Here is a 57,671-nt window from a genome sequence, read left to right on the forward strand (position 1 = left end):
CTTAAGTGCAACGGCTGCGGACAAATCTGGTAATGCTACCGCACCAAAAACAATAGTTGCACCAGACACTACAGCACCTTCAAGTCTGACTGCAACGATTGATACTGCAGGTAAAGTGGTTGCAGGTGTAACTGAAGCGAATGCTGTTGTAACAGTTAAGAATGCTGTAGGAACTGTCGTTGGTACAGGTACTGCAGATGCCACAGGTAAATACTCGATTACCCTAGATAAGGCTTATGTAAATGGTGAAAGCTTAAGTGCAATGGCTGCGGACAAATCTGGTAATGCTACAGCGCCGAAAACCATTGTTGCACCAGATACCACGGCACCTTCAAGCTTAACTGCAACGATTGATACAGCAGGTAAAGTGGTTACGGGTGTGACCGAAGCGAATGCTGTTGTAACAATTAAAAATACTGCAGGAACCATAATCGGTACAGCTACTGCTGATTCCACAGGTAAATATTCAGTTACCCTAGATAAAGCATATTTAAATGGAGAAAGCTTAAGTGCTACAGCATCAGATCAATCTGGTAATGCTACAGCGCCGAAAACCATTAATGCACTGGATACCACGGCACCATCAAGTTTAACTGCAATTATAGATGCTGCAGGTAAAGTGGTTGCGGGTGTGACCGAAGTAGGTGCAAGAGTGACAGTAGAACAAGTAACTGCTATTTATAAAGAAGTAACTGTTTTAGAAACCCAATCTGTTTTGAATGAGACAGTACAGTCAAATTATTTATCGAAAACATATTCTTTCGAAGTTACAGGTACAAATGCACATGTTTCTTTAAATTTGAGCTCTTCGACTAATTCACTTTCTGGTAGTTATAGCTCAACTCTTTCTGGTGCGAGTTTAAATACAAGTCTAACTGGTAGTATCTCTCAAGCTGGAAACGGAAATTACAGTATTGATCTAGCACAAGGTTCAGTATTAGCATCTGGAACCTATACTTTGACAGTAAATTATTCTAGTTCAATGGTCCCCGTTATAAATGTAAATGTAACGCAAGAAGTGCCAAAAACTATTTTAGAAGTAGACTATTACGAAACAAAAGTTGTAGGCACAGCTAATGCAGATGAGGCAGGAAATTATTCTATTACTCTTGATAAAGCTTACTTAAATGGCGAAAGCTTAAGCGTAACGGCAGCAGATCAATCGGATAATAAAACTGAAGCGAAAGAGGTTATTGCACCAGATAGTACGCCACCAATTTTGCATCAACCAACTATTCAAGGTGGATGGGCTGAAGGGCAATCAGTACAAGGTACAACTGAAGCAAATGCCACAATAATTGTTAAAAATACTGCAGGTGATGTAATCGGTTCGGCAATAGCTGATGCATCTGGGTATTACAATGTAATTTTGAATATAGTTTACGAAGATGGTGAAGTATTAAAAGTAATTGCTGCGGATGCTAAAGGTAATGAAAGTTCAATTAATATAAATGCACCCGATACTACGGCACCTATATTGGCTAATTTGTTTAATTATAATGTGAGTACAGATAAAATTATTTTTAATGCGCCAAGTGATAGTTATGCTGTTGAGCAAAAAATTAATGGTGCTTGGGTTCACGTAAATATTGAGGAAAAATTCGATTGGTTAAATGTAGAATATAGGGTAACTGCTACAGATCAAGCTGGGAATAGTTCTCAACCACTAACTACTATAATTAATACTGTATCAGGAACTTACAAGCCAACAGACCCTACATTTACTCAAATTATTAAAGGATCTACAGGAAATGACTATCTATATGGTGGTAGTGGCGATGACACATTAATATCGAATACGGGTTCTGATCATTTATACGGTGGTTCAGGGAATGATACACTCATTTATGGTGGCAATTCCGCGAATGTATATACAGGATTAATTGGTGAAGCTGGTAATGATACCTATATTGTAGATAAAGCATTACTAGGGTCATTAAGTTATGTTCATATCCTAGATAATAACAATGAACAAAATATACTTTATTTAAAATCAGTTTCAGCTGATGAAATTATTTTAAAACAGGCTAGTGCGGATAGAGTTATTACGTTCAATGATTCAACTGCCAGCATTCATTTTGGTGAGGGACAATTATCATCTATTATATTTGACGATGGAACTGTTTGGAATAAAACTCAAATTGAACAACATATTGCCGAACCTGTATTTGGCACAACTGGTAACGATGTAATCGAGACAAACATATCAAATCAAACTTACTCTTATATTCTAGGAGATGGCGCAGATACAGTGGTTTTTAATATTCTCGATAATACAGATAATTTAGGTGGAAATGCTAAGAGTGAGTGGACTGATTTTAATCTCGTAGAGGATGATAAAATTGATTTGTCTCAATTGCTTATAAATGAAAGTGGAAATCTTCAAGATTATATTTCGGTAAAAGATACTGAGGCGGGGCTAATTATTTCAGTTGATAGAGATGGGGCTAGTCATTCTACGTATCATTCGCAAGAATTAATTTTGCTTACTGGTAAGCATGATACCTTAGAGAACTTAATAGTTTCAAATACCTTTATTTATTAAGTTTTTTAATAATAGACTAAAAAAAGAGACCAATTAATGGTCTCTTTTTTAACTTCCAACAATCCGCTTCTCAAGCATCTCCATAAAAGTTTTTAAAATAATATTGTGGTTTTTGCCTTTATGAGTAATTAAGCAAATGGGTGTGCTGTAATACATTTTTTCCTTTGAAACGGCTTGCATAAAACCATCTTCAACCCATTTTTTTGCATAGTGGTCGGGTAAAAAACCTAAGAATTTTCCCGTTAAAATCAGAAAGGCAATTCCTTCACGGTCGCTTGCTGTCGCTTTGCAGTCTAAAAGCTGGTGCAACTTTGCCGCTTCCGATGTAATCGCATAATTAGGGAGTACAGCTTGCCATTTTTTTAATTCATCTAAATCCATCTTGCTACATTTGCCAAACAAGGGATGGTTTTTGCCGCAATATAAAAACGAACTTTCACTATATAAATCAAAATAGTCCAAACCGGACAAAGGCGTAACAAGGGGAATAACGCCTGCATGCAAACGGTTATCGAGCACACGGCACTCAATATCTGACAGAGTACTCATACTAATGTTAATAATTACTTCAGAATGTTCTTCGGCGAGTTGTGTCAACGTGTTGGTGATATAGCCTCTTGGCATCGTTACAAGGTTATTAATAATCCCGATATTAAACTCACCCTTAAGGCGGTTGTGCATTTGATTAACTTTAGAGCGAAAATCTTCGATAGAAGCAGTGAGAACTTCGATATATTCTAAAATTTCCCGTCCTTCATCGGTAAGGGCAAAGCCAGCGCGACCACGTTGGCATAGCCGAATGCCCAATCGATTTTCTAAATCACTCATATGCAAACTAATTGCAGAGCGGCTAATACCAAGAATGCTTTCGGCAGATGTAAAGCTATGACAGTCACAAACTGTTTTGAAAATTTTAAGAAGTTTTATATCAAAATCAGTAACTTGATTTAATTTTTTCGGTTTCATTTAGTTTTGTTTTTTTAAATCTAAACTCAAGATAATTTGAATTTATCAAACTTATCACCCTATGTACACTCAAACCATAATTTGAAAATAAACAGGAATGGTTATGTTTGATACGGATAAATTCAGCGACTCTGAGCATACTTCGGAAGCGATTCAAGCCAATAATAATATGCATATAAATTATCAGGCACACTGGATGCCTTTCTCTGCAAATCGAAACTTTGCTAAAGACCCGCGCATGATTGTGGGCGCAAAAGGATCGTACCTGATTGATGATTCCGGCCGAGAAATTTATGACTCACTTTCAGGGCTATGGACTTGTGGTGCAGGTCATACCTTGCCTGAAATTCAGCAAGCGGTAAGTGCTCAGTTAGGTCAACTCGACTACTCACCAGCTTTTCAGTTCGGCCATCCGTTGTCTTTTAAACTGGCAGATAAAATTGTTCAGCATATGCCTGAAAAACTACAACACGTTTTCTTTACCAACTCAGGTTCAGAGTCGGCAGATACATCTATTAAAATGGCACGTGCATATTGGCGTATTAAAGGTAAACCAAGTAAAACCAAATTGATTGGCCGTGCCCGTGGCTATCATGGTGTAAATGTTGCAGGAACAAGTCTAGGTGGTATTGGCGGCAACCGTAAAATGTTTGGTCAACTGATGGATGTAGACCATTTGCCGCATACCTTGCAGACAAATTTAACATTTACCAAAGGCTGTGCAGAAACAGGTGGCGTAGAGCTTGCTAATGAAATGCTTAAGTTAATTGAGCTACACGATGCTTCAAATATTGCCGCCGTGATTATTGAACCTATTTCCGGATCAGCAGGTTGTATTGTACCGCCAACTGGCTATTTACAGCGTTTAAGAGAAATCTGTGATCAGCATGACATCTTGTTAATTTTTGATGAGGTAATTACAGGTTTTGGCCGTTTAGGAACGTGGACGGCAGCAGAGTATTTTGGGGTTACGCCTGATATTTTGAACTTTGCGAAACAAGTAACCAATGGTGCCATTCCTTTAGGTGGGGTGGTGGCAAGCCATGAAATTTACTCTGCCTTTATGCAGCAAGACTTACCGGAACATGCCATTGAATTTACCCACGGCTATACCTATTCGGCACATCCTGTTGCTTGTGCTGCCGCCTTAGCTGCGCTTGAAATTTTAGAAAAGAAAAACCTATTCGCTCAATCTGCAGCGTTGGCACCAAGTTTTGAAAAAATGCTACATGGCTTAAAAGGTGCACCGCACATTTTAGATATTCGTAACTGTGGTTTGATTGGCGCCCTACAGTTGGCTCCGCGTGATGGTGATGCCACCATTCGAGGCTTCGAGCTTGGTATGAAACTTTGGAAAGAAGGATTCTATGTTCGCTTTGGAGGCGACACCCTTCAGTTCGGGCCAATGTTCAACAGCACTGAGGCTGATATTGACCGCTTAATGAATGCTGTGGGTGATGCACTGCACCAAGTGAATTAAGGCTTATAGATATTTATGAGCATCGGTAGGTTCTATAGATGCTCTTTAAAAACCAAATCAAAAATACAGATTGATCTGAAAACCAATTGTAGTAAGGAGTAACAACAATGACAAATGGCCTAGAAAATTTTAGCTATGACGAAGTTTCAACTGAAAATAGTACGCATAGTGAACAAGCCAAAAAAGTGCTAGGGCATTTCATTCAAGGAAGAATTGTATCTAAAACGGCAAGAAGACAGCCAGTTTACAATCCTGCGACGGGTGAAATTAGTAAAGAAGTCGAAATTGCAGATGCTCAAACGGTAAATGAAGCCGTTCAGGCAGCCGAGCAAGCATTTCCTGCATGGCGAGATACGCCTGTCATTAAACGTGCACGTGTCATGTTTAAGTTCAAACAATTATTAGAACAAAATGCCGAAAAGATTTGTGCTTTGATTGGACAAGAGCACGGTAAAATTTCTCATGATGCTCAAGGTGAACTTCAACGCGGTATTGAAAACGTTGAATATGCTTGCGGCGCGCCAGAGCTTTTAAAAGGGGAATATTCAAAAAATGTCGGCCCTGATATCGATTCATGGAGCGAGTTCCAACCACTAGGTGTTGTGGCTGGTATTACACCATTTAACTTCCCAGCCATGGTGGCGTTGTGGATGTTCCCAATGGCCTTAGTCTGCGGTAACTGCTTTATTCTAAAACCTTCTGAAAAAGCACCTTCTGTGGTTTTATACCTTGCAGAACTATTAAAACAGGCAGGTTTACCCGACGGCGTATTTAATGTGGTGAATGGGGATAAAGAAGCGGTAGATGCCTTATTGCATCATCCGCGCATTCAGGCAGTCAGCTTTGTGGGGTCAACACCAATTGCTGAATATATTTACCGTACAGCAACTTCAACGGGTAAACGTTGCCAAGCATTAGGCGGTGCGAAAAACCACGCGATTATTATGCCGGATGCCGACATTGATAACGTAGTAACTTCATTGCTAGGCGCAGCGTTTGGTTCTTCAGGCGAGCGTTGTATGGCACTTTCGGTTGCGGTTGCTATTGGAGATGAAGTTGCCGATGTCGTGATTGATAAGCTGACTCAAGAAATGAAAAAATTGAAGTTCGGCAATTATGCAGATGCAAGCAACGACTTTGGTCCACTCATTACCCAAGCACATAAAGACAAAGTGCAGGCTTATATTCAAAGTGCAGAACAACAAGGCGCAAAAATTGTGGTAGATGGCCGTGATGCAAAACCGGCAGGCTACGAAAAAGGTTTCTTTGTTGGGCCTACTTTAATTGACCAAGTCACACCAGCTATGACCAGTTACCAACAAGAGATTTTTGGACCTGTACTGCAAGTTATGCGTGTAAATACTATGCAAGAAGCCATGCAACTGATTAATGACCATGAATATGGCAACGGTACTTGCATTTATACCCGTGACGGTGAGGCAGCACGCTATTTTAGCAGTCACATTCAAGTCGGTATGGTGGGTATTAATGTTCCTTTACCTGTGCCTGTTGCTTACCATAGCTTTGGTGGTTGGAAACGTTCATTGTTTGGTGATTTACATGCGTATGGTCCAGATGGTGTCCGTTTTTACACACGCCGTAAAACCATTACGCAACGCTGGCCATCTGCGCAAGTCCGTGAAGCAAAACAATTTTCAATGCCAACTCTAAATTAATTATTGCAATAAGGGGAAGACATTAGTTTTCCCTTTTTCATTACCGTAGGATTTTCAAACATGTAATAGATTTTTATATGGATATATTTTTAAGGATTGAAATATGAATAATGATAGAACAAAAAAATTAGGCGAAGGACTTTCAAATCGCCATATCACAATGATTAGTATTGGCGGTGTTATTGGCGCAGGTTTATTTGTCGGTTCATCTTCTGCCATTGCCAAGGCAGGCCCAGCGGTTATTCTCGCTTATTTAATTACCAGTATTATGGTATTTCTGGTGATGCGAATGTTGGGTGAAATGGCCGTTTTAGAGCCGGACACTGGTTCATTTTCTACTTATGCCCGTAAAGCAATTGGCCCGTGGGCAGGTTTCACAATAGGTTGGTTATATTGGTGGTTTTGGGTGCTCGCAATTCCGGTAGAAGCTATTGCAGGTGCTGAAATTTTACATTCATGGTTTCCGAACGTTTCTGTTTCTATCTACGCATTTTGTTTTATTGTATTTCTAAGCTTAGCTAATTTTTTTAGTACCAAAAGTTTTGGTGAGTTTGAGTTCTGGTTTTCCTTAGTCAAAGTGGTAGCCATTATTGGCTTCATTATTATTGGTATTTTAGCAATTTCAGGTTTTTGGCCATTAGCTAAAAATGTAAGTGGGGTTGCCAATTTATACAATAATGCCGGTTTTATGCCACACGGTATGGGAGGAATTTTATCGGCAATTTTAATTACTGCATTCTCATTTTTTGGCGTAGAAATTGTCTCGATTGCAGCAGCAGAGTCATCAAACCCTAAACAGAAAATTAGACGGGCAACGAACCTCGTGTTGTACCGCATTATTCTTTTCTTTGTGGTCTCAATGTTTATTGCCGTTTCACTTGTTGATTGGCGTTCGCCAGACCTACAAAAATACGGAACATTCCAATACGTTTTAATGAGCTTGAACGTACCAGGTACTAAACTCATCATTGATACAGTCGTGTTCATTGCTGTGGCAAGTTGTATGAATGCCGCAATTTATACATCATCTCGAATGTTATTCCGTTTGGGTACCCGTAGTGAAGCACCTCAAGCAGTAACTAAAGTCAATTATGCAGGCGTACCTGCAATTGCGGTGTTCTCTTCAACTTTTATTGGTTTGATTTGTTGTATTATCAATTACGTATTCCCGGGAAAAGTATTTGGTTTATTGCTCTCAAGTACAGGGTCAATTGCTTTGCTTGTGTATTTAGTCATTGCATTCTCTCAACTGCGTTTACGACATAAACTGGAAGCTGCAGGAGCGGAAATTCCATTTAAAATGTGGCTATTTCCATGGCTCACTTGGTTTGTGATTATTATTATTCTAAGTGTATTGGCTTATATGTTCTTCTCGCCAGCATACAGTTATGAAACCACTTTATCTTTAGGGGTAACTTCGCTTGTGATTGTTTGTGGGTTGTTCGTCACGCGAAAGCGTAAAGCAACCAGAGCGGTTGCCATGAATCTAGATTAAATTAAAAAAGAGACCGTAAATGGTCTCTTTTTTCTCGCATGTCCCAAGATTTAAACGATCTATTTTTGAGTCGTATCAATAGATACTAAAACGGATAAGCCGGGACGCAATAATTTAACGTCTTTTTGATTTTCAATAAGCTTGATTCGTAAAGGAAGACGCTGAACAATCTTGGTAAAATTACCAGTCGCATTGGTTGCAGAGATTGGAGAGAAAAATGCACCAGTTGATGGTGAAAAACTATCTACCACACCTTTTAATTCTACGTTATAAGCATCTACATAGACAGTAACAGGTTGTCCGATTTTAATTTGCTTTAACTCAATTTCACGGAAGTTTGCTTCTACATAAACTTGATCTAGCGGTACAATCACCATTAAGGGATTCCCGGCACCTACAAAGTTGCCCACGTTTGCAGATTTTTGACCAATCATGCCATCAATAGGGGCACGAACTTCTGTATAGCTCAGATTCAGTTTAGCTTTATCAAGTGCTGCTTGAGCCTGTTTTAAAGCAGCTTGTTTGGCTTGTACCTGAATCTTGTATTGGTTGAGCTGATACTGTGCATCGATCACTTTTTCTTTACTGCTATCTAAGTCAGCATATTGTTCAGTCAATGTGGTTTTTGACTGTTGCGTAATCAATCTGGATTCAGCACCAAGTGCCTGCAATTGCTCATAACGCGCCGTATTGTCTTTGGTAAGTTTAATTCCGGCTTCTACTTTTCTAAGCTGTGCTTCAGTTTCTCTAATAACGGTCGGTTGTCTTTCTACCGCCAGCATTGCTTCATTTAAGTCTGCTTGTGCTTTTGCATAATTAGATTCAGCTTCAGCTAAAGCCGCCTGATAATCACGTGCATCAATCCGTGCCAAAAGCTGGCCTTTTTTTACGGTCTGGTGATCTTTAATATAAATTTCTTCAATATTACCTGACACTTTTGGCGCAATAGTTGAATACTCGACATCTACCCGCGCATCGTCAGTTTTAACAATGGAAGAAGGTAAAAATATAACTTTTAAAATCCATAAAATGGAAACTAGAACGATAATAAATGCAATAACCATAACCCAGTGTTTCTTAAGATCTTGCATCTTTGTTAACTTGGGTGACTCGGTCATGGAGTGATCTTGGGCTTCGAGAGTACTCATAAAGATTTTCCTGAGTTATGACTATTCATTAACTTAATGAGAGCAATGCGTGGTGGATAAGTTCTAACTGGCAAAATCAGCATAACGATAAATAAAATTGCAGTAAGTCCCGCTAAAATCAGATATTGATCACTAATGACTAAAACAGATTGCTGTGCCTGAATCGCAGAATTTAAGGCAGATAAACCACCGGAAACACGTTCGGTACCATCTGCACTCAGCACAGGCGGGGTAAGAGGATTAATAACAGGACCTTGAATATTTTGAAAAACATGTTGTGCAGTATTTTCAATCAGCCGTGTTGAATGGTATTCACCACGTACTCGATTGACCCAGTCTAAAAGGCACACACCAAGTACGCCGCTAATAGCACGCGGGGTGTTAATCATAGGTGAAGCATAGATTGCCATAGTTGGGTGGACACTATTTGTACCCATCATGAGGAGCGAAAGCACTACACAGGTTTGTCCTAAACATGAGATTGCATGCCAAAAATAGAATTGGTCTTGGTTCCAAGTCGTATCAAGTTGACTTGCACCTAAGCAGCCAACCATAACCAAAAGTAAACCAAATCCATGTACATATCGGCTATCAACCCAAGCTTGGTTCAAAACTTTAATAACAATCGGGATATAGATAAATTGTAATGCGGCAATTTGTAAGCCAATCCACATGGTTTGAGTAGGCTTATAACCATGCACGGCGCTTAAGTAATTAAGGGGTAATGTACTGGTTGACATACCAATAACCACAAAGCAGAACAACGCAATAACAGCATAACCAAAATTTCGTATTTCGAGCATTTGCGGTTTAATTAATGGTGTTGGATAGCGCCATTCATGTATTAAAAATAAAGGGAGGGTAATGGCACTCATTAAAGCCAAAACACAAATCAATTTTGAATGGAACCAGTCCAAATGATTGCCATGCAAAAGCATGGTACTAAGGCTTGCCAAACCAATAATGGCTAGAATCGCGCCAGTCCAATCGTAAGTTTTTATTCTTGAGTAATTTAACGGATCTTGCGGAATACCGAAGTAAACTAACGCAGCACTTAAAGCACAAAAAGGGATGGTTTGGAAAAATATCATCTTCCAACCAATCACATCTAAATAAAAGGCAGCAAGCGCAGCGCTTAAGTTTGGGAAAAAAGTTGCTGTCAATGCATAGCAGGCCAAGCCCCATAGACGAATTTCAGGTCCTAGGAATCTAAGTGCACATGCCATTAATAAAGGAATAGTTAAACCATTGGCGAGTCCTTGCAAGCCCCGTAATAAATAAAATATTTCGATATTTGGGCTAAAAGGAATTAAAACGCTAGAGAAGAGGCAAAGTCCTATCGCAAAAAGAAGAACCCGACGCATGGAAAAAATAACGGCCCAACTGGTGGACAGGATCATCCCAATAATCATGGCACTAGCATAAATACTACTGACCCAATAACCGGAGTCGACACTAATACCCATCTCACCGCGAATATCGACCAAGGTAATGCTGCTAATTCGGTTATTAAATTCGACAGTCATGGCTGCAAAAATTGCACCTGCCAAACCGATGAGTGGTCGTATATTCATCTTTTACCTTAAATTTTAAAATGAGCTTAATGCTTATAGCGGTGATTAAGCTCAACTGTACCGATCGGTACTCTACTATCTTATTAAATTTACGTCAATTCTCGATTTTGAACTTTTCGATGAGTTACACTAAGAATGAAATTGCTAAATATGTTTGTAGGGTCGTATGTCTGATTGCACTAAAACGAATGAGAAAGATCAAAAAATTCTGGATGCAGCAACAAAGTTTTTTCTGATCCATGGTTTTAGTGGAACAACCACAGATATGATTCAAAAAGAAGCGGGCGTTTCAAAAGCGACCATGTATGGTTGTTTTAAAAATAAAGAAGCAATGTTTGCTGCGGTCATTGAACGCCAATGTACCAATATGCAAAAACAAATTATGTCGGTCGAGACAAAAGCCAAAAATTTACGTTCAGCCTTAACTGAAATTGGGAAAACTTATCTGTGCTTTATCTTATCGCATTCAGGTTTGGCTTTTTTTAGAGTCTGTATTGCAGAAGCTGTAAGGTTCCCGGAATTATCCGAAAAGTTCTTTGAAGTGGGACCACAACGTCTGGCAAATATTATTGCAGGTTATCTTGAAAAGTCGGTTAAACAAGGAGAAATTGAATTAACGTCTTCTTCGGAAGTCGCAGCAAATATATTTTTATCACTGTTAAGAAGTGATGCCCACCTAAAATGTTTGACTCATCCTGATTATTTAATCTCAGCTGATGAAATTAGTACTTGGGTTGAATACGCTGTTGATTTATTTTTAAAAAATATTAATTACAAACTAGATTGATTTTAAGGAGCTTATACCTCCTTAAAAAACCTAAAGGTAGAAGTAAAAAGAGACCAACTTGTGGTCTCTTTTTATTCTTAGATCGCTTCTCTGGTCATCTCACCATTGACCAATCTTAAAATCTGCAACGGGTTGCTGTCTTTTAAGGCTTCCGGCAATAAATTTTGCGGATAGTTCTGGTAACACACAGGGCGCAAGTAACGGTCAATGGCCAAGGTTCCAACTGAAGTACCTCGTGCATCTGAAGTGGCTGGGTATGGCCCGCCGTGTACCATGGCATCACACACCTCAACACCTGTTGGGTAGCCGTTTATAAGTAATCGACCGGCTTTTTCCTCTAGCACAGGAACTACATCTGCAAACTCGGTTAAGTCAGCTTCATCGGCAATTAAAGTCGCAGTCAGTTGCCCATTCATGCTTTGTAGTGCCTGAATGAGTTGGGCTTTATCTTCAACTTCAATGATGACTGTGGTTGGCCCAAAGATTTCTTCTTGTAAAAGCTGATCACCCGCCAGTAAAAGCTCAACATCAGCTTTAAACAGTTGTGGCTGTGCCTGATTGCCTTGTTGAGTTTGACCTGCCAAGTGTTCAACGCCTTGATGCTGGGTTAAGTGCTCAAGACCAGCGGTATAACTTTTTAAGGTTCCGGCATTGAGCATAGTTTGCGCAGGCTTAGCCCCTATAATTTCAGTCAGGTTGTTAATGAGCTGACTAAATTCAGCTGATTTAATACCTAAAATTAAACCCGGATTGGTACAGAACTGACCACAGCCTAAAACCACTGAATCAGCCAAGTCCTGTGCAATTTTTTCCCCACGGTTTTTTAAGGCATCAGGCAACATCAACATCGGGTTAATACTGCTCATTTCAGCAAACACCGGAATCGGTTGTGGACGGGCTGCGGCCATGTCACATAAAGCCCGTCCACCACGTAGTGAACCTGTAAAACCCACAGCCTGAATTAAAGGGTGCTTAACTAGTGGTTCACCCACGCCATTACCGTAGATCATGTTAAATACACCTTTTGGCATATTTGATTTTTCTACCGCACACTCAATTGCCTGCGCTACAAAATCTGCTGTGGCCATGTGTCCACTATGGGCTTTCACCACTACAGAGCAACCTGCTGCCAGTGCCGAAGCAGTGTCACCACCCGCAGTTGAGAATGCTAAAGGAAAGTTACTTGCCCCAAAGACCGCAACAGGGCCAACACCGATTTTAATCTGACGCAGGTCTGGGCGAGGTAAAGGCTGGCGCTCAGGCAAAGCGGTATCAATACGGGCACCTAAAAAATCGCCACGGCGCAACACTTTAGCGAACAAGCGCATTTGCCCACTGGTACGGGCACGTTCACCTTGTAAGCGTGCAAGTGGCAAAGCGGTTTCCTGTGAGACAATTTCAAGAAAATCTGTACCCAAAGCATCGAGCTCATCAGCAATATTTTCTAGAAAAACAGCACGCTGTTCAGGAGACGTATGGCGGTAAGTCTTAAACGCTTGACTGGCTGCTTCACAGGCCTGATTAATCTCTTGCTCGGTTGCATGGTGAAATTCATAAGGCAAAGTTTCTCCTGTCGTAGCATGAATGCTTTTTAATAAGGTTGTACCTTGTGCGCTGCGTGAACCACCAATAAAGTTGTGTCCGATAATGGTCATAACAAATATCCTGAAATTAATGAGAGTGTCTTGGGAGGTTGTCTTGGTTTACGACTCGCATATATAAAGTTGCGGGTTCCAAACAACCACCAGTAGATAATTGACCTACCATGTTGCGATACATTTCTTGCCAAGGTGTTTGAGATGGAGATACCGTCGGTTTCCATTCACGGCGGCGTTGTTCTAACTCTTCGTCAGAAATGAGTACGTTGACTGAACGTTTATTTAAATCAATACGTAAACGGTCATTGGTTTTAAGTAAGGCTATCCCACCACCTACAGCCGCTTCGGGTGACATATTGAGAATAGATGGGCTGGCGGAAGTTCCACTTTGGCGACCATCTCCTAAGCAAGGCAGTGAATTAATCCCTTTTTTAATTAACTCTGCTGGTGGAGCCATATTGACGACTTCAGCACTGCCCGGATAACCCACCGTACCTGCGCCACGAATGACTAAAATACAATGTTCATCAATGTTTAAGGCAGGGTCATTGATACGTGCGTGATAGTCTTCGGGACCTTCAAAAACGATTGCACGTGCTTCGAAACTATTTTCATTGTTTGGATCTGATAAATAGGTTTTTTTAAATGCTTCGCCCACTACAGACATTTTCATAATGGCGCTGTCAAAGAAGTTGCCACTGAGCACAATGAAACCGGCACCATGTTTAAGAGGTTGTTCATAAGGGAAAATGACATCTGCATTTGAGGTTTTTGCATTTTTGGCAATTTCCCCAATTGTTTTACCGCTAACCGATGCACAATCTTCGTGTAATACACCAGCTTTTTGTAATTCGTGTAAAACGGCAGGAACACCACCCGCACGATGGAAACCTTCACCCAAATATTTACCCGCCGGCATACAGTTCACAATCAGCGGAATGTTTTCACCCACACGTTGCCAGTCTTCTAAACTCAGCTCAATACCCATATGACGGGCAATTGCAATGAGGTGAGGAGGACAGTTACTCGATGCACCTAAAGCTGAGGCTACTGCGATTGCATTTTCAAAAGATTGTTTGGTCATAATTTTAGAAGGACGTAAATCTTCTAAAACCATTTCACATATTCTTTTGCCGGTCATATAGGCCATTTGCCCACGTTCGCGGTAAGGAGCGGGAATACTTGCACATGTCGGTAAAGACATACCCAACGCTTCTGCCAAAGCATTCATGGAAAGTGCAGTGCCCATGGTGTTGCAATGCCCAACCGAAGGTGAAGCAGAAGTGGTCATTTCCATGAACCCTTCATAATCAATTTCACCAGTGGCAAGTAAGTTTCTTGCATGCCAAAGCACAGTGCCGGAACCAATTAACTCACCTTTAAAATGACCATCTAGCATTGGCCCACCAGACAACACAATTGCAGGTATATCTGTTGTGGCTGCTGCCATTAAACATGCAGGGGTAGTTTTGTCACAGCCAGTAGTCAGCACTACACCATCAAGCGGATAACCATGCAAGATTTCAACCAAACCTAAATAGGCCAAGTTGCGGTCAAGTGCAGCAGTTGGACGACGGGTTTGTTCTGCAATCGGGTGAACAGGGAATTCCATTGGAATACCACCCGCGTCTCGAATACCCGCTTTAACGCGTTCAGCAAGTTCTTTGTGATGACGGTTACATGGAGTCAAATCACTACCGGTTTGTGCTATTCCAATAATCGGGCGACCTGATTGTAACTCGGCACGGGTCAAACCATAGTTCATGTAACGCTCAACATATAAAGCGGTCATGTCGGCATGTTCAGGATCATCAAACCATTCTTGGCTACGTAAAAAAATCCGTTTATTTTGATCATTCATTTTTTGATCCTTTCACTCATACTTTTTGAAATTTAGTTTATTTACGAGATGAATCTTGCAATTCAACCGATCGATAATACGTGAAAATTATAGTAATTCACGCTGCTTCAAATTACGCATCAAAGCATTTATTCCAAAATTCCACGGTGTTGCTTTATCACTGGTCATAACCGTGTTGTACAAAGTACCAAGTTTAGGCGAATGAATACGGACGACATCTCCAACTTTATGGGTAAAGCCAGCCCCAGCTTGTTCGCGATCTTGAGTAGGTGCAAATAAAGTGCCCAAGAACAAAACAAAACCGTCTGGATATTGATGGTTTTCATTAAGAGTTTGTTGAATTAAATCTTCAGGATCTCGGCTAATTTGCGACATAGAGCTCACCCCATTTAACACAAAGTTATCAGTGCCTTGAATTTGCAGTTCAACATCGCAAGTACGAATATCATTTAAAGTAAAAGTATGGTCAAAAAGACGAATAAATGGGCCAATCGCACAAGATGCGTTGTTATCTTTGGCTTTGCTTAACAAGAGAGCGCTACGACCTTCAAAGTCCCGTAAATTCACATCGTTACCTAAAGTCGCACCTAAAATCTTACCTTGGCTGTTGGCAACTAATACGACTTCCGGCTCTGGATTATTCCACTCAGACTTTGGGTGAATACCAATATTTTGTCCTGTACCTACAGCTGCTAAAACAGGGGCTTTAGTAAAAATCTCGGCATCTGTACCGATACCCACCTCAAGATATTGAGACCACATTTTTTGCTCGATTAAATATTCTTTGAGTTGTAACGCTTTTTCAGAGCCGGGTTCGATTGTTTTTAAATTATCACCGATTACGCCTTGTACAACTTCACGAATCGATTGAGCTTTTTGTGCGTCGCCACCGGCTTGTTCTTCAATCACTCGTTCTAACATGCTTGCAGCAAAGGTAACACCTGCCGCTTTAATTACTTGTAAATCAATAGGGGCTAAAAAATATGCCTTGTTGGTATCTGGCTCGGCGACAGTATTGGCAAATAATTCATCAATTGAACCAACTCGTCTTCCTTCAATTTCAGATAAAGCTTTTAAAGGATCAGCACTTTCAAGTAACTCGGAAATAGTATGAAATTTTTCCGAGATATCAAAAACTTGATTGCCTCTTAAAATAATAGGGGATGGACCCGAAATTTGACTTGGAATCCACGCACGGCCAATTAAGCATCCTTGAGTTGCATCATCTGGTAATGAGTTCTGGGAATTTAACGTAAAGTTCATTTAAAGCTTCCTTCTTTTATTTGAAATCATGATATGTTTCTTATTTAATAAACACCAATCGTAATAATTTAATTATTAATAACCAGTGGTTATCAAAAAGGAATTTTAAAAATGGCAGATTTGACTTACTCAAGTTTAAATAACTGGCTTAAATTCAAGCATTTGGTTTTGTTAGAGACGTTAGCTCGAACCAATAACATGCATTTGGCTGCCGAGCAGATGAATTTAAGTCAACCTGCCGTAAGTAAAATGCTAAAGGAAATTGAGGGCCTTCTTGGGTTTCAGGTTTTTGAGCGACTGCCTCGTAATATGCCCGTAACGGCATTGGGTGAACATGTCATTCGTTATGCACAACGTGTTTTGAATGACGCAAAACATTTTGTCGAAGACATCGAGATTTTACGGTTGGGGGGACATGGGTTTTTAAAAGTAGGGGGAATATTTGCAGCAACCGCCGTGGTAATTCCAAACTCAATTATCGAAATTAAGAAACAATGGCCGCTACTTTCTATCGATGTTGTTGAACAGACCAGTGACCATTTAATGGAAATGTTGAGTGAACATACTCTAGATTTAGCCATAGGTCGCTTTACCGATGTGACGCAAAGTCAGTTTTTCGATTTCCAGCCGTTAGGCCCTGAACCCTTCTGTATTGTTGTCAATAATGCGCACCCATGTGCCCAGAAAAAGTTTTGTACATTAGAAGAATTATTAAAATGGCCGTGGGTACTTTATCCTAAAGGCACACCCATTCGGGAGCGTATGGAAGGTGCATTCGCCCGAGCTAAAGTCAAAATTCCTTTAAATACGGTAAATACCATGTCGATGCAGACCTTTTTACAGATCTTAAAAGGGGCACCTATGGTGGGCATGTTGCCAGAAGCAATGGTGATTGATCAGGTGAAAGAAGGACAACTACAGATTTTAGAAACAGACCTGATTTTAGATGCCCAAGATTATGGAATTTTGACACGTAAAGATGAACCAGTGTCTGATATAGCCGCAGCCTTTATCAATATTTTACTTAAAAATGCAAAACGTAAGTAAAGTCCTCAGCCTCAAGTCATAGAAGACTTGGGGCTTTTAAATTAAAAGAAAGCCTATTTAATTTAGTCAAAGTTTCATCATAAAACTGATATTAAAAAGTTATCAATATTTAGAAATTATTCATTGGAAATTATTGCAAGGACTCCTTATCGTTTAATTCATGATGATTAAAAATCTTTAAGTGAATAAGAATTAGGAAAGGATCCCTGTATGAATGTGTTAATTACTGGTGGCACGGGTTTTATTGGAAAGCAAATCGCCAAAGAGATTTTAAAAACCGGAAGCCTGACTTTAGACGGTAAACAAGCTAAGCCCATCGATAAAATTATTTTGTTTGATGCGTTTGCTAGTGATGATTTACCGCAAGACCCAAAAATTGAAGTGGTGATTGGCGATATTACCGACAAAACCATAGTGGCAAATATTACAGAAAAAATTGATGTTGTTTGGCACTTAGCCGCCGTGGTGAGTTCGGCAGCAGAGGCCGATTTTGACTTGGGAATGGATGTAAACCTTTATGGCCTTTTAAATTTATTAGAAGAATTAAGAAAAAAACAAACCACGCCTCGAGTCATTTTTGCGAGTGGCTGCGCTGTATTTGGTGGTCAATTACCGGAAGTTGTAACAGATGATACGGTGGTTACACCAAAGTCCTCTTACGGTATGCAAAAAGCAGTAGGAGAATTGCTCGTTTCAGATTATTCACGTAAAGGCTTTATTGATGGCCGTGTTTTAAGATTACCGACTATTGTGGTTCGTCCGGGTAAGCCTAATAAAGCCGCATCTACATTTTTTAGCTCAATTATCCGCGAGCCTTTAAAAGGTGAAACGGCAGTTTGTCCAGTCCCGCCAGATACTCCGGTTTTTATTACTTCACCACGACGTTGTGTTGAGTCAATGATTAAGGCTGCATCAATTTCTTCAGATGCACTCCAAGATAACCGAATTATTCCTTTACCGGGATTGACCGTTACCGTTAAGCAAATGCTTGAGGCTCTTGAAAAAGTTGCTGGTAAACAAGCAACTGATTTAGTGCAGTGGCAAGAAGATAAAACGATTCAAAGGATTGTTCAAAGTTGGCCGGTTCAAGTGAAAGCTGAATATGCCGAATCTTTAGGTTTCCAAGCAGATGAGAATTTTGAAAGCATCATTCAGGCACATATAGAAGATACCCAATATTAATGGCAGTGATCGCCAATTCATGTGAGAGTTATTATGGAAGATATCAAAAATGTCACAGCTCTCGAAGAGCAGACAATTAAACGTATTTCAAGTCGCATTATCCCGTTTCTTATTATTTTATTCATTATGGCTTTTCTAGACAGAACCAATATTGGTTTTGCTGCGCTACATATGAATGATGCAATTGGAATTACCCAAACTATTTTTGGTTTAGGTGCGGGTGTATTTTTCTTGGGATACTTTATTGCAGAAGTACCGAGTAATGTTTTACTTCATCGGTTTGGTGCGCGGATCTGGATTGCCCGAATCATGATTACTTGGGGAATTATTGCCGGGCTTATGGGATTTATCCATAGTGGGACTCAATTTATTATTTTACGGTTTTTACTGGGTATTGCAGAAGCGGGTTTCTTTCCGGGGGTTATTTTTTATTTAACCTTATGGTTTCCTGCTAAATATCGTGCCCGTGTCTTCGCGACTTTCTATTTAGGGTTACCAATTGCCCAAATTATTGGAGCGCCAATTTCGGTTGGTCTTATGCAATGGGGCAATACCATTGGCTATGAAGGCTGGCGTTTGATGTATGTTTTAGAAGGGATTCCTTCCATTATTTTAGGATTAATCTGTCTAAAATATTTAACCAATAACCCGAAAGAAGCACAGTGGTTAACAGCTGAGCAGCGCCAATGGCTCATGAATACGCTAGAGCGCGAAGAAAGAGAAAAACAGCAATCTGCCGATGCTGCTTTAACAAAAGGTGAACTCATTAAACAAGTGTTTAAAAATCCTTTAGTGTGGATTATGGCGGTTGTTTATTTTGGAATTACGTCTGGTTCAAACGCGATGTTCTTCTTCTTACCAAGTGTTTTAGAGTCGTTCCGTAACACCTTTGGTATGCAAATTAGCCTTATCCAAAATGGCTTACTCACCGCTATTCCATATGCATTTGCGGCGGTTGGTATGGTTTTATGGAGCCGCCGTTCTGACCGTAAACAAGAGCGTTATAAACACGGTGCCTGTGCTGCACTTATGGCGGCTTTCGCAATTGCAATTGCTTTGATTGTGAATCAACCGTGGGCAATTATTGTGGGCTTTATTCTGCTCGCAATTGGTGTATTTAGTGCAATTAACATTTTCTGGACTATCCCTGGGCAAACTCTAACGGGTGTTGGTGCCGCAGCTGGAATTGGATTAATTAATTCGGTAGGTAATTTAAGTGGTTTTACTGGTCCATATTTAACAGGCTATTTATATACCACCACGGGCACCTATACAGTAGCGTTCCTTGCCATTGCAGGATTTGTCGCCATGGGCGGTTTAGGGTTACTGCTTTTAGCAAAGTTAAAGTCTGATAGTTTAAAAGTAGAACAACAGCGACTTAAAGTGCGGACTGCTACGGAGATGAAATAATGGCGACCATCGGGTTTGTGGGTACAGGCATTATGGGTATGCCGATGGCTATGAATTTACTCAAGGCAGGTCATCAAGTTAAGGTCTGGAATAGAACTTCCTCTAAAGCAGATAGCTTAAAAGAGGCGGGAGCCTATGTTTGCTCTGACCTTGAACAAGTTGGAAAAGATGTAGAGTTTCTGATTTGTATGCTTAGCGACGGAAAAACCTGTGATGAAATTCTATTTAAAGAGCACGGTGCAGTTTCAGAGCTAAAACCTGAAAGCACGGTTATTGTCATGAGTTCGATACCGGTTGAAGTTGCAAAAGCACAAAGTGAAAAGTGTAAAGAAAGAGGACTTAGATACTTAGATGCTCCTGTGTCCGGTGGAGAAAAAGGTGCCCAAAATGCAAGTCTGGCGATTATGGTTGGCGGCGATGCTCAAACATTTTCACATGCTGAACATGTTCTATCTGCCATGGGGCGACCAGTTTTAGTCGGAGATGCCGGCTGTGGAATGTTGGCAAAACTCGTCAATCAAATGATAGTCGCATCCACCATTGCAACCGTGAGTGAAGGTTTATTGCTTGCCAGTAAAGCAGGAGCAGACCCGATAAAACTAAAACAAGCATTAACAGGCGGTTTTGCAGATTCTCCGATTTTGCAACAGCATGGCGAACGCATGTTAAATCGAGATTTTAAACCGGGAGGTACAGCTCGAAACCAGCATAAAGATATTCATACAGCCGTTAGCTATGCTAAATCGCTTGAGTTGAATTTACCTATAGCCCAAAAAGTCAGTCAATTGTTCGAAAATATGCTTGCTGCTGGAGACGGTGAGCTTGATCATTCTGGTTTAATTCGTGAGCTTGAACGAATGAATCATATTTAATCATGTTTTAAATATCTTAATAGGTAATTGATTGATACAGCAGAACTATTGCTGCATCAATCACTACAGCTTTACAACAAATTAGGATGCTAAAAGTAAGCTGACAAACCCAAATCCTTCCAATAAAAAACTTGCTATTTAATCTATATGGATTATTATTTTTCTTTTAAAGATGAACGCTGTTAAACAAAATAATTAGAAGTTTTTGAATTCATCTTTGATTGTTTGACTTACTTATAAGGCCAATATATTAAATTTTGGTTTATTTGTTATGTCTATGCCCTTAAGGAATTTAATTTTAACTGAATTGTGGAATCTAATGAGTAAACAGCAGACTAAAGAAAAATTGATAGAAGCAGCAATCATTCTCTTTTCACAAAATAATATTGAAACGCTATCAGTGCAAAAAATTAATGAGACCGCAGGCGTAGCAAACAAGTCGGCACTTTATTACCACTTTAAGTCTAAATGGGGCTTAGTAGAAGCGGCCTTAGATCATGTTATGCAGCCATATATGGCTGACAGCCTTGAATTACTAAATGCTATTCCTTCAGATAACGTACAGGTTTCTGATGTGGTAGATGCGTTAATGAAGCCAATGGTAAAAATACTTTTACAGGATAACGGAATTCATTACTTAAAGTTTTTCTCTAAGACCATTAGTGCCGGAGATGAAGGACGAGTTATTGTTGCGAAAACCTTAGTGCCGATTGCAAATAAAGCTGTAGCTTTATTAAAACAGGCTTTACCTGATGCTGATTCTAATGCGATTTCACTTAAAGTTCTTTTTACTTTTAATATCATTTTAAATGTGATTAGTGATATTGGGCTTGAGCATTTTTGGCCAACAGATGTTAAGGACCATAGATTATTAGGAAAATATTTAAAAGACTATATTGAAGGGGGAATTCGTTTTAAAGCTGAACATTTTTATAAATAAAGAAAGAAGTTTGTCTAATTTCACAAAGATAATTTTAGAGTGTCTCATTTAACATTTTTAGAGTATCTGCATATTCATTATGCTTTAAAATAATATGTTTTATTACTTATCCTTTTGATATTGAAAATAATTTTATTGACTTAATAGAAGGAAATAATTTTCTTGATTGGTGATAAAAATAGCTTGATATTTAATCTATTTGGATTATTATTTTAATCTAAATGGATTAGATCTTAAAATTTAAGGTTCAAAATATAACAAGGGAAACCAAAGGATGAAGTTTTTATAATTTGGTCAAAATGGAAAAAAGAATTATGGAAAAGATTAATCGATTAAAGATTGCAATATTATTGACTGTTGTTGGTTCAGTGAGTTTAAGTGCATGTAATGACAGCGATGATTCCACTCAGGTAAATAATCCAACCACCCCAGAAACTGAGTTAACAGATTGCATGTGGCAAGATTCTGTGACAAGTAAACAGCATACGGGTGAAGATCCTTTAAACTATGCTTTTCCTGACTCTAACGTGACATATTGGTCATCAGAATTTACTGTACCTGAGGGTGCAAAAGTGATGATTGATGGTGATTATCCTTATTCAAGACACTTTTCATTGGTGAGCTATACTGCTAAAGGTGAGCGGGTTAACTCATTATTAGACGCTACTATTTTGCCTAACCAAGGTTCAGTTAACCCGTTTGTAGTCGGCAATAACCGTCTAGGTAAAAACCGCGCTTACTCAGCGCAATTACAATTGGGAGACCTACCAAATAGTCCTTTAAGTAATACTTTATATGCGCCTAAAACAGCAGACGGTAAAGTTGCTATTTTGTACCGTATCTATGTACCTAACAAAAATATGGATATTAAAGGTAATGTAAGTTTTCCGCGTTTTAAAGTACAACTAGCAAACGGTGACATTAAGAAAGGGCAAGACGTTTGTAATATTTTACAGGTAAAAAAAGCACCGATTGACCGTATATCAACAATGCCATTAAAAGTTACTTTGGATGCTTTTAACCAAAACAGATATGAGGGTTTTCCTGCACAACAAGAGCCAAAATGGTACAAAGCCTTTAGTGCTTTAGACAGTTTCAAATGTATTTATAAATTTGATCCGATTACCAAGCAGCCGATCGATAAATGTGAAGGTTTAACGGTAACGCCTAAACTTGGTTATTGGGCGACTCCTGATAACGAGTATGTCTATGCTGCGGTAAGCCGTAAACTAGGTAAAGTCATAGAACTTCGAGGTAAGCTTCCAAACACAGAGAAAACATTTAATAACGATCCATTTGTTCAAAAAACTGATGTCCGTTATTGGTCAATTTGTACTAACGAAGTGATTACCACTGCAACAAATTATTGTCTTTATGATGAAAATATTCAAAAAGTAGATAAAGACGGTTTCTATACCATTGTTGCGTCTTTACCAGAAGATCGACCAGCAAATGCCCGAGAAGAGTGTGGCGTGTATTTTCTTGAGCTAAGCCCGCGTGGTTCAGGCTATACAGCCGAAGACGGTAAAGCTTTTGGTCACACAGACTTTGGCTTATTTATTATGCGTAATTTATTACCGAATAATGATTTTGCTTACGCCGTTCAAAAAGTGAAAGCACCAGGCGAAGAAAAAGCAGTCATGGGCGACTATTTACCAGATATTCATTACACCTCGAAAGACGCTTTTGAAACAAAAGGATGTTCTTAAAATCTAGGTTCAAACTAAACCAATCTTTTGATGAAAGATTGGTTTTTTATTAGCTCAATAAGAAAGTTTAATTCAATAAAAATGACTCCCAAATATGATGGGATACAACGTATATAGAACATAAATAAGGAAATTTTATGAAACTTAACGTACTCACTACTTCATTGTTATGCGCTTTATCTTTCAATACATTTGCAGCAACTAAAGTAGAAAAAGCAGTTATTGATTCAAATGCTTCTTATAGTAGTAAATATAATCTCCAAAATGCTGATGAGTTTAATAACGCCGCAAGAGGTTTTATTGCTAAACCCAGTGGGCAAATAAAGAATGAGCAAGGAGATGTAATTTGGGATTTTGATGCATTTAATTTTATTAAAGATCAGGCCCCTGATACTGTAAATCCGAGCCTTTGGCGGCAGGCTAAATTAAATAATAATGTGGGTTTGTTTAAAGTTGCAGACCGTGTTTGGCAAGTTCGCGGTTTTGATCTGGCAAACATGACCATTATTCAGGGCAAGAGCGGCTGGATTATTGTTGACACTTTAACGTCAAAAGAAACTGCCGAAGCTGCTATTAAATTTGCAAGGCAGCATCTAGGCGACCAAAAAATCTCAGCGATTATTTTCACACATAGCCATGTTGACCATTTTGGGGGAGCGCTAGGTGTTATCTCTACCGAAGAATTAAAGCAAAAGAAAATACCGATTATTGCACCCGAAGGCTTTATGGAAGAAGCGACCAGCGAGAATATTATGGCTGGTCCAGCAATGACTCGGCGAGCAACCTATATGTATGGAACATATTTGCCTAAAAATACAGAAGGTTTAGTAGATAATGGTTTAGGTAAGGCTGTAGCAGTCGGACAAATCGGGATTTTAGAACCCAATCAGTTAATTACCCAGAAAGAACAAAAATTGAATATTGATGGGTTAGATTTCGTATTTTATAACGTTCCGAGTTCTGAAGCTCCTTCAGAATTAACCTTCTCAATTCCCTCAATGAAACTATATAACGGCGCAGAGATTCTTTCTCATACTTTGCATAATCTCTACACATTACGAGGTGCTAAAGTCCGCGATACGTTAAAATGGGTCAGTTATTTAAGTCAGGCTTTAGAGCAAACTCAAAATTCAGAAGTTTTTATTGCTCAGCATCATTGGCCTGTTTGGGGTAATCAAAATATTCAAGATTTTATTAAAACACAAAGAGATGTCTATAAATTCATTCACGACCAAACAGTTCGTTATATGAATTCTGGTTTAAATGGTGCTGAAATTGCAGAAAAAATTAAACTGCCGCCAGAGTTAGATCAAAAGCTATATGCGCACGGCTATTATGGCACCTTAAAACATAATGCGAAGGCTGTATATCAATATTATATGGGCTGGTTTGATGCCAACCCTTCAAATTTAGATCCATTACCGCCTAAAGATGCAGCAAAGAAATATATTGAACTGGCAGGAGGAGAGGCGAATGCCTTAAAAAATGCTCAGGACGCCTATAGCAAAGCTGAATATAGATGGGCAGCAGAAGTTTTAAAGTATGTGGTATTTAATAACCCAGCAAATTCTCAAGCAAAAGATTTATTAGCAAAAACCTATCGACAATTAGGTTATTCAGCAGAAGCGGCAACTTGGCGTAATTTCTATTTATCAGGTGCTCAAGAATTACAAGGCTTTACTGCACTTAAGAGTACGTCTGGTCGTTTAGGTTTACTGATTCATACGCCTACTGAAAGATTTCTTGAGGCTATGGCAACCAATCTCGATGTTGAAAATTTAAAAAATGAAAATCAATGTATGAACTTGGTCCTGACTGATACACAAGAAAATTTTTCATTGCGGATTGAAAACTCCGTAATGCTCTTTGATAAATATGAAAATGATCGCTTACCAACAAACTGCCCAACGTTAAAGCTGACTAAACTTTTATATTTGCAGTTAATTACAGGTGGGGCCGATGCTTCAAAAGTCTTAGTTTCTAAAGACAGTGAAGTAAAAGGAAACCCATTAAAAATTGGTAAGTTCTTCTCTTTATTTAAAAAGTCTAATAATGGTTTTCCAATTGTGACTCGACCAGAGAGTTGAAAATATCAGCAGCACTTGCACTGAGAAAATCATCAGGTGCTGCATGAGTAAGCCGTAAGCTTAGCAGTTCAAATTGCTCATAATCTTTAATAGTTGCATTTTGCACCATGCTATTTGATGTTCATCGGACTTTTGACGGTCCCAATATAAATTCATTTGGTATCCATCTATATCAATAGGGAGTGGATGTACCTTAAGTTGAGGATAATCATCTTTAAAATAAGCAATTTGACGTTGAGGAATAGTGAGTAAATGATCCGTTTGGGTAATCAGTCGAATCGCGGTTTCATATTGTTGGCAGCGGAAACTTATTGTTCTTTTAATACCTTGTTTAGACAAGAAAAAATCTTCAAATACACGACCTGTGGGACGGGAGGAAACGGTAATGTGTTTAGCCTCTAAATAGATTTCTTTTGTTAGTTCCGCTGACGATAATAAGGGGTGCTGGTTACGGCTTATGACTACAAATTGATCTTTAGAAAAGCATTCATAATTAATGCTTTCTTCGACAGAATGTTCAACATCAATCGCAAAATCGATTTTTCCTGTTGAAAGTTCATGTCTTAAATTCTTACGGTCAATACGTACACTGTTTAGCTGCAAATTAGGGTTAAATTGGGTTAAGTGTTGAATTATAGAAGGTAAATAAATCCATTCATATTCATCATTCATAGCAATGGTGAGATGAGTCAAATCACGTGCGGGCTGAAAGTCATGTGTGCTTTGAATTGCTTGCTGCATAAGTTGCAATGACTGTTCGATTGTAGGCCACAAACGTTTAGCTAACGGTGAGGGAACAACGCCATGTCCATCTCGAACAAATAGTGGGTCATTAAAGTGATCGCGTAAACGAGCTAAAGCATGACTAACAGCAGGTTGGCTAAGAAAAAGTTGTTCACTCGCCCGTGTTAGATTTTTTTCTTTATAAATTGCAACAAATACACGAAATAAATTGAGATCAATACGAGCAAGAGAGGCAATATTATTATTCATTTCATTCATAGTTTGTTATTCAAACAATTCATTTTATTCATTGTAACAAGTTAGCTATGGTCAGGAAATAGCATAAAAAATAGAGCGATTAAAACCGTGAATTTTGAACGTAGCGCTTGTGGCAAATAATATTTAGAAAGCGTTACTTACAACTAATTTTATTAAACCTAGGAACATAAGGAAATGATATGGCAACACATTTATTTGATTTGACTGGAAAAATAGCCTTAGTTACAGGTGCAAGTCGTGGCATTGGTGAGGAAATTGCCAAACTATTAGCTGAACAAGGTGCACATGTAATTGTCTCTAGTCGGAAAGTTGAAGATTGCCAACGTGTTGCTAATGAAATTATTGCAGCAAATGGAAAGGCAGAGGCTTTTGCTTGCCATGTGGGTAAACTAGAAGATATTACAGAAATTTTTGAATATATCCGTAAAGAACATGGGCGTTTAGATATTTTAGTCAACAATGCGGCTGCCAATCCCTATTTTGGGCACATTCTTGATACGGATATTGCTGCATATAACAAAACGGTTGAAGTCAATATTCGTGGATATTTCTTTATGTCTATTGAAGCGGGCAAATTAATGAAAGAACAGGGCAAAGGTGCAATTGTTAATACGGCATCTGTAAATGCTCTACAGCCAGGAGACAAACAAGGAATATATTCTATTACCAAAGCTGCTGTGGTTAATATGACCAAAGCATTTGCAAAGGAATGTGGGCCGTTTGGTATTCGAGTGAATGCTTTATTGCCGGGTCTTACCAAGACCAAATTTGCTTCGGCACTCTTTGAAAATGAAGATATTTATACAAGCTGGATGAGTTCAATTCCATTACGCCGTCACGCAGAACCACGTGAAATGGCTGGAACTGTACTTTATTTAGTGTCAGATGCTGCGAGCTATACGAATGGTGAATGTATTGTGGTTGATGGCGGTTTAACGATTTAGGGAAGAATAGCAATGTACGAACATTATTCAGGTCAAGTGGTCTTAATCACAGGTGCGGCGAGTGGATTTGGTGCATTGCTGGCAGAGCAACTGGCAAAGTATGGCGCAAAATTAGTGTTGGGTGACTTGAATGTTGAAGGGTTAAATACTGTAGTTGAACCGCTACGCCAAGCAGGAGTGGAGGTGGTCGCGCAAGTGTGTGATGTCAGCTGTGAAGCAGATGTACAGGCTTTGGTGCAAAGTGCAGTTACTCAGTTTGGTAGAATCGATGTCGGGATCAATAATGCAGGTATGAGTCCGCCTATGAAAAGCTTTATTGATACCGATGAAGCAGATCTGGATTTGAGTTTTGCCGTCAATGCCAAAGGTGTGTTCTTTGGAATGAAGCATCAAATTCGTCAGATGTTGCAACAAGGTGGTGGCATTATTCTGAATGTTGCTTCTGTTGCAGGTTTAGGCGCGGCTCCCAAATTGGCTGCCTATGCTGCGGCAAAGCATGCTGTGGTGGGATTAACCAAAACAGCAGCGATTGAATATGCAAATAAAGGCATTCGAGTTAATGCAATTTGTCCATTTTATACAACCACCCCGATGGTGGTCGACAGTGAACTCAAAGAGAAACAAGACTTTTTAGCGCAGGCCTCGCCAATGAAGCGTCTTGGCCATCCAAGCGAAGTAGTGGCAATGATGCTGATGATGTGTGCCAAAGAAAACTCATATCTCACAGGTCAAGCCATTGCAATTGATGGCGGCGTGACAGCTTATTAAAACATTTATTAAATACATCTTATTTATTTATTTAGGAAAAAATCATGACAATTAATTTAAACAATCGAGTGGCTATTGTTACAGGTGCAGGCGCTGGTCTAGGGCGGGAACATGCGCTGTTACTCGCTCGTTTGGGTGCAAAAGTGGTCGTGAATGATCTGGGTAGTGATGTAAACGGTAAAGGCGGCTCAACCATGGCAGCCCAAAAAGTTGTAGACGAAATTATTGCAGCCGGTGGTGAAGCAATTGCAAACGGTGCTTCAGTTACGGATATTGAACAAGTTCAACAGATGGTAGAGCAAACCATTGCCCGTTGGGGACGGGTGGATATTTTGGTCAATAATGCAGGCATTCTCCGTGATAAAACCTTTAGCAAAATGTCCTTAGACGACTTCCGTACCGTGATTGATGTCCATTTAATGGGGGCAGTCAATTGTACAAAAGCGGTATGGGATATCATGCGCGAACAAAAATATGGTCGTATTGTTATGACGACTTCATCTTCTGGGTTATATGGCAATTTTGGCCAATCGAACTATAGCGCTGCAAAAATGGCATTGGTTGGACTCATGCAGACACTGGCCTTAGAAGGTGAAAAATCGAATGTTCGGGTGAACTGCCTAGCGCCAACAGCTGCCACTCGTATGCTTGAAGGATTATTGCCCGAAGAAGCCCTTAAAGCTCTTGCTCCAAGTGCGGTCAGTCCTGCAATCGCGACTTTGGTTAGCGAAGATGCACCTACTCGTATGATTCTTTGTGCTGGCGCAGGTAGTTTTGAAGCTGCCCACATTACCCTTACGCAAGGAATTTATTTAGGTACGGATGAACAAGTTCCGCATGTTTTAGCACAACGTTTAGCTGATGTTTCAGATCGAACAGATGAGTTTGTGCCTGTCAGAGGAGGCGCTCAGGGTGAGCTTGAGCTGAAAAAAGCTTCATTAATGGCAGGAGAATAATTTTGACAAAAAATACATTAAGCATCGACCAACTGGTTGAGTTGCAAGGCCAAGCATTAGGTAGCTCGCAGTGGATGATCATTGATCAAAGCATGATTAATACCTTTGCGGATGTCACACAAGATCATCAATTTATTCATGTGGATGAAGAAGCAGCTCGTCAGACACCTTTTGGTGGCACGGTTGCCCATGGCTTTTTAACTCTCTCTTTACTTTCAGCGATGGCTGCTCAGGTCTTGCCTACTGTACAAGGGCAGAAATCAGGCGTGAATTATGGGATCAATAATTTGCGTTTTATTAGTCCTGTGCATAGTGGTAAGAGAGTGCGTGGACATTTTCACTTAAAAAATGTTTCCCAAAAAAATAAGGGAAGTTATCAATTGATCATGGAAGTCACGATTGAAATCGAAGACGAAGCAAAACCAGCACTCGTGACAGAGTGGCTTACACTTGTAAATGTATAGGAATAACCCATGAGCAATGAATTAATTCTCTCTCGTCGTGATGTAGATTTTTTGCTATTCGATTGGCTAAAAGTCGAAGAACTCAGCCAACGCAATTCTTTTGCAGGACAGGACCGTTTTGAATATACGTCTGTTTTAAACGTTTACGAGGCCCTAGCAACCGATTTATTTGCTCCACATAATAAAAAAAATGACAGTAACGAACCTGTTTTTGATGGTGAACGTGTCACTGTTAATCCTGAAGTCGGGGTTGCACTTAAGGCATTTGCTGAGGCGGGTTTAATGAGTGCAGCGTTTCCATCGGATTGGAATGGCATGAGCTTACCTAATACCATTGAGCGGGCAGGTATGGCCTATCTACTCGGTGCCAATTCAGGGACAGCAGGTTATGCTTTTTTAACCATTGGTAATGCAAATTTATTGATGGCGCATGGTGAGCCTGAAAAAGTTAGACCCTATGTCAATGCCATGATAGAAGGTAAATGCTTCGGAACGATGTGTTTGTCTGAACCACAAGCTGGTTCAAGTCTTGCTGATATTCGGACACGTGCGATTAAAACAGAAGATGGTCGTTATCGTTTGTTTGGAAACAAAATGTGGATTTCAGGCGGTGAGCACGATATCTCTGACAATATTGTTCATTTGGTTTTGGCAAAAATTCCAGATGAAAATGGACAATTACCAGCAGGTGTACAAGGCATTTCTCTGTTTACCGTACCGCGTAAATTACTCGATGAAAATGGACAACCAAGTGAACGCAACGATGTGGTGTTGGCTGGAATTAACCATAAAATGGGCTATCGGGGAACCGTCAACTGCGTGCTGAATTTTGGTGAAGGTCGTTACACACCTGAAGGAGAAGCTGGCGCAATTGGTGAGTTGGTTGGCGAAGCCGGTAAAGGGCTGGCCTATATGTTCCATATGATGAATGAGGCCCGAATTTCAGTTGGTCTTGGAGCGGCCGCATTGGGGTATACAGGTTATTTGCATGCTTTAGATTATGCAAAAACTCGAGTACAAGGACGCTCTCGTAGCGAACGTAATCCAAGTTCGCCACAGATTCCACTTATTCAACATGCCGATGTTCGCCGGATGCTCTTGGCGCAAAAAGCGTATGTCTCAGGCGCGTTAGCACTCTGCCTATATGCAGCTCGATTAACCGATGATATTCAATCGCTTGAAGATGCAGAGCAACGCAATCAAACCCATCAATTACTTGATTTATTAACGCCAGTGGTGAAAAGCTGGTCTTCTGAATGGGGACTAGTCGCCAATGATTTAGCGATTCAAGTTCATGGCGGATATGGTTATACCCGTGAATATAATGTTGAACAGTTTTATCGGGACAATCGACTTAATCCAATTCATGAAGGAACATTTGGCATTCAGGCACTCGATTTATTAGGACGGAAAACTCGTCTTAATCAGGGGCTGTCAATGAAACTATTACATGAAAAAATCATCAATACGATTGAACAAGCCAAAGCAGAGCCTTCTTTAAAAGGTCATGCGGATCAATTAGCTCAAAAGTGGCAACTCATCCGAAATGTAACAGAGAAATTGCATGCATTAACCGATGTAGAACTTCAACTGGCAAATGCCGCCAATTATCTGGAAGCTTTTGGACATCTTGTGGTGGGGTGGTTATGGCTTGATCAAGCGGTAGTCATTCATAAACTCATGCCAAACTCAACAGACCCTGATTTTCTGCATGGGAAGCTTGCAGCGTGTGATTATTTCTTTGGCTGGGAAATGCCGAAAATTATAAGTTGGTTAGCTGTACTGGATCCGGTAGAGACGACTCCACTCAATATGCCGGAAGAATGGTTCTAGTAAGAACCATTCCTTAGACAACCCATTAAATGAGCAGGAGTAGAACCTGATTTTATAGAAATTGCCTAATAACAATCATCATGTAAAAACAAAATTTGGGTGTTCAGTATAAGAGCGCCCTAATAAGTAAAAATAAAAATCTAGGACGGATTAAAAGATGAAAAAGAAAACATTAGTCATGGTCATGGCTTCATTTTGTACGAGCCCACTCTATGCAGCAGCATTTGATCGAACAGGACAATCAATTTCTGCATTTCTACAACCTGGTAATTATTTTGAGGCAAGTTTATCTGTTTCAGACACTTCGTTAGAAGGACAAGAAGCAGGTACAAACCCAACACGTAATAGTATTTCTGATATTGCAAACTCTGATTATCGTCCCAGTGCAGCTTTAAAATTACAGTTAGCACCTCAGTTCTCATTTGGTTTTCTTTATGATCAGCCATTTACTTCCGACTCTGAATATTATGGAAATAACAGCTTTGTTGCTAAGCCGAGTGATACGATTTTAGTACCAGGCATTGATTCAGCAACACTTGCCCAAAAGACTGGTGGAGAAGCCGTAACAGGGAACACCAAATCGAATTTTGTTATGCAAAATTTTAGTCTGATATTTGGTTATCAACCGGATAAGAACTGGAACTTTTATGCAGGTCCTGTTTATCAGACGTTTAAAAGTAACGTCAATTTAAGAGGCCAAGTTTTCAGTTTATATAATGGCTATGACTTTAATGCTAAAGAGGTTGGAGATTGGGGATGGTTGGCAGGATTTGGTTATCAAATCCCAGAAAAAGCCATTAAAGCCTCATTGACCTATCGTTCAGAAATTATGCATGAAGTGACTGCCAATGAAAATGCACCACTGGTTGATATGTTAAGTACGCAGCAAGGCCGTGATTTTCTTGATCAGCATTTAGCGTATATGGTTTCTATAGGACAACTCACTGAATCACGTAAAGAAGCACTTAATCATATTATTGCAGGCTTACCTTCAGCAGGAACGTCAGGTCCAACTAAATTTAGAGCGCCAGAGTCAGTAAATCTGGAGTTTCAGACCGGATTACGCAAAGGCACTTTATTGTTTGGTAACGTGCGTTGGGTTCACTGGAATGATTTTGAGTTTAAACCATACCGTTTTGGTGAAATCTCAGAAGTTGTTGGGGTCCTATCAACGCCAAGTCGTCCAAATGGCTTTAATTTAGTTCGTTATTATGACGATCAATGGTCTGCTAATCTTGGGATTGGACAACGTCTAAGCGATAAATGGACAGGTTCAGTTTCTGTAGGTTGGGACTCGGGAGCAGGTGAACGTGTTTCTACAGGTGGGCCTGCTAAAGGTTATTACAGTGTTGGGCTTGGTGCCCAATATAGTCCAACCGCTAAATACTTTATTTCAGGTGGAGTGAAGTATCTATGGCTAGGTAATGCCCAAGGTCAGCTGGGTGCACAGGCAGGCAGTGAATATTATGTCGGCGAATATAAGGATAACTATTCAATTGGTTATGGTTTGAAAATTGGTTATAAATTTTAATTCAACTATTTGATAGATCGCTTATTTATATAGAAGGATTTTTTCGGTAAGAGAGTAAGCAGATCAAGAGAATAAAGAAAATATAAAAAGTGGAGTAGGAATAGTTCCATTTCTCCCTCTCATAAAAGGACAATAAGATGAAAAATCAAATTTGGTTAGATGAATATAAGCAATGGAATATTGAAAGTACGATTACATTGCCTGATGAACAAACTTCACTTCTCGATTTTTGGGACAACAGTTTTAATAAGTTTCAGAAAAGAAATGCTTTTATATTTGCAGATAAGTCTTTTACTTATGGGGAAATCGACTTATACAGCCGAAAAATAGCAACGTTCTTGCAAGGTTTGGGCCTAGAAAAAGGTACACGTGTTGCCATAATGATGCCCAATATTATTCAATACCCAGTTATTTCGCTTGCCGTGATTCGCGCAGGCTATATTCTGGTCAATATTAATCCACTATATACGGCGCGTGAATTAAAGCATCAATTAAACGATGCAGGCGCAAAAGTCTTGTTTATATTGGAACAGTTTGTACCTATTTATGAGGCTGTCAAAGAACAAGTGGCGGTTGAACAGATTATCACTACAACTATGACAGAAATGTTAGATGAACCCGCTCCAAGGTTAGACACATCAGATTCAAAATACTACGATTTTAAGCAAATCTTGTTGACGGTAAATGCCCAAGATTATATACGCCCCAAACTTATTCTTGAGGATACTGCACTTTTGCAATACACAGGTGGGACAACGGGTGTATCAAAAGGTGCAGAACTAACCCATAAAAATATTGTCGCCAATTTATTACAAAATAATGTGATTTTTAAAAGCTACTTTGGTGACCGAGATGCTTTTGAAGATGAAATCGCAATCTGTGCCTTACCGCTTTATCATATTTTTGGCTTTACTGTCTGTTTACTGCACAGCGCAATAAATAAAGGTTATACCACTGTTTTAGTTCCGAACCCACGTGATTTAGATGCTCTTGTGCATTGTTTTGAAAAGTATCGTCCTACCGTTTTTCCTGCCGTAAATACTTTATTTAATGCACTGCTTAATCATGAAGGCTTTAATAAATTGGACCATAGCCGTTTGGAGATTACTACAGGCGGCGGTATGGCAATTTTGAAATCCACCGCCGATGGATGGGAAAAGCTGACAGGGCGTATTATCCGTGAGGGATATGGCTTATCAGAAACCTCTCCTGTTGCGACATTTAACCCGCCGATTTCTAATTGTTTTAGTGGCACGATTGGTATTCCTGTGCCAAGTACAGATATCGCTATTTTGGATGATGAAGGCAATCCATTACCGCCCGGTGAAAATGGAGAAATTGCAATCCGCGGTCCGCAAGTCATGAAAGGTTATTGGAATTTGCCTGAAGAAACTAAAGCAGTCATGACTGATGATGGTTTCTTTAGAACGGGCGATATTGGTTTTATGAATGAAAAAGGCTATACCAAAATTATTGATCGCAAGAAAGATATGATTTTAGTTTCAGGCTTTAATGTTTTTCCAAATGAAATTGAAGAAGTTTTGGCTCAGCATCCAAAAATTTTGGAAGTCGCCGTGGTTGGTATTGCCGATGAAAAATCGGGTGAAGTACCTAAAGCTTTTATTGTTAAAAAAGACGCTTCTTTATCGGTTGAAGAAATCCAGACCTATGCCAAAGAAAACCTGACAGGCTACAAACAACCCCGTCATATCCAATTTATCAATGAATTACCTAAGTCAAATGTGGGTAAAATTTTAAGAAAAGAACTAAAGGTTTAGTCAGAATTTTTTAATTAAAAACATAAGTATTCATGGGCTGGAATGCCTATAAATGAAAAAGGAATAAGATTATGGGTTCAGGATTAATTACCGTATTTTTACCTATTGCACTTGCAATTATTATGGCTGGTTTGGGTCTAGAGTTAACCATAAATGACTTTAAACGCGTACGACAACACCCAAAAGCTGTCTTTATCGCATTATTTTGCCAACTGGTTATTTTAGTCAGTATTGCTTTTATTATTTGTAAGATTCTTGCTTTACCACCCATGCTCGCCGTGGGTTTAATGCTACTTTCTGCATCACCGGGTGGACCAACTGCCAATTTATTTAGTTATCTCTATAAAGGCGATATTGCTTTAAATATTACTTTAACAGCTATAAATTCGGTGATTGCTGCATTTACACTTCCATTAATTGTGAACTTTGCAATACAACATTTTATGGAAAATGGACAAAATGTAGGATTGCAATTCTCTAAAATCATACAAGTTTTCCTTATTATTTTAATACCTGTCGGTATTGGAATGTTAATCCGCCATTTTTCACCCCATATAGCTGAAAAGCTCAATAGACCTGTACGTGTTTTTGCTATTGTTTTTCTAGTAACAATTATCATATTAGCAGTTGTGCGGGATTACCAAAATCTGATGACGTATCTTGGGCAAATTGGGTTAGCAACTTTACTGTTCTGTGTGTGTAGTTTAATGGTGGGCTATTTTGTTCCACGATTATTCGGTGTAAATAGCTTTCAGGCAAAGGCTTGTGCGTTCGAAATAGGGATTCATAATAGTACTTTAGCCATGACCATTGCTTTTACTGTAATGGAAAGCAATATGGCTGCCATGCCAGCAGCGGTGTATTCATTATTTATGTACATTGTTGCAGCAAGCTTTGGTTCATTGTTAAATCGCTTGGAAAAGAAAGATATTTCGCAGCTCTCAACAACGACTTAAATGAACTAAAAGGTTTCTTTAATTTTCAATTAAAAGGAGGTTAAAACCTCCTTTTTGGTTCTATTAATTGTTTTCTAGAACTTGTTTAAGTTTCATGTTATTTCCTTAATATACAAGTCTATTTATACCTATTAATAACTGTTCTAATGACTTCTTGTACATCCAAAATTGCTTTGTCTTTAAGCGATGTTTTTCTACATGAAAGAACCATGGGGTAGGTCGGTATCGAAATTGGACATTTTGTATAAATCAGGGCAGGTACAATTTCAGAAATCTTTCTTGCGGCGTGGGTAGGAAGAGTACAAACCGTTCCTTTATTTTTTAATAACCACGGAATAGCTGCAAAATGAGAAGTAGAAGCAAAAATCCGTCTGGTTTTATTTAATTTCGTTAAATGTTCGTCAACAATCCCAATTTGCCCAGTATTTGAAATGAGTAAATGTTCAAAACTTAAAAACTTATCCAAGCTTAGTTCAATTGCATCTTCGGGATGTGTTACCAAACAAGAATAATCACCTAATACCATTAATTCTCGATACAAAGAATGATAGTAGATTCCACCAGATGTCACTCCAATATCAACATTATGCTTGACCAACATTTCGGCAATGATATGCGTGTAGGTTTGTTTAATTACGATTCTGTAGTGTGGAAATTTTAATTTAACTTGTTCGATAATTTCTTGTGCAAATGCAATTTCAAAATCATCAGACATGCCAATCGTGATAATTCTTTGTTGCAAGGTATTTTCATTATTGGGTAGGGACAACAAGGTTTCCCTAAAAATATTTAAAGCATTGCTCACTAGGGGCTTTAAAGCATGAGCCTTGGTGGTGGGTGCAAGACCTCGGCCAGTCCGCTGAAAAAGTGGATCTTGGTAAATATCTCTAAGTCGTCTTAAGGAGGCACTGACAGCAGATTGAGTAATTCCTAAACGCTCAGCTGCACGTGAAGCATTCTGTTCTTCATATAAGACTTCAAAGCACTTTAATAGATTTAAGTCGATTTGTGCGATATTAATTTCATTCATATCTGATAGTGCCTAAATCCTATTCCATAAAGATGGTGATTATATAACAATGAATTCAGACGTAAGGAACGGAACTTATAAGGAAGGAGAAATAAGCTTCTTATTTTACGTGATGTTTTATCAAGCGATATCAATTTTTAGTGAAAAGTTATTGATATCATTGTTGATTTTTAAACTGGTCTAGCAAATAGGATTGATCAGGTTTATTTGGAAAAATATGATTAAGGACTGATTCTATGACAGATTATATTTTAAATCTAGCTTTTCGATGAGTTAAACACTCTAGACAATTGAACCCTCTGATAAATGTAAATCTAAACACATATGAATGTTGTTTATAGGGGATTCGTTTGCCAAAAAATGCAGGGATGTGTTTAAGCACAAGCATTTTAAAGTTTCGATATAGGAATTCGACATGTTAAAAAAACTACATGTGCAGGTAATTATTGCAATTATTGCTGCCATTATTTTGGGTTTAGTTTCCCCCGAATGGGCAAAGGCAATGAAGCCATTAGGTCAAGCATTTATTGCTTTACTAAAAATGCTTTTAGCTCCTTTGATTTTTCTTACCTTGGTTCATGGTTTAACTCATATTAAAGATATGAAAAAACTGGGCCGTTTGGGTATTAAGTCACTTATTTATTTTGAAGTATTAACAACCATAGCAATGCTGATTGGTTTTGTGTTTGTCAATGTGTTGCAACCTGGTTTAGGCCTTCATGCAACTGACTTAGCCGAACCTGATGCAGCAAAGGGTTCAGCAACACTTTCCGCGGTTGATTTCTTCTTAAATATGATTCCGCATACTATCGTAGACGCTTTTGCGACTGGAAACGTATTACAAGTATTGGTCGTTTCAATTTTAGCGGGTATGGCTATCAATTTATGCTGTGGTCCGGACTCTGTCATTGTTAAAGGAATTGATGAAGCACAAACCATCTTGTTCAAGATGCTGGGTTTTATTATGAAGCTTGCGCCACTCGGTGCATTTGGGGCGATGTCGGCTGCAATTGGTAGTTACGGCGGTGAAACACTAATTTATTTAATGAAGTTAATTGGTGTTTTCTATGCAGCTTGCTTCTTCTTTATCGTATTTGCTCTTGGTGCTGTGACGTGGATTATTGGTCTACCTTTCCTTACTGTTTTAAAAGTAATTCGTGACGAAATACTTTTGGTATTCGGTACAGCATCTGGTGAAGTTGCCTTTCCTAAACTGATTGAAAAACTCAAAAAAACGGGTTGTGACGAAGCGGTTGTCGGGTTTGTCTTACCTACAGGTTATAGCTTCAATTTAGATGGCACAGCTTTATATATGGCGATCGCTGTGGGCTTTATTGCTCAAGCAACTGATACACCTTTGAGTTTAATCGATCAACTGGTTCTATTAGCAATTTTAAGCTTTACCTCGAAAGGTGGCACTACTGTCGCTGGAGGCGCCTTTATTAAGTTGGCGGCGACTTTACAGTCTGTAAAAACTTTACCTTTAGGTGGTTTGGGACTGTTGTTTGGTGTTGACCGGATTATGGCAACCATCATGGCAATTACCAACATTATTGGAAATACGCTTGCGGTTTATGCAGTCGCTCGTTGGGAAAATGCTTTCGATGCAGATGCCTTTGAAAAACAAACAGGGAAAAAACCTAAGCGTAGTTTGCTACGGGCTAAAGATTCTTTGGTAGAGACGCCGTTAGCCTCTGATTCAAATCACTCAAGTCAAGTTTTAGATAAATCTCATTAATTATCTCAACTTCTTATATCGAGAATAGACATGCGTTTAAAAGCTATCGACCCAGAACATTTAACTGCTGAACAACAAGTTGTATTCGATGCAATTGCAAGCGGTCCACGTAAAGGTGTGCGAGGTCCTTTAGCGATCTGGTTGCATCATCCAAAGTTAGCCAACTTAGCACAAAGTCTTGGCCAATATTGTCGCTACGACAGCTGTTTAGAGCCGCGTTTGAGTGAGTTAGCCATCTTATTGATGGGTAGACACTGGCTTGCTGAATATGAATGGGCTGCTCATAAACCTTATGCAATTGAGGCTGGCCTAAGTACGGACGTCATTGAAGCAATTCGTTTAGGTGAGCAACCTGCGTTTATTCATAAAGATGAACAATTAATTTATCAGTTCATTTGTGAGCTTCATGAAACTAAAAGGGTGTCTGAGCAGACCTATAGAGATATAGAGCAACTACTTGGGACAGATACATTAATCGATTTAGTTGCGATAGCAGGTTATTACACCCTGATTTCCATGACGATTAATGTATTTGAAGTTCCACCACCAGCAGGTGTAGCTCCTGAATTACCAACTCCAAAAGCAGGAATTTAATATGTTTGATGAAATTAATCCTCAAGGACGTTTGCAAGACAAAGTTGCAATCATTACGGGTGCAGGTTGTGTGGGTCCGGGTTGGGGAAATGGTCGTGCAGCGGCAGTACTCTTTGCAAAAGCAGGAGCAAAAATTTTTGCCGTAGATCGTTCGATTGATGCAATGCAAGAGACTTTAAATCGTATTCAAAACTTTGATGGTGACGTGACACCTTTTGCGTGTGATGTGACTGACAGTCAGTCAGTCAAAGCCATGGTTGAAGCCTGCGTAGAGAAATATGGACGCGTAGATATTTTAGTGAATAACGTTGGTGGTTCTGCTGCTGGTGGTGCTGTCGCTCTATCAGAAGAGGCTTGGAACAAACAGCTCGACTTAAATTTAAAAAGTGTCTTTTTAACTTGTAAACATGCCATTCCCTATATGGAGCAACAAGGCGGTGGTTCGATTGTAAATACGGCTTCAACTTCTGGAATTCGTTTTACAGGTTCCCCGCAAGTTGCCTATGCCGCAAGTAAAGCCGCAATTATTCAATTATCAAAAGTGACTGCTGTCGAATATGCCCCTAAAGGAATACGTGTAAACACTGTCTTGCCGGGTCAATTACATACGCCAATGGTTGAGGTCCGTTTAGCAGGGCAACGTACAGGCGGTGATGTGGATCAATTGCTTGAAAGTCGTTTAAAACGAATTCCCGCAGGCTTTATGGGAGATGGCCGTGATACAGCGTTTGCTGCTTTGTTTCTTGCAAGTGATGAAGCACGTTTTGTTACCGGAACAGAAATTGTGGTCGATGGCGGAATGACTGCACGCTGTGATTAAGGTGAATTCCGAGTAACTCCAAATATGTGAGCTGCATGGAATATTTGTTGAACCTAATAAGATTTGTTTAGGAAGTACTATGTCATTTAATTTGCCAAGAGGTTCATGGGATTGCCATTTTCATATATATGGGCCTTTTGATCGCTTTCCGTTACCTAAAGACGCTGCATATCACCCTCAACCAGCAACCTTTCAACAAATGCTTGAGTTGCACAAAAGTTTAGGAATTGAACACGGTGTTTTTGTTCAAGCCGTTGCCTACGGTTCAGATAACGCCATCATTTTAGATGCGATTGAACAAAGTAACTTTAATTATCGGGGTGTGGCTTTAGTAGATCACGATATTTCTGATCAACAGCTCATTGAATTAAAGCACGGTGGTATTTGTGGTATTCGCTTTAACATGATGGGGCATTTGCCTGGAAGTCGTGATCCGCAAGCACTACGTAGCTCGGTTGAGCGAGTTGCAAAGCTTGGATTGCATATTCAGATACACGGCAAAATTGAAGATATCCTACCTGCGATTGAAGCTTGGCAAGACATAGATGTCGATATTGTGATTGATCACATGGCGCGACCTAATTTACTCGATTCACAAGATGCAGAAAACACTTTTCATAAACTGCAACAAGTCATGTCGAATCCGAAGCATTGGCTAAAAATTTCCGGAATTGATCGTGCAATGAATGGTCAGCCTGCCAACACTTGGGAGGCTTCACTGAATTGGGTTCAAAAGTTAATCAAGCTTGCTCCAAACCGAGTGGTATGGGGAACAGATTGGCCTCATCCAAATATTAAAGGTGAGGTTCCTAATGATGATGAGCTTTTACAGTTTGCATTAAAAGCACTCGATACGCCCGAATTAAAACAAGCCGTATTTGTTGATAACCCTCGAAATTTATATTTCAAAGAAAATTAAAGTTCTAAAACCAATGAAGTATTCATTGAGTGAATACTTCTTCACTTAAAAGGAAGTAAAAATGAGTTTAAAAAAATTAGTCTCAGGAATGGGCTTATCAATTGCTATGGTCATACCAGCGCATGCAGCGCAATTAAATGTTATTGCTTCTGGTTCTTTTCATGGTGCAATGGATACCCTGATTCCGATGTATGAAAAATTAACCGGAAATACGGTTCATATTGAATGGGGACCATCAGCTGGAAAGTCTCCTGAATCATTACCAATGCGGATTAAAAATAATGAAAAAATGGACTTGGCGATTATTTTGGATGATGCACTTAAATCTAATGAGTTAAGTCAAAATTTTGACTTAACTAGTCGTACTGAATTGGCAAATTCAAAAATTGGTTTGGCAGTGAGTAAAGGAACTAAAGTACCGCCGTTAAAAAATGAAGCAGACCTAAAGGCAGCCTTATTGTCAGCCCAAAAAGTCGCTTACTCTCAAGGTGCAAGCGGTGTCTATATTCGCTCAACCTTATTCAAAAAACTAAATATTGAACAAGAAATGCAAAAAAAAGGGCTTGAAGTACCAGGTAAAAAACTGGTTGGAGACGTTTTAGTAGAACGCCAAGCCGATGTAGGAATGCAACAGATTAGTGAACTTAAACATACTAAAGGAATTACCTTTGTCGCACCTTTACCTGAAAGCTTGCAATACATTAGTAAATTTTCTTCAGTCATTGCCAAAAAAGCTGAACATCCTGAAATCGCAGCTCAATTTGTACAGTTTTTAAAAACTAAACAAGCAGCAAGTATTTTGACTAAAAGTGGTTTGGAACCACTGGGTCAGTGAAAAATCAGCATGAAAAATACTTCACTGTAATTTTGGCGACATCGTTGAGTCTAATGACTTAAATCTATTTATTTAATTTTTAAACCACAATCATCTAAAACATGGAGTTGATTAAGATGAACAAAACCTTAGCTATTTTATCTACAGCAATATTATTAGCCACAGCAACGGTTACGGAAGCAAAACAAACAAATATCTCACCAGCGGCCCATACAACTGCCACTTCTAAGGTCAGCAGTGTGCCTTATGAGATGGTGAATTATGGTGATGTCTCTATTCAAGCCTATGTACAAGGTAAAGGGCCTACTATTGTGATTATGTCGTCACTAGGACGTTCTGTACGCGACTATGATGTGGTTGCACAAGATTTGGTTAAACAGGGCTTTAGAGTAATTCGACCAGAAGTTCGTGGAATTGGTTTAAGCCGTGGACCAATGGAAAAATTACATATTCAAGACTATGGAAACGACGTTGCGGCAGTAATCGAACATTTTAAAGCTGGTCCTGCAATTGTAGTCGGCCATGCATGGGGCAATTTCCCAACCCGTATGGTTGCAACACAGCGTCCAGATTTGGTTAAAGGGGTGGTATTAGCAGGTGCTTCGGCTGGTAAAGTGCCAGAGGGATATAAAGGTAAACCAATTGGCCCTGAAATTCGTGAGGCGATTGATAACGCTGGAAATGAAGAGCTTCCCGAAGCTAAGCGTATTGAATATTTAAAACGTGCGTTCTTTGCGCCAATGAATGATCCGCGTGTATGGCTAACTGGTTGGCACCACGAAGCACACGATGCGCAAGGTTATGCGCGTAATAACACGCCTGTAGATGATTACTTTGCTGCTGGTAAAGCACCTATTTTAGATATTCAACCAGAATACGACACAGTGGCGCCTAAACCTTTAAGAGGTGTTTTAAAAGGTGCTTTAGGTGATCGAGTGACGATAGTCGAAATTAAAAATGCAGGTCATGCCCTAGTTCCAGAGCAACCGAAAGCTTTAGCGGATGCCATTGGTAAATTTGCTAAACAACAATTCGCGAAAAAATCATAGTTGTTCCTTAAAGAAACGGACGTTCAAGAACGTTCGTTTCTAATCGATTTTGTGCATTACGACTTTAAGAGACTTTTCCATATGATTGACAAAAGTAAGTCCTCACTAAGCGAGGCACTATCGCAGATTAAAGATGATGCAACCATTCTGATTGGTGGTTTTGGTACCGCAGGACAACCCGCTGAACTCATTGACGGACTGATTGGACTGGGTGTCAAAGATTTAACCATTGTCAGCAACAATGCCGGTAACGGTGATTACGGTCTGGCGAAACTGCTTAAAGCCGGTTCAGTTAAAAAAGTGATTTGTTCTTTCCCACGTCAGGCAGACTCTTATGTGTTTGATGAGTTGTACCGTGCTGGAAAGGTCGAACTTGAAGTCGTGCCGCAAGGCAATCTGGCTTGTCGTATTCAGGCAGCAGGTATGGGGTTAGGTGCTGTGTTTACCCCAACAGGCTTTGGAACACTTTTAGCTGAAGGTAAAGAAACCCGTGAGATTGATGGGAAAGATTACGTACTCGAATATCCGATCAAAGCTGATTTTGCCTTGATTAAGGCTTACAAGGGCGACCGCTGGGGCAATCTGGTTTACCGTAAATCAGCCCGTAACTTTGGCCCGATCATGGCGATGGCTGCTGATGTCACCATTGCTCAGGTGTCTGAGGTGGTTGAGCTAGGTGGATTAGATCCGGAACACATCATTACCCCAGGTATCTTTGTACAGCACGTTGTACAAGTTGCACCCGCACAGTAAGCAATAAGGAGAAATAACATGAGCTACCAGAAACTCAGCCGTGACCAGATTGCAAAGCGTGTGGCACAAGATATTCCAGAGGGTGCCTATGTGAACTTAGGTATTGGCTTACCGACCAAGATTGCCAGCTACCTAACGAACGACAAAGATATTTTTCTTCATTCCGAAAATGGTTTGTTGGCTTTTGGTCCACCGCCAGCAGCAGGTGAAGAAGATCCTGAACTGATTAATGCGGGTAAAGAGTTTGTGACTATGCTTGAAGGTGGCAGCTTTTTCCATCATGGCGACTCATTTGCCATGATGCGTGGAGGTCACCTTGATATTGCGGTGCTTGGCGCCTTTCAGGTTGCAGCCAATGGTGACTTGGCCAACTGGCACACCGGTGCACCGGATGCGATTCCTGCGGTGGGTGGTGCAATGGATTTGGCTGTAGGTGCCAAGAAAGTCTTTATCACGACAGACCATGTAACTAAGCAAGGCGAACCAAAGATTGTCGCTGAGCTCACTTATCCAGTGACGGGTAAACAGTGTGTGGATCGTATTTACACCGACTTGTGTGTGATTGACGTGACCCGAGATGGTTTAAAGGTGCTTGAGAAAGTGGAAGGTCTGAGCTTTGATGAGTTGCAGGCTTTAACGGGTGCAACTTTGATTGATGCGACGAATTAAGTGTAGTCGCTACAGTTAATAAATAGCATCACGGCCTTGAATTAGATTGATATTCAAAAGCCTTTTGTATAGGCAACACCTTACTTTTCAAAGATGAAAAGTAACAAAAATCTATGTTGAACAGAGGAGGCTTCCTTGCCTCCCTGTCCAACGGGTGACATCCATGTCACCTGTCACGATAGCAAACTGCTAGTAGATACGAGGTGGCGACATGGATGTCGCCTCGTTGCTCAGCACAACAGGGATGTTGTGTCTGAGCAACAAAGGGTTTTGTCACTTTTGCCCTGTCAAAAGTGAGGCATTGCCTACGCAAAGGAAGAATGGATAACCCAATCATTTGTGGCAATGACAGCAACAGATTTCAAAATGGAAATGTAAGAATGAAAAACGCTTATATCATCGATGCCATCCGTACTCCATTCGGCCGTTATGCCGGTGGCCTTGCACCTGTCCGTGCCGATGACCTTGGCGCTGTGCCGATTAAAGCTTTAATCCAGCGTAACCCGAATGTAGATTGGGAACAGGTCGATGATGTGATCTATGGCTGTGCCAACCAAGCCGGTGAAGATAACCGTAACGTTGGCCGTATGTCAGCTCTCCTTGCAGGTTTGCCGTATCAGGTGCCCGCAACGACTATTAACCGTCTCTGTGGTTCTTCACTCGATGCCATTGCCATTGCTGCCCGTGCCATTAAAGCAGGTGAAGCGAACTTGGTGATTGCAGGTGGTGTAGAAAGCATGAGCCGTGCACCCTATGTGATGGGCAAGTCTGACAGTGCTTTTGGTCGTAGCCAGAAGATCGAAGACACCACCATGGGCTGGCGTTTCATTAACCCAAAACTTAAAGAATTGTATGGTGTAGACACCATGCCCCAGACTGCCGAAAACGTGGCTGAACAGTTTAACGTCAATCGTGCAGATCAGGACCAGTTTGCCTTGCTGAGCCAACAACGCACCGCAAGCGCGCAAGCCAAAGGCTTTTTTTCTAAAGAAATCGTGGCAGTTGAAATCCCTCAGCGTAAGGGTGATGCTGTTGTGATTGATACTGATGAACATCCACGTGCAACGACCACGCTTGAAGGCTTAAGCAAACTGAAGCCTGTGGTCAAAGCAGACGGCACTGTCACTGCCGGAAATGCTTCAGGCATTAACGATGGTGCAGCAGCTTTATTGATTGCTTCTGATGAAGCTGTTCAAACTTATAACCTCAAACCACGTGCCAAGATCATTGCTTCAACAGCGGTGGGTGTAGAACCGCGCATTATGGGTTTTGCTCCGGCACCAGCGATTAAAAAATTACTGAAACAAGCCAACCTGACTTTAGATCAGATGGATGTAATTGAACTAAATGAAGCGTTTGCTGCACAGGCTTTGGCTGTGACCCGTGATTTAGGTTTGCCAGATGATAGCAACAAGGTAAATCCAAACGGTGGAGCAATTGCTTTAGGTCATCCACTTGGTGCGTCAGGTGCACGCCTCGTCACCACAGCCTTAAACCAGCTTGAGCAAACAGGTGGTCGTTATGCCTTATGTTCAATGTGTATTGGTGTTGGCCAAGGGATTGCACTGATTATTGAACGTGTTATTTAAAAGGAAAAAATGAATGTTATTTTACGTACGAAAAGATGTGACTTTACCTAGCCATTTAACTGAGCAGGAAATTGAAGATATTAAAGCAAGAGAGCGTGCTTATTCCCAAGAAATTCAAAGACAAGGGAAGTGTCGTCACTTATGGAGAATCACAGGACAATACGCCAATATTAGTATTTTTGATGTTGAAAGTAATGAGGAACTACATAATCTATTACAAGGTTTACCTCTCTATCCTTATATGAAAATTGAAGTGATTGCTTTAAATAGGCATCCGTCTTCAGTGCGAGAAGGTGATTATTAATAGTTAATCACTCTTTTTTTAAAGCAAGAGTTTGAAAGCACGTTGTTTTTGATTTGGGATTTTTATTAAAAAGGAGTTAGACAAAGCTTAAGTCTAACTCCTTACACAAATGAAAATTTATGATTTAGAAGGAATATATTTACGCATAGCAAAGATAAAAAGCGTAAATAAAAGACTAAATCCAAAAATAGGTAAGCTGACTCCTAACACGAGACTCGCCGCTATAAACCATAATTTTTGCGGCCCAGTTGCGCGGTTCCAAATCAATAAACTTTGACTAACAAAGTGGGTTGTCATGTGTTTTAAATTCGAGTTTTTAAACGCAGTTCTATATGCGTAAATAATCATGATACACAGCGCAAGCGCGTAAAGCACCAGTACCAGTTGGTTTATCCAGCCAAATAAAACCCCAATATGCGCATCAACTCCCCAACGGGTGAGCTTTGCTACCAGTGAATAGTCTTTAAACGCAAGTTGATCGATAACTTTGTGTTGTTCCATATCAATGGCGATACTGTCTGCTTGAGTTGGCCATTTGCGCTGAATCTCGGCTACGGTCCAAGCTTGATTTCCACTGGTCGGTGGTTTGATTTGTATTTGTACCGCGTCAATACCATGAGCTCTAGCTATTGAAAGAGCGCTATCGTACTCACTTGAAACGATATTTAAATTGAGATTTTCACTGTGTGGCATTTCGTGATGTTCATGGTGCATCACTGTAGGTAAATTATCTTCTTGAAGAGAGGTTGCCAATGTTGGGGTTTGCCAGTTCAGCCATTGACGAGCAACTCGAATATTATCGCCAGCCCATTCAGACCATGTAAGTCCTGTAATGGCGATTAATAATAAGAGTGGAAATAAAGTTAAACCCAGCGTGCTATGCCATCTCAATAATTTATTTTTTTGTGTTTGTCGGATTTTAAGATTTTGACGACGTTTCAACCAATTATATAGTCCAGTTAAAGTCAAAATAGCTAACCAGCTTGCTGCCAATTCACTATAAAAGCGTCCCCATTTCCCTAGCAATAAATTACTATGCAGTTGATCAAGCGTAGTTCGAAACGGCAACACTCCACTCGTACCATAGACCGCTAGATGGCCTTGGGCTTTAAGCGTAAAAGGATCAATAAAAACGGCTTCACTCGTAAAATCATGTATTGGATCTGAAAAAATGACACGTGTTGTCTCGTCAGCGCTTGGTGCTGGTCTAACTTCAATTACCTGTGCAGACTTAGGCATTACTTGCTTTGCGGCTTCAATTTGCTGGCTCAGCTTATGTGGCGGTTGATCCAGCGGCTGAACGTATAGAACATCTTTATAAATCGCTTGTTCGAGTTGAGGCGTAATGGCATAGAGTAAACCGGTAATTGCAGCAAACAAGATTAATGGTGCAATAAAAATACCAGCATAAATATGAATTAAACGGTAAAGACTACGCCAGAAGGATGATTGAGTCAGCATCAGAAAAGAGTGTCTATCAGGTGTTGGGGCGGATTATAGCGATTTATTTCTGTTGATGTTAAATGAGCTGTAAACATGATTAAATTATTTGACTCGCTTTTATGTAGGCTTTTTAGCCCAATCATTCAATAGTTTTTATTACTTGGTAAATTTGGCGTTTTTTTTGCTTACTATCTAAGACCTTATCTAACATACTTAATTTGATTGTTGTATAAATGATGATACAAACCGTTTTGCTCTCTTATACTGTTTTTTCCACATGAAAAATGCACCAAATAGACACGTCTTTTTATTTTGCACCACATTTGTGCGCAAGATGCCGAAAATGAGATTGCTGGTTTCAATACTCACTTTATTCATCCTGTACGGATGCTCTTCATCTGAACAAAATAGAAAAACTCAAGAAAACTTAACAACTCATTCGATATGTGTTTTTGATAGTACAAATACAAAAGTCTGTGTAGCTGAACCAGCTCAAAGAATTGTTTCTTTATTTGAGTCGGGTTTAGATGGCTTATATATGCTAGGGCAAGGTCACAAAGTGATTGGTATACCAGCTGAAGTATACATCCAGCCTTTATTATTTAATGCCTATTCAAAAATAGATCAACGCATTGCCAATAAGCAGCTTGCGACACCTTCACAAGGTGCTAATGCAACCAATATTGAAAGTCTTGTGTTGTTAAAACCAGATCTGGTGATTGTAGGGAGTGGACAAACCCAAACAATTGAACTATTACGGCAGTTTGGTATTGCTGTATATGTCATGGAGTCAGGTACTTACGAGCTAGTAAAAGAAGAATTATCTGAAATTGCGGTTTTAAGTGGTGCTCAAAAGCGCGCTCAGGAAATTTTAAATTTTTCGGATGAAGTTGTTGCGGAGGTCGCAGCCAAGACTGCACGTCAACCAAATAAGCAATCAATTTACTATGCATGGTCCGGAGGACGTATTTTTTCTACTTCTGGACGTGAGTCAATTACCAATGACTTTATTGAGCTGGCGGGTGCGTACAATATTGTTCAGACCAATGCCAATCAACCTAATGTAAACCCCGAGACATTAATTGAGTGGAACCCTGACAATATTGTGCTTTGGAATACCAACCCAAAACTGATTTATGAACGAAAAGAATTACAAGACTTAAGTGCCGTACAAAATCGAAAAGTTTTTAATTTGAGTCCTGCATTTATATATAACCCACATACCATCAAAATCATTATTACGGCGATTTATCTAAATCACAGTATTTATCCTGAACAGTCTGATTTACCTGTAAGTGCTTTACAACAGCGTATTTTAAACAAGTTGTATGGTGAGCAGCTTGCCAAAGCGTTGGTGCAATGAATATGGAAAAGCTGAAATATTATTGGTTTTACCCGTTACCGTTCCTCATGATTTTTATCTCGTTGCTGATTGGGCCAACTCAGACCTTAAGTGCATGGGACTATGTGCTGTGGGGGGTGCAAGCTGTCTTCGGTACACCATATTTTGACGCGGAACAATTTAGACTGATGCAAAACATTCTAGTCAATGTCAGATTGCCCAGAATCTTACTCACCTTTATGGTGGGAGCTGCATTAGCAACTGCGGGGAATGGCTTGCAGGCATTATTTCGTAATCCCTTGGTTGACTCATATGTACTCGGTATTTCATCGGGAGCGGCGTTCGGTGCAGCTTTAGCACTTTCTTTAAGTTGGCTTTCGCCAAATCTATCAGCCTTTGTTTTTGGTGTGTGCGCTGTTGCCTTAACGTATTTATTCGCGCATCAAAAACATGAAAGCCAGACGTCTTTAGTGATGGTAATTTTATCGGGCATGATTGTTTCAGGGCTGTTTTTAGCAGGCCTTACGATTATTCAATATTTAAGTGATCCATTTAAACTGCAAGCAATAGTGCAATGGACGATGGGTAATCTACATCAAGCCTCTTGGCAAAAGGTTCAATATGCCGTGCTACCGATTTGTATTGGCCTTGCTGGATTATTTGCGATGCGTTGGCGCCTAAACTTAATGGCACTCGGTGCTGAAGAAGCGCAGGCGGTTGGAGTTAACCCGCGCTGGGAGCAGCTTATTTTAATTGCGCTGGTGACCGTATGTACTTCAACATCTGTGGCAGCGGCGGGCATTATTAGCTTATATGGACTGTTTATGCCGCATATTGTGAGAATGTTGGTGGGACCAGATCACCGCTACAGTATTCCTGCCAATATGATTTTGGGCGGCAGTTTTCTACTCATGATTGATAACTTTTCTCGGGTTCTACTGACATTTGAAATACCAATTGGTATTTTTACCATGCTACTTGGTGCACCATTTTTCTTATTATTAATGAAAACACAGAGGACTCAGTGGGCATGATTCAAATTGATCAGTTAAATTATGCCTATGGGCACAAACAGGTTCTTAAAAATATTCATCTGGAGTTTCCTGTAAATCAGTTTTCAGTGATTTTAGGGCGTAATGGCTGTGGTAAATCGACACTGTTTAAATTGATGGCGGGCCTAGAACCTGTAAAAGATGGGTTGATTCGTTACTATGGGAAATCACTATCAGATTTTAAAGGAAAAGATCGGGCAGCCTTACTCGGTTTTTTACCGCAGTTTCATAAAACCGTATTTCCATTTTTGGTTAAAGATGTGGTGATTACAGGGCGTGCTGCTTTTAGTCGATATCGTCCTTCAAAATCAGACTGGCAGCGTGTAGACCAAGCTTTGCTTGATTTAGATATTGAGCATTTGCGTGACCGTCCTTATACCGAGCTATCAGGTGGTGAAAGGCAACTGGTTATGATTGCCCGCATTTTAGTGCAAGCCCCAAAAGTTATTTTGCTTGATGAACCAACCAACCATCTTGATGTTTATTATCAGTCTTATTTAATGAAAAAATTGCGTCAGTTGTCTCGGCAAAATTTTACGGTGATTGCGATTATGCATGATCCTAACTTGGCTTTTTTATTTGCAGATCATCTATTTTTTATGCGACAACATGAGGTGGTTAAGCCTGAGTCAAAAACACGAATAACCGATCCAAAGTTTTTAAAAAGTGTCTACGATGTTGAGTTTCATGAGGCCATGATTCAAGACAAAACCATTGTTATCCCTGATCATTCTTGGCTATAAATATGTTTGATTATCAGTTGGTTGAAAAATCTGACTACGATTCTGCGGTAGAGTTTGTACTTTATACAAGACAGCAGCTATTCCCAGAAATTTATCATGGGCAAGTTCCCAAAGATTTACAGAATTTTGAGCAATATTATGTTCATGACCCATTGGGCTGTTTCATTACAGTAAAAGACCAAAACCGCATTATTGGCACCATTGCATATCGAGCTTATGACCATCGTTTTGATTTAAATTTGCCGTCCAATACGGTAGAAGTGGTTAAGTTGTTTGTATTACCTGAATACCGCCGTAAGGGCATCGCAACCCAACTATGTGACATGTTGTTTAGCCATGCAAAAAACAATCGGATTACTAACTTGTATTTGCACACACATCCATTTTTGCCGGCGGCTGAAGAATTTTGGACTCTACAAGGATTTAAGGTGATTCAACGGGAATGGATCGATACATATGACACCATTCACATGAGTAAATCTTTATAGTCTGTTAAAAAAAATTTATTTTAAAACTACAAGATTTATGGCGGGCAGAGTTGTATCTGCTACTTTTAATAGTAGTTTTACTCGTCATGATTTTTGTAAATTAATTATTTTTTCAATAGCTTGAATAATAATTTCTATTAAATAACTAATTTATAAACGCTCTAAAACCCTCAATTTTATGTCTTAAATTAGCTTGAAAAAAGTTTAAAAAATAGACTTGAAACATATAGTGGCTTTGTGCCACTATATATTTATCGAAGGTCATCAGACAAAAAGAGGATGTTATGGCTATCCAGCTTTTAGATGCGGCAAGTAATGAAATTCCAGTGAAATTTTCGCAGTTTTCTGGTGGAGAGCGTCATGTTCAAATTGATGAGACAACGTTAGGTTCACTATCTGGCAACGTATTGGTCCGCGCACAAATGACCTCAAGTCATGATGTGATGGATTATTTACTACTTGAAAATATATTGCTGAATCACGGCTTAACTGTTGACCTAGAAATTCCATATTTTCCATATGCACGTCAGGATCGTATTTGTGCAGTAGGTCAAGCATTTTCACTCGATGTGATGACCAAATTACTCAACATTAATGCAGACAAAAAAGTGGGCAAACAAGGCAAAATCACTATTTGGGACTGCCATAGTCAAGTAACAACAGCCTTACTTGCTGCCAATACTTCTTTTAGTGAAGTTGTAAATGTCAGTTCAGTCGACATCATCACAAAGAGTGAAGCGCTGAGTGCACTATTAAAAGATGAAAAAACCGTATTGATTTGCCCAGACAAAGGCGCAAAAGCACGTACACAAATGGTTGCAGACGCTTTTAATATTGAACGTAAACAACCCATCACTATTGTTCAGTGTGATAAAAAACGCGACCCAGTGACTGGCAAAATTTTGGGTACGCATGTACATGCGTCTGATTTATCAGGCCTAACCGCGGTTATTACCGATGATATTTGTGACGGCGGTGCAACCTTTATTGGTATTGCCAAAGAACTCCGTCGCCTCAATTGCCATAAGGTCGTTCTATATGTGACCCACGGTATTTTTAGTAAAGGTATAGAGGTTTTTGATGGGCTGCTTGACCAGCTATTTACCTCGGACAGCTTTCCACAACAACCATCAGACAAAATTTCAGTAATTGCTTTTGCAGCAAAATAAAGAGAATAAAGATGACTATTAAACTTAACCCATTAAATGCTATCGATTTTTATAAAGCTGACCACAGACGTCAGTATCCGGCAGGTACAGAGTATGTATACGCAAACTTTACGCCGCGTTCATCTCGCCTCGCTAAAATGTTGCCTGACTTTGACGATAAAGTTGTGTTCTTTGGGCTTCAGGGTTTTATCAAACACTTTTTAATTGATACATGGAATGAAGGCTTTTTCAAGCAACCTAAAGACAAAGTAGTGGCTGCTTATAAACGCCGTATGGATAGTTCATTAGGTGAAGGCGCAGTACCTGTTGATCACATTGAAGCGTTACACGACTTGGGCTATTTACCATTACGCATTAAAGCATTGCCGGAAGGTAGCCGCGTCAATATGCGTGTACCCGTGCTCACCATCATTAATACAGACCCGCGTTTCTTTTGGTTAACGAATTATATTGAAACGGTGTTAAGCGCTGAGCTTTGGAAAAGCTGTACTACTGCAACGATTGCCTACGAATACAAACGCTTATTAACCCAGTATGCCGTAAAAACTGGCGCACCACTCGATTTTGTACCTGTGCAAGGACACGATTTTAGTAGCCGTGGTATGAGTGGCATTTATGATGCGGCGCAATCAGGCGTAGGTCACTTAACCAGTTTTATTGGAACAGACTCGGTTGCTTCAATCGACTACGCCGAAGAATATTACAATGCAACAGGTGTGATTGGAGTATCTGTACCTGCAACTGAACACAGTGTGATGTGTATGGGGACAGAAAACAGTGAGTTAGACACATTTAAGCGTTTAATCTGCGAGCTTTATCCGTCTGGTGTGGTTAGTATTGTGTCTGATACATGGGACTTTTGGCGAGTGATTACCGAGTTTACGGTGGCGTTAAAATCTGAAATTTTGGCAAGACAACCCAATGCTTTAGGCTTGGCTAAATTAGTTTTCCGTCCTGACTCTGGCGACCCTGTTAAAATTATTTGTGGTGACCCAGACGCCGAAGTCGGTAGTCCAGCCTACAAAGGTGCAGTTGAATGTTTGTGGGAAGTATTTGGTGGTACAACCACTGAGCAAGGCTATAAAGTACTGAATGAACGTGTCGGTTTAATTTACGGTGACTCAATTACTTTAGACCGCGCACAGCGCATTTTAGAAGGATTAGAAGCCAAAGGTTTTGCATCAAACAACTTGGTGTTTGGGATCGGCAGCTTTACCTATAACTACTTAACTCGCGATACCTTTGGGTTTGCTGTAAAAGCAACTTGGGGGCAGGTCAATGGTGTAGGCCGCGAGCTGTTTAAAGACCCGATTACTGACTCAGGCGTAAAAAAATCTGCGAAAGGTCTATTACGTATCGAAGAAAGTGAAAATGGTTTTACTTTATTTGATGAGCAAACAGCCGAACAAGAACAAGGCGGAGCACTAAAAACAGTCTTTGAAAATGGTAAACTTCAATATGAGTGTACTTTAGATCAAATTCGTGAGCGTTTATCTATCGTATAACTGAATTTAGATGAGCCGTTGCGTGTGTATCGGCTCATCGTTTTTATTGAGAGGCTGAACGTGACTATTCAAACTGAACAAGAATTCCTTGCCAGTTATGATCGCCGAGATTATGACGCACCTTTACTCACTGTAGATATGGCTATTTTCTCGGTATTTAATGGACAGTTGCAGGTACTACTCATTAAGCGACCAAGCTTTCCAGCCAAAGACCAATGGGCTTTACCCGGTGGCTTTGCCGATTTAACTCATGATCAAGACTTAATGGCCACGGCTTATCGTAAGCTGGTCGAAAAAACTGGGATTGCTTCACCTTACTTAGAACAAGTTGCCTCTGTAGGCAATGCCAAACGTGACCCACGTGGCTGGGCCGTAACTATTTTGTATTTTGCTTTAATTGATTTTAATGCCTACCAACAACAAGCCTTGGCTGAATACAGCGAATGGGTGCCTGTAGCAAAAGCTCAAGATTTTGTATTAGCTTTTGATCATAATGAATTGCTCAGCTTAGCATTAGAGCGTTTAACCAATAAAACTCGCTATACCGCATTGCCAGCTAGTCTAATGCCTGAATTATTTACGCTGACTGAACTACAAACCATTTATGAAATTATTCTTGGGCAATCTTTAGATAAAAAAGCATTTAGACGCCGTATGATAGAAGCGGGCGCAGTTGAAGAAACCAACCACAGTAAAATCGTGGGTAAACGACCAGCTCAGCTTTACCGCTATGCACTCGATTCTTTCGATTTTATATTTCCTCGTTCACTCGAATTACCCAGAAATAAAGAGGGTGAAGATAAACAAAACAATGAGCTTTCTGACTAGCGCATCTTGATGCACTTTTGATTTATAATGTCGCGCTTATGATTGATGTCATGTTTTGATCAGCACTTTGCCTATGTCACACGTTTCTCCCTGCTTCCAGCAAAACCAGTTTTTTGTGTTGGTGGAATATCTCACTTCACTGCATGAGATTTATCCTGTGAAACATGAGTTTGCGGGATTTCCGGCTGCAATGACATTGGCAGATCGCGTACATTCCGATCATGATATTGCGCCGCTTGAAGCCAGTAAAAGTTACCCCGAATCAATAGAGAAAGTCTTACACTTTTCTGGTAAAGCACGAGACATACAAGACTTTGAGCACTTTTTAGAACAAGCTCAGTCAGCCAATATTCAAAACTTGTTATTGCTTACAGGTGATAAACTCAAAGAACATCATCATGGTCGAGATGGACAGCCTCGTAGTCGATACTTAGAGTCTGTAAATGCTGTAATGGCAGCCAAACAGCATGGCGGATTTCGTATCGGGGTGGCTTTTAACCCATTTAAATATGTTGAAGCCGAGCGTGATGCACAATATTTAAAACTGCATAAGAAGATTAAAGCAGGCGCTGACTTTATTATTACCCAATTGGGCTATGATATTGAAGCCTTAAAGCAAGCCAAATCATTTTTAACTAAGCATAATTATTCGCAGCAAATACTCGCTTGTGTGATGCCACTGACTTTGGCACGTGCCAATTTTATGGTAAAGCATAAAGTCGCAGGTATTGTGATTACCCCACACATGTTAAAAGTCTTGGCAGAAGAAAAACAGGCGGGACATACAGACCGCGTTTATTTACGTTGTGCTTTACAGATTTTGATATGTAAACATTTAGGGTTTGCTGGAATTCATTTATCTGCTTGTCATAAGCCAGAAGAGCAAATGCTGCTTGAAAGCTATATTGAGCAATACAGACATTTGGAGCTTAAAGCTTTAGAAGAGCTGTGGAATTCACTGTGGCAAGTCACCACAGGCAAAGAGTTTGTACCTGAGATTACGCATTTTTCACGTCAGCCGACCTCCAAACAAATCATTAAATATCGCCAGCTACATGTTATGCATGAAGCAATGTTTGGATCAAAAATTGCTAAAGGCGTCGGACGTTTTATTTTCAAAGCATCTTTTTGGGAAAACGCTTTGATCGCCAAACTCTTACTTAAAACAGAAGTACTGAGTAAACATACCCTAGTGGGCTGTGAAAGCTGTGGTCAGTGCCGCCTAAGCGATACTTTATATATTTGCCCTGAAACATGTCCAAAAGGTTTAGCCAATGGGCCTTGTGGCGGTACAACTTTAGACCGCTGCGAATTTGGTGACCGTGAATGCATTCACTCTGTTAAAGCAAGGCTTGCTAAAGCCATTGAACAAACCGAAATATTAAAAGAAAAACTGATTCCAACTGTGCCTATTGAAACAAGAGGAACCAGCTCTTGGAAAAATTGGTATTTAGCGACTGAGGCATAAGTTGTATAACTTCCTTGATTTGATTTTGTTAAAAAATTAATTTTTATGCTAAAGCACGGCGATAATTTAAAAATAACAATCGTTTGCCTTAATTATGTCCAATCAAAGTGATCATCTAGGAGTATACTTAAAGCAAATCTTTTGCGTTAAAAGAAAGGCTGTCTCAATGAAAAAGTTGGTTGCTGTACTTACTGTAATTGTTGTTTTAACTGGATGTGTCTACGACCCTGTTAATTACAACAAAATACACGACCAAGAGTTCCAAGATCACCTCAGGCAAAACGGTTAGCAATAAAAAACCCACTCAATGAGTGGGTTTCATTTGGAAGAAATTTTTAAGTTTTTAAATAAATAATCAAAAATCCTTAAATCACTATTTCCTAAATAAAAAAGAGTTACTTTTAACTCTTTTTTAAGGGTTAATTTACTTTTTAATAATATGTTTAAATTTATTGATATGTTGCTTTTTATCTAAAAAAGATGTCATTTTTCTCAATATAACGACTAATTTGTTAAAGATTTATTACTTGATGATTTTATTTAATTTAGTCAGTTTTACTATTATCATTTGGATAAATTATAATATTTATATTTTATATGTATTCTAATTTTATAAGGATATAACGAGTATTGCTAACTACTTTTTAAATTAAAAAACATCTTAATTAACTTTACTTAAATTATACAAATTAAAAATATTATTTTAATAGCTGTATAACAAAGAATGGTATTCATTGCATTTTTATTATTTTTAAGTGTAGTGTTAAGTGGTTGATTAACATTATTTATATGCTAATTTGTACATAAATTTATAAGTAGAAATGAGTTGGAATATAAAATTACATAATTTTTAAATATATTATTTATAAAATACTACCTATTGGCACAAAGAGAAAAAATATATGTCAAAGAGGTCAATGATATTTAATTAGCTTAAGAACCATAATTTGCACCAAATTTTACGCTGTCACGATTCATTGAATAAAACCAAGTGAAAAGTTACGTAAAAAAGACGCCAATACTTTATTGGGGTAAATAAAAAATCGAATATTACAAATACACGGAATGAATATGGATAACGTAGCTCAGCTAGAAACTGATACTAATTTCCAAAGCCGAAAGAAAATAACTTGGGGTGTTTTTAGTGTCCTGCTGTTATTTTTAGTTGCTGGCATCTTATATTATTTTTTTGTATACCGATTCTATCAATCTACTGATAATGCTTATGTACAAGCCGATGTCACTTGGGTGATGCCAAAGATTTCAGGCGAAGTGATGGAGTTATTAATTAACGATAATCAGGTTGTAAAAAAAGGGGAAACTTTAGCGGTATTAGATCATCGCGATTACCAAGCTCGCTATGATCAGGCCCGTTCTGTGGTCAGCTTAAAAGAAGCAGCGCTTGGCGTACAACAACAAAATGAAAAATCTGCTCGGTCTTCAATTACGGAAGCAAATAGT

General features: G+C 39.6%; 49 protein-coding genes (1 of these 49 running past the window's edge). 40 read left to right on the forward strand and 9 right to left on the reverse strand.

Going from position 1 to position 57,671, the window contains the following annotated elements; all coding sequences use genetic code 11:
• A partial coding sequence (locus F931_RS22455; protein WP_016140935.1) for an Ig-like domain-containing protein occupies positions 1 to 2,545 on the forward strand: 2,545 nt, incomplete at its 5' end.
• 48 nt (positions 2,546 to 2,593) lie between these two features.
• On the opposite strand, the gene F931_RS08300 is transcribed toward F931_RS22455, so the two are convergent.
• The gene (locus tag F931_RS08300; RefSeq protein WP_016140936.1) at positions 2,594 to 3,511 is read right to left on the reverse strand and encodes a LysR family transcriptional regulator; all 918 of its coding nucleotides are present in this window, start codon (positions 3,509 to 3,511) and stop codon (positions 2,594 to 2,596) included.
• Positions 3,512 to 3,608: 97 nt separating this feature from the next.
• Here F931_RS08300 and aptA point away from each other — a divergent pair, with 97 nt between their 5' ends.
• The 3 genes from aptA (at position 3,609) to F931_RS08315 (ending at position 8,162) form a co-directional block, all read left to right on the forward strand.
• Positions 3,609 to 4,991 (forward strand): omega-aminotransferase AptA, encoded by a 1,383-nt coding sequence (gene aptA / locus F931_RS08305; protein ID WP_080649452.1) that lies wholly within the window; start codon positions 3,609 to 3,611, stop codon positions 4,989 to 4,991.
• A 107-nt stretch (positions 4,992 to 5,098) separates the two neighbouring features.
• Positions 5,099 to 6,667: a CoA-acylating methylmalonate-semialdehyde dehydrogenase gene (locus F931_RS08310; RefSeq protein WP_016140938.1), complete on the forward strand. Its 1,569-nt coding sequence runs from the start codon at positions 5,099 to 5,101 to the stop codon at positions 6,665 to 6,667.
• A 103-nt stretch (positions 6,668 to 6,770) separates the two neighbouring features.
• Positions 6,771 to 8,162, forward strand: a complete 1,392-nt coding sequence (locus tag F931_RS08315; protein ID WP_016140939.1) for an amino acid permease — start codon at positions 6,771 to 6,773, stop codon at positions 8,160 to 8,162.
• Positions 8,163 to 8,221: 59 nt separating this feature from the next.
• On the opposite strand, the gene F931_RS08320 is transcribed toward F931_RS08315, so the two are convergent.
• Positions 8,222 to 9,310 carry an HlyD family secretion protein gene (locus F931_RS08320; RefSeq protein WP_016140940.1) on the reverse strand — a complete coding sequence of 363 codons (1,089 nt, stop codon included), beginning with the start codon at positions 9,308 to 9,310 and terminating at the stop codon, positions 8,222 to 8,224.
• Positions 9,307 to 10,884, reverse strand: coding sequence for an MFS transporter (gene yhcA / locus F931_RS08325; protein WP_001026286.1), 1,578 nt, complete (start codon positions 10,882 to 10,884; stop codon positions 9,307 to 9,309). The genes F931_RS08320 and yhcA overlap by 4 nt, the downstream gene beginning before the upstream one ends.
• Before the next feature lie 166 nt (positions 10,885 to 11,050).
• Between yhcA and F931_RS08330 the strand changes: the two genes are divergently transcribed.
• The gene (locus F931_RS08330) at positions 11,051 to 11,671 is read left to right on the forward strand and encodes a TetR/AcrR family transcriptional regulator (protein ID WP_001278392.1); all 621 of its coding nucleotides are present in this window, start codon (positions 11,051 to 11,053) and stop codon (positions 11,669 to 11,671) included.
• 77 nt (positions 11,672 to 11,748) lie between these two features.
• Here F931_RS08330 and F931_RS08335 read toward each other — a convergent pair whose 3' ends face one another.
• From F931_RS08335 to F931_RS08345, 3 genes are all read right to left on the reverse strand, one after another.
• Entirely contained in the window at positions 11,749 to 13,326 is a 1,578-nt protein-coding gene (locus F931_RS08335; protein WP_016140941.1) for an aldehyde dehydrogenase (NADP(+)), read from the reverse strand.
• Positions 13,327 to 13,342: 16 nt separating this feature from the next.
• Positions 13,343 to 15,130, reverse strand: coding sequence for an IlvD/Edd family dehydratase (locus F931_RS08340; RefSeq protein ID WP_016140942.1), 1,788 nt, complete (start codon positions 15,128 to 15,130; stop codon positions 13,343 to 13,345).
• Positions 15,131 to 15,217: 87 nt separating this feature from the next.
• A complete protein-coding gene (locus F931_RS08345) occupies positions 15,218 to 16,393 on the reverse strand; it encodes a fumarylacetoacetate hydrolase family protein (RefSeq protein WP_001011893.1) in 1,176 nt (391 codons plus the stop codon).
• 111 nt (positions 16,394 to 16,504) lie between these two features.
• Here F931_RS08345 and F931_RS08350 point away from each other — a divergent pair, with 111 nt between their 5' ends.
• From F931_RS08350 to F931_RS08380, 7 genes are all read left to right on the forward strand, one after another.
• The gene (locus F931_RS08350; protein WP_000774594.1) at positions 16,505 to 17,440 is read left to right on the forward strand and encodes a LysR family transcriptional regulator; all 936 of its coding nucleotides are present in this window, start codon (positions 16,505 to 16,507) and stop codon (positions 17,438 to 17,440) included.
• Between the two features lie 210 nt (positions 17,441 to 17,650).
• The gene (gene denD / locus F931_RS08355; RefSeq protein ID WP_016140943.1) at positions 17,651 to 18,622 is read left to right on the forward strand and encodes a D-erythronate dehydrogenase; all 972 of its coding nucleotides are present in this window, start codon (positions 17,651 to 17,653) and stop codon (positions 18,620 to 18,622) included.
• A 33-nt stretch (positions 18,623 to 18,655) separates the two neighbouring features.
• On the forward strand, positions 18,656 to 20,032 hold the full coding sequence (gene hpaX, locus F931_RS08360; RefSeq protein WP_016140944.1) for an MFS transporter: 1,377 nt from the start codon (positions 18,656 to 18,658) through the stop codon (positions 20,030 to 20,032).
• Positions 20,032 to 20,904 carry an NAD(P)-dependent oxidoreductase gene (yhaE, locus tag F931_RS08365; RefSeq protein ID WP_016140945.1) on the forward strand — a complete coding sequence of 291 codons (873 nt, stop codon included), beginning with the start codon at positions 20,032 to 20,034 and terminating at the stop codon, positions 20,902 to 20,904. The genes hpaX and yhaE overlap by 1 nt, the downstream gene beginning before the upstream one ends.
• 319 nt (positions 20,905 to 21,223) lie before the next feature.
• Complete coding sequence (locus F931_RS08370; protein ID WP_016140946.1) at positions 21,224 to 21,844, forward strand: TetR/AcrR family transcriptional regulator; 621 nt, start codon at positions 21,224 to 21,226, stop codon at positions 21,842 to 21,844.
• A gap of 314 nt (positions 21,845 to 22,158) precedes the next feature.
• Positions 22,159 to 23,553, forward strand: coding sequence for a hypothetical protein (locus F931_RS08375; RefSeq protein ID WP_016140947.1), 1,395 nt, complete (start codon positions 22,159 to 22,161; stop codon positions 23,551 to 23,553).
• 137 nt (positions 23,554 to 23,690) lie between these two features.
• Positions 23,691 to 25,640, forward strand: a complete 1,950-nt coding sequence (locus F931_RS08380) for an alkyl/aryl-sulfatase (RefSeq protein WP_016140948.1) — start codon at positions 23,691 to 23,693, stop codon at positions 25,638 to 25,640.
• A 60-nt stretch (positions 25,641 to 25,700) separates the two neighbouring features.
• Here F931_RS08380 and F931_RS08385 read toward each other — a convergent pair whose 3' ends face one another.
• Positions 25,701 to 26,642 (reverse strand): LysR family transcriptional regulator, encoded by a 942-nt coding sequence (locus F931_RS08385; RefSeq protein WP_016140949.1) that lies wholly within the window; start codon positions 26,640 to 26,642, stop codon positions 25,701 to 25,703.
• Positions 26,643 to 26,821: 179 nt separating this feature from the next.
• Here F931_RS08385 and F931_RS08390 point away from each other — a divergent pair, with 179 nt between their 5' ends.
• From F931_RS08390 to F931_RS08425, 8 genes are all read left to right on the forward strand, one after another.
• A complete protein-coding gene (locus F931_RS08390; RefSeq protein ID WP_016140950.1) occupies positions 26,822 to 27,586 on the forward strand; it encodes an SDR family oxidoreductase in 765 nt (254 codons plus the stop codon).
• Between the two features lie 12 nt (positions 27,587 to 27,598).
• Positions 27,599 to 28,354, forward strand: a complete 756-nt coding sequence (locus tag F931_RS08395; protein ID WP_016140951.1) for an SDR family NAD(P)-dependent oxidoreductase — start codon at positions 27,599 to 27,601, stop codon at positions 28,352 to 28,354.
• Between the two features lie 44 nt (positions 28,355 to 28,398).
• Entirely contained in the window at positions 28,399 to 29,310 is a 912-nt protein-coding gene (locus F931_RS08400; protein ID WP_016140952.1) for an SDR family NAD(P)-dependent oxidoreductase, read from the forward strand.
• Positions 29,311 to 29,312: 2 nt separating this feature from the next.
• Positions 29,313 to 29,774: a MaoC family dehydratase gene (gene nodN / locus F931_RS08405; protein WP_016140953.1), complete on the forward strand. Its 462-nt coding sequence runs from the start codon at positions 29,313 to 29,315 to the stop codon at positions 29,772 to 29,774.
• A gap of 9 nt (positions 29,775 to 29,783) precedes the next feature.
• On the forward strand, positions 29,784 to 31,607 hold the full coding sequence (locus tag F931_RS08410; RefSeq protein WP_016140954.1) for an acyl-CoA dehydrogenase: 1,824 nt from the start codon (positions 29,784 to 29,786) through the stop codon (positions 31,605 to 31,607).
• A gap of 157 nt (positions 31,608 to 31,764) precedes the next feature.
• Positions 31,765 to 33,138 (forward strand): outer membrane protein transport protein, encoded by a 1,374-nt coding sequence (gene fadL, locus F931_RS08415; protein ID WP_016140955.1) that lies wholly within the window; start codon positions 31,765 to 31,767, stop codon positions 33,136 to 33,138.
• Between the two features lie 137 nt (positions 33,139 to 33,275).
• A complete protein-coding gene (locus tag F931_RS08420; RefSeq protein ID WP_016140956.1) occupies positions 33,276 to 34,916 on the forward strand; it encodes a long-chain-fatty-acid--CoA ligase in 1,641 nt (546 codons plus the stop codon).
• A 71-nt stretch (positions 34,917 to 34,987) separates the two neighbouring features.
• Positions 34,988 to 35,872: a bile acid:sodium symporter family protein gene (locus F931_RS08425; protein ID WP_016140957.1), complete on the forward strand. Its 885-nt coding sequence runs from the start codon at positions 34,988 to 34,990 to the stop codon at positions 35,870 to 35,872.
• Positions 35,873 to 35,990: 118 nt separating this feature from the next.
• On the opposite strand, the gene F931_RS08430 is transcribed toward F931_RS08425, so the two are convergent.
• Positions 35,991 to 36,902: a LysR family transcriptional regulator gene (locus tag F931_RS08430; protein ID WP_016140958.1), complete on the reverse strand. Its 912-nt coding sequence runs from the start codon at positions 36,900 to 36,902 to the stop codon at positions 35,991 to 35,993.
• A gap of 415 nt (positions 36,903 to 37,317) precedes the next feature.
• Here F931_RS08430 and F931_RS08435 point away from each other — a divergent pair, with 415 nt between their 5' ends.
• From F931_RS08435 to catC, 10 genes are all read left to right on the forward strand, one after another.
• Positions 37,318 to 38,640, forward strand: a complete 1,323-nt coding sequence (locus F931_RS08435) for a C4-dicarboxylate transporter DctA (protein ID WP_016140959.1) — start codon at positions 37,318 to 37,320, stop codon at positions 38,638 to 38,640.
• Between the two features lie 30 nt (positions 38,641 to 38,670).
• Positions 38,671 to 39,234 (forward strand): carboxymuconolactone decarboxylase family protein, encoded by a 564-nt coding sequence (locus tag F931_RS08440; RefSeq protein ID WP_016140960.1) that lies wholly within the window; start codon positions 38,671 to 38,673, stop codon positions 39,232 to 39,234.
• Position 39,235: 1 nt separating this feature from the next.
• Complete coding sequence (locus F931_RS08445) at positions 39,236 to 40,054, forward strand: SDR family NAD(P)-dependent oxidoreductase (protein WP_016140961.1); 819 nt, start codon at positions 39,236 to 39,238, stop codon at positions 40,052 to 40,054.
• A gap of 79 nt (positions 40,055 to 40,133) precedes the next feature.
• Positions 40,134 to 40,973, forward strand: a complete 840-nt coding sequence (locus tag F931_RS08450) for an amidohydrolase family protein (protein ID WP_016140962.1) — start codon at positions 40,134 to 40,136, stop codon at positions 40,971 to 40,973.
• 61 nt (positions 40,974 to 41,034) lie between these two features.
• On the forward strand, positions 41,035 to 41,808 hold the full coding sequence (locus F931_RS08455) for a substrate-binding domain-containing protein (protein ID WP_016140963.1): 774 nt from the start codon (positions 41,035 to 41,037) through the stop codon (positions 41,806 to 41,808).
• Positions 41,809 to 41,924: 116 nt separating this feature from the next.
• Positions 41,925 to 42,857: an alpha/beta fold hydrolase gene (locus tag F931_RS08460; protein ID WP_016140964.1), complete on the forward strand. Its 933-nt coding sequence runs from the start codon at positions 41,925 to 41,927 to the stop codon at positions 42,855 to 42,857.
• 81 nt (positions 42,858 to 42,938) lie between these two features.
• Positions 42,939 to 43,610 carry a 3-oxoacid CoA-transferase subunit A gene (locus F931_RS08465; RefSeq protein WP_016140965.1) on the forward strand — a complete coding sequence of 224 codons (672 nt, stop codon included), beginning with the start codon at positions 42,939 to 42,941 and terminating at the stop codon, positions 43,608 to 43,610.
• An 18-nt stretch (positions 43,611 to 43,628) separates the two neighbouring features.
• Entirely contained in the window at positions 43,629 to 44,279 is a 651-nt protein-coding gene (locus F931_RS08470) for a 3-oxoacid CoA-transferase subunit B (protein ID WP_016140966.1), read from the forward strand.
• Positions 44,280 to 44,659: 380 nt separating this feature from the next.
• Positions 44,660 to 45,868, forward strand: a complete 1,209-nt coding sequence (pcaF, locus tag F931_RS08475) for a 3-oxoadipyl-CoA thiolase (RefSeq protein ID WP_016140967.1) — start codon at positions 44,660 to 44,662, stop codon at positions 45,866 to 45,868.
• 13 nt (positions 45,869 to 45,881) lie between these two features.
• A complete protein-coding gene (catC, locus tag F931_RS08480; RefSeq protein WP_016140968.1) occupies positions 45,882 to 46,172 on the forward strand; it encodes a muconolactone Delta-isomerase in 291 nt (96 codons plus the stop codon).
• A 117-nt stretch (positions 46,173 to 46,289) separates the two neighbouring features.
• Here catC and F931_RS08485 read toward each other — a convergent pair whose 3' ends face one another.
• The gene (locus F931_RS08485) at positions 46,290 to 47,633 is read right to left on the reverse strand and encodes a PepSY-associated TM helix domain-containing protein (protein WP_016140969.1); all 1,344 of its coding nucleotides are present in this window, start codon (positions 47,631 to 47,633) and stop codon (positions 46,290 to 46,292) included.
• A gap of 325 nt (positions 47,634 to 47,958) precedes the next feature.
• On the opposite strand from F931_RS08485, the gene F931_RS08490 reads away from it, so the two are divergent.
• The 10 genes from F931_RS08490 to F931_RS08535 form a co-directional block, all read left to right on the forward strand.
• The gene (locus F931_RS08490) at positions 47,959 to 48,978 is read left to right on the forward strand and encodes an ABC transporter substrate-binding protein (RefSeq protein WP_025470297.1); all 1,020 of its coding nucleotides are present in this window, start codon (positions 47,959 to 47,961) and stop codon (positions 48,976 to 48,978) included.
• 2 nt (positions 48,979 to 48,980) lie between these two features.
• Positions 48,981 to 49,991 (forward strand): FecCD family ABC transporter permease, encoded by a 1,011-nt coding sequence (locus F931_RS08495; RefSeq protein WP_080649453.1) that lies wholly within the window; start codon positions 48,981 to 48,983, stop codon positions 49,989 to 49,991.
• Complete coding sequence (locus tag F931_RS08500) at positions 49,988 to 50,752, forward strand: ABC transporter ATP-binding protein (RefSeq protein ID WP_016140972.1); 765 nt, start codon at positions 49,988 to 49,990, stop codon at positions 50,750 to 50,752. The genes F931_RS08495 and F931_RS08500 overlap by 4 nt, the downstream gene beginning before the upstream one ends.
• A complete protein-coding gene (locus F931_RS08505; protein WP_025470298.1) occupies positions 50,749 to 51,240 on the forward strand; it encodes a GNAT family N-acetyltransferase in 492 nt (163 codons plus the stop codon). The genes F931_RS08500 and F931_RS08505 overlap by 4 nt, the downstream gene beginning before the upstream one ends.
• A 284-nt stretch (positions 51,241 to 51,524) precedes the next feature.
• Positions 51,525 to 52,409: a phosphoribosyltransferase family protein gene (locus tag F931_RS08510; protein ID WP_016140974.1), complete on the forward strand. Its 885-nt coding sequence runs from the start codon at positions 51,525 to 51,527 to the stop codon at positions 52,407 to 52,409.
• A gap of 11 nt (positions 52,410 to 52,420) precedes the next feature.
• Positions 52,421 to 53,914, forward strand: a complete 1,494-nt coding sequence (locus F931_RS08515; RefSeq protein WP_016140975.1) for a nicotinate phosphoribosyltransferase — start codon at positions 52,421 to 52,423, stop codon at positions 53,912 to 53,914.
• Between the two features lie 60 nt (positions 53,915 to 53,974).
• On the forward strand, positions 53,975 to 54,742 hold the full coding sequence (locus F931_RS08520; protein WP_016140976.1) for an ADPR responsive transcriptional repressor NtrR: 768 nt from the start codon (positions 53,975 to 53,977) through the stop codon (positions 54,740 to 54,742).
• Between the two features lie 73 nt (positions 54,743 to 54,815).
• Positions 54,816 to 56,210, forward strand: a complete 1,395-nt coding sequence (locus F931_RS08525) for a methylenetetrahydrofolate reductase C-terminal domain-containing protein (RefSeq protein WP_016140977.1) — start codon at positions 54,816 to 54,818, stop codon at positions 56,208 to 56,210.
• Positions 56,211 to 56,376: 166 nt separating this feature from the next.
• Positions 56,377 to 56,499 carry a hypothetical protein gene (locus F931_RS22650; RefSeq protein ID WP_000737387.1) on the forward strand — a complete coding sequence of 41 codons (123 nt, stop codon included), beginning with the start codon at positions 56,377 to 56,379 and terminating at the stop codon, positions 56,497 to 56,499.
• 782 nt (positions 56,500 to 57,281) lie between these two features.
• On the forward strand, positions 57,282 to 57,671 hold the start of the coding sequence (locus F931_RS08535) for an HlyD family secretion protein (RefSeq protein ID WP_016140978.1). Its footprint extends 672 nt past the window's final position; the window shows 390 of its 1,062 coding nt (coding positions 1-390); it begins with the start codon at positions 57,282 to 57,284; its stop codon lies off the right edge, out of view.

This window comes from Acinetobacter pittii ANC 4050, from assembly GCF_000399685.1.
Lineage (GTDB): Bacteria > Pseudomonadota > Gammaproteobacteria > Pseudomonadales > Moraxellaceae > Acinetobacter > Acinetobacter pittii_E.

Bases quoted from the DNA above. Each gene is read 5' to 3' on its own strand.
- fadL (WP_016140955.1), top strand. From the start codon at position 31,765: ATGAAAAAGAAAACATTAGTCATGGTCATGGCTTCATTTTGTACGAGC.
- F931_RS08485 (WP_016140969.1), bottom strand. From the start codon at position 47,633: ATGCTGACTCAATCATCCTTCTGGCGTAGTCTTTACCGTTTAATTCAT.
- F931_RS08350 (WP_000774594.1), top strand. From the start codon at position 16,505: ATGGCAGATTTGACTTACTCAAGTTTAAATAACTGGCTTAAATTCAAG.
- F931_RS08490 (WP_025470297.1), top strand. From the start codon at position 47,959: ATGAGATTGCTGGTTTCAATACTCACTTTATTCATCCTGTACGGATGC.
- F931_RS08440 (WP_016140960.1), top strand. From the start codon at position 38,671: ATGCGTTTAAAAGCTATCGACCCAGAACATTTAACTGCTGAACAACAA.
- F931_RS08470 (WP_016140966.1), top strand. From the start codon at position 43,629: ATGAGCTACCAGAAACTCAGCCGTGACCAGATTGCAAAGCGTGTGGCA.
- F931_RS08315 (WP_016140939.1), top strand. From the start codon at position 6,771: ATGAATAATGATAGAACAAAAAAATTAGGCGAAGGACTTTCAAATCGC.
- F931_RS08310 (WP_016140938.1), top strand. From the start codon at position 5,099: ATGACAAATGGCCTAGAAAATTTTAGCTATGACGAAGTTTCAACTGAA.
- hpaX (WP_016140944.1), top strand. From the start codon at position 18,656: ATGGAAGATATCAAAAATGTCACAGCTCTCGAAGAGCAGACAATTAAA.
- F931_RS08395 (WP_016140951.1), top strand. From the start codon at position 27,599: ATGTACGAACATTATTCAGGTCAAGTGGTCTTAATCACAGGTGCGGCG.
- F931_RS08525 (WP_016140977.1), top strand. From the start codon at position 54,816: ATGTCACACGTTTCTCCCTGCTTCCAGCAAAACCAGTTTTTTGTGTTG.
- F931_RS08435 (WP_016140959.1), top strand. From the start codon at position 37,318: ATGTTAAAAAAACTACATGTGCAGGTAATTATTGCAATTATTGCTGCC.
- F931_RS08510 (WP_016140974.1), top strand. From the start codon at position 51,525: ATGGCTATCCAGCTTTTAGATGCGGCAAGTAATGAAATTCCAGTGAAA.
- F931_RS08385 (WP_016140949.1), bottom strand. From the start codon at position 26,642: ATGAATGAAATGAATAATAATATTGCCTCTCTTGCTCGTATTGATCTC.
- yhaE (WP_016140945.1), top strand. From the start codon at position 20,032: ATGGCGACCATCGGGTTTGTGGGTACAGGCATTATGGGTATGCCGATG.
- F931_RS08460 (WP_016140964.1), top strand. From the start codon at position 41,925: ATGAACAAAACCTTAGCTATTTTATCTACAGCAATATTATTAGCCACA.
- F931_RS08495 (WP_080649453.1), top strand. From the start codon at position 48,981: ATGGAAAAGCTGAAATATTATTGGTTTTACCCGTTACCGTTCCTCATG.
- F931_RS08370 (WP_016140946.1), top strand. From the start codon at position 21,224: ATGAGTAAACAGCAGACTAAAGAAAAATTGATAGAAGCAGCAATCATT.
- F931_RS08450 (WP_016140962.1), top strand. From the start codon at position 40,134: ATGTCATTTAATTTGCCAAGAGGTTCATGGGATTGCCATTTTCATATA.
- F931_RS22650 (WP_000737387.1), top strand. From the start codon at position 56,377: ATGAAAAAGTTGGTTGCTGTACTTACTGTAATTGTTGTTTTAACTGGA.
- F931_RS08465 (WP_016140965.1), top strand. From the start codon at position 42,939: ATGATTGACAAAAGTAAGTCCTCACTAAGCGAGGCACTATCGCAGATT.
- F931_RS08375 (WP_016140947.1), top strand. From the start codon at position 22,159: ATGGAAAAGATTAATCGATTAAAGATTGCAATATTATTGACTGTTGTT.
- F931_RS08425 (WP_016140957.1), top strand. From the start codon at position 34,988: ATGGGTTCAGGATTAATTACCGTATTTTTACCTATTGCACTTGCAATT.
- F931_RS08300 (WP_016140936.1), bottom strand. From the start codon at position 3,511: ATGAAACCGAAAAAATTAAATCAAGTTACTGATTTTGATATAAAACTT.
- F931_RS08320 (WP_016140940.1), bottom strand. From the start codon at position 9,310: ATGAGTACTCTCGAAGCCCAAGATCACTCCATGACCGAGTCACCCAAG.
- F931_RS08430 (WP_016140958.1), bottom strand. From the start codon at position 36,902: ATGAATGAAATTAATATCGCACAAATCGACTTAAATCTATTAAAGTGC.
- F931_RS08445 (WP_016140961.1), top strand. From the start codon at position 39,236: ATGTTTGATGAAATTAATCCTCAAGGACGTTTGCAAGACAAAGTTGCA.
- F931_RS08345 (WP_001011893.1), bottom strand. From the start codon at position 16,393: ATGAACTTTACGTTAAATTCCCAGAACTCATTACCAGATGATGCAACT.
- denD (WP_016140943.1), top strand. From the start codon at position 17,651: ATGAATGTGTTAATTACTGGTGGCACGGGTTTTATTGGAAAGCAAATC.
- aptA (WP_080649452.1), top strand. From the start codon at position 3,609: ATGGTTATGTTTGATACGGATAAATTCAGCGACTCTGAGCATACTTCG.
- F931_RS08410 (WP_016140954.1), top strand. From the start codon at position 29,784: ATGAGCAATGAATTAATTCTCTCTCGTCGTGATGTAGATTTTTTGCTA.
- F931_RS08420 (WP_016140956.1), top strand. From the start codon at position 33,276: ATGAAAAATCAAATTTGGTTAGATGAATATAAGCAATGGAATATTGAA.
- F931_RS08500 (WP_016140972.1), top strand. From the start codon at position 49,988: ATGATTCAAATTGATCAGTTAAATTATGCCTATGGGCACAAACAGGTT.
- F931_RS08380 (WP_016140948.1), top strand. From the start codon at position 23,691: ATGAAACTTAACGTACTCACTACTTCATTGTTATGCGCTTTATCTTTC.
- F931_RS08455 (WP_016140963.1), top strand. From the start codon at position 41,035: ATGAGTTTAAAAAAATTAGTCTCAGGAATGGGCTTATCAATTGCTATG.
- F931_RS08330 (WP_001278392.1), top strand. From the start codon at position 11,051: ATGTCTGATTGCACTAAAACGAATGAGAAAGATCAAAAAATTCTGGAT.
- F931_RS08515 (WP_016140975.1), top strand. From the start codon at position 52,421: ATGACTATTAAACTTAACCCATTAAATGCTATCGATTTTTATAAAGCT.
- F931_RS08335 (WP_016140941.1), bottom strand. From the start codon at position 13,326: ATGACCATTATCGGACACAACTTTATTGGTGGTTCACGCAGCGCACAA.
- yhcA (WP_001026286.1), bottom strand. From the start codon at position 10,884: ATGAATATACGACCACTCATCGGTTTGGCAGGTGCAATTTTTGCAGCC.
- F931_RS08390 (WP_016140950.1), top strand. From the start codon at position 26,822: ATGGCAACACATTTATTTGATTTGACTGGAAAAATAGCCTTAGTTACA.
- pcaF (WP_016140967.1), top strand. From the start codon at position 44,660: ATGAAAAACGCTTATATCATCGATGCCATCCGTACTCCATTCGGCCGT.
- F931_RS08340 (WP_016140942.1), bottom strand. From the start codon at position 15,130: ATGAATGATCAAAATAAACGGATTTTTTTACGTAGCCAAGAATGGTTT.
- F931_RS08400 (WP_016140952.1), top strand. From the start codon at position 28,399: ATGACAATTAATTTAAACAATCGAGTGGCTATTGTTACAGGTGCAGGC.
- catC (WP_016140968.1), top strand. From the start codon at position 45,882: ATGTTATTTTACGTACGAAAAGATGTGACTTTACCTAGCCATTTAACT.